The organism is Psychroserpens sp. (genome assembly GCF_036960315.1).
In the GTDB taxonomy this organism is placed as follows: Bacteria; Bacteroidota; Bacteroidia; order Flavobacteriales; family Flavobacteriaceae; genus Psychroserpens.
The window spans coordinates 57,672-115,342 of sequence record NZ_JBALVR010000002.1 but is presented as its reverse complement, the minus strand read 5'-3'; the positions used below and the strand labels follow the sequence as shown (position 1 = coordinate 115,342).

Annotated in this window: 57 protein-coding genes and 2 tRNA genes (2 of these 59 cut by a window edge); 25 read left to right on the top strand and 34 right to left on the bottom strand. The window is 33.9% G+C overall.

Annotated elements, in window-relative coordinates; genetic code table 11:
- The 3 genes from V7719_RS04225 to V7719_RS04215 all read left to right on the top strand — a co-directional run.
- A protein-coding gene (locus V7719_RS04225) for an HD family phosphohydrolase (protein ID WP_335728624.1) crosses the window boundary here: on the top strand, window positions 1-56 show its 3' portion. The gene continues 1,990 nt to the left of window position 1, outside the view; the window shows 56 of its 2,046 coding nt (coding positions 1,991-2,046); the start codon falls outside the window, past its left edge; its stop codon occupies window positions 54-56.
- 93 nt (window positions 57-149) lie between these two features.
- Window positions 150-238 (top strand) — tRNA-Ser (locus V7719_RS04220).
- A gap of 21 nt (window positions 239-259) precedes the next feature.
- Window positions 260-334: transfer RNA gene (locus V7719_RS04215), tRNA-Pro, on the top strand.
- A gap of 125 nt (window positions 335-459) precedes the next feature.
- On the opposite strand, the gene V7719_RS04210 is transcribed toward V7719_RS04215, so the two are convergent.
- Window positions 460-936: a hypothetical protein gene (locus V7719_RS04210; RefSeq protein WP_335728623.1), complete on the bottom strand. Its 477-nt coding sequence runs from the start codon at window positions 934-936 to the stop codon at window positions 460-462.
- Between the two features lie 201 nt (window positions 937-1,137).
- On the opposite strand from V7719_RS04210, the gene trxB reads away from it, so the two are divergent.
- A complete protein-coding gene (gene trxB / locus V7719_RS04205; protein ID WP_335728622.1) occupies window positions 1,138-2,115 on the top strand; it encodes a thioredoxin-disulfide reductase in 978 nt (325 codons plus the stop codon).
- 80 nt (window positions 2,116-2,195) lie between these two features.
- On the opposite strand, the gene V7719_RS04200 is transcribed toward trxB, so the two are convergent.
- From V7719_RS04200 to V7719_RS04180, 5 genes are all read right to left on the bottom strand, one after another.
- A complete protein-coding gene (locus tag V7719_RS04200) occupies window positions 2,196-3,029 on the bottom strand; it encodes a GIN domain-containing protein (protein ID WP_335728621.1) in 834 nt (277 codons plus the stop codon).
- Between the two features lie 119 nt (window positions 3,030-3,148).
- A complete protein-coding gene (locus V7719_RS04195; protein ID WP_335728620.1) occupies window positions 3,149-3,877 on the bottom strand; it encodes a head GIN domain-containing protein in 729 nt (242 codons plus the stop codon).
- Window positions 3,878-3,976: 99 nt separating this feature from the next.
- Window positions 3,977-5,836, bottom strand: a complete 1,860-nt coding sequence (locus V7719_RS04190; protein WP_335728619.1) for a PspC domain-containing protein — start codon at window positions 5,834-5,836, stop codon at window positions 3,977-3,979.
- Window positions 5,836-6,174, bottom strand: a complete 339-nt coding sequence (locus tag V7719_RS04185) for a PadR family transcriptional regulator (protein ID WP_335728618.1) — start codon at window positions 6,172-6,174, stop codon at window positions 5,836-5,838. Before V7719_RS04185 ends, V7719_RS04190 begins: the two co-directional genes overlap by 1 nt.
- Window positions 6,175-6,253: 79 nt before the next feature.
- Window positions 6,254-6,700, bottom strand: coding sequence for a DUF4870 domain-containing protein (locus tag V7719_RS04180; protein WP_335728617.1), 447 nt, complete (start codon window positions 6,698-6,700; stop codon window positions 6,254-6,256).
- Between the two features lie 144 nt (window positions 6,701-6,844).
- Here V7719_RS04180 and V7719_RS04175 point away from each other — a divergent pair, with 144 nt between their 5' ends.
- From V7719_RS04175 to V7719_RS04160, 4 genes are all read left to right on the top strand, one after another.
- Window positions 6,845-7,300 (top strand): DUF4442 domain-containing protein, encoded by a 456-nt coding sequence (locus tag V7719_RS04175; protein ID WP_335728616.1) that lies wholly within the window; start codon window positions 6,845-6,847, stop codon window positions 7,298-7,300.
- Between the two features lie 66 nt (window positions 7,301-7,366).
- A complete protein-coding gene (locus V7719_RS04170; RefSeq protein ID WP_335728615.1) occupies window positions 7,367-8,164 on the top strand; it encodes a TIGR00266 family protein in 798 nt (265 codons plus the stop codon).
- 98 nt (window positions 8,165-8,262) lie between these two features.
- A complete protein-coding gene (locus V7719_RS04165; RefSeq protein ID WP_335728614.1) occupies window positions 8,263-11,469 on the top strand; it encodes a DUF7619 domain-containing protein in 3,207 nt (1,068 codons plus the stop codon).
- A gap of 184 nt (window positions 11,470-11,653) precedes the next feature.
- The gene (locus V7719_RS04160) at window positions 11,654-11,848 is read left to right on the top strand and encodes a hypothetical protein (RefSeq protein WP_335728613.1); all 195 of its coding nucleotides are present in this window, start codon (window positions 11,654-11,656) and stop codon (window positions 11,846-11,848) included.
- A 56-nt stretch (window positions 11,849-11,904) separates the two neighbouring features.
- On the opposite strand, the gene V7719_RS04155 is transcribed toward V7719_RS04160, so the two are convergent.
- Together V7719_RS04155 and V7719_RS04150 are read right to left on the bottom strand one after the other, a co-directional pair.
- Window positions 11,905-12,843 (bottom strand): LysR substrate-binding domain-containing protein, encoded by a 939-nt coding sequence (locus tag V7719_RS04155; RefSeq protein ID WP_335728612.1) that lies wholly within the window; start codon window positions 12,841-12,843, stop codon window positions 11,905-11,907.
- A gap of 186 nt (window positions 12,844-13,029) precedes the next feature.
- A complete protein-coding gene (locus V7719_RS04150) occupies window positions 13,030-14,538 on the bottom strand; it encodes a hypothetical protein (RefSeq protein ID WP_335728611.1) in 1,509 nt (502 codons plus the stop codon).
- 127 nt (window positions 14,539-14,665) lie between these two features.
- On the opposite strand from V7719_RS04150, the gene V7719_RS04145 reads away from it, so the two are divergent.
- Genes V7719_RS04145 through V7719_RS04135 form a run of 3 tightly spaced genes read left to right on the top strand, consistent with a single transcriptional unit; the run spans window position 14,666 to window position 18,461 of the window.
- Entirely contained in the window at window positions 14,666-15,178 is a 513-nt protein-coding gene (locus V7719_RS04145; protein WP_335728610.1) for an RNA polymerase sigma factor, read from the top strand.
- A gap of 59 nt (window positions 15,179-15,237) precedes the next feature.
- Window positions 15,238-16,164 carry a FecR family protein gene (locus V7719_RS04140; protein WP_335728609.1) on the top strand — a complete coding sequence of 309 codons (927 nt, stop codon included), beginning with the start codon at window positions 15,238-15,240 and terminating at the stop codon, window positions 16,162-16,164.
- 5 nt (window positions 16,165-16,169) lie between these two features.
- On the top strand, window positions 16,170-18,461 hold the full coding sequence (locus tag V7719_RS04135) for a TonB-dependent receptor domain-containing protein (RefSeq protein ID WP_335728608.1): 2,292 nt from the start codon (window positions 16,170-16,172) through the stop codon (window positions 18,459-18,461).
- Window positions 18,462-18,538: 77 nt separating this feature from the next.
- Here V7719_RS04135 and V7719_RS04130 read toward each other — a convergent pair whose 3' ends face one another.
- The 13 genes from V7719_RS04130 to V7719_RS04070 form a co-directional block, all read right to left on the bottom strand.
- A complete protein-coding gene (locus V7719_RS04130) occupies window positions 18,539-18,958 on the bottom strand; it encodes a DUF2141 domain-containing protein (protein WP_335728607.1) in 420 nt (139 codons plus the stop codon).
- A 175-nt stretch (window positions 18,959-19,133) separates the two neighbouring features.
- Entirely contained in the window at window positions 19,134-19,880 is a 747-nt protein-coding gene (locus V7719_RS04125; protein ID WP_335728606.1) for an SDR family NAD(P)-dependent oxidoreductase, read from the bottom strand.
- Between the two features lie 69 nt (window positions 19,881-19,949).
- On the bottom strand, window positions 19,950-20,510 hold the full coding sequence (locus tag V7719_RS04120; protein WP_335728605.1) for a TetR/AcrR family transcriptional regulator: 561 nt from the start codon (window positions 20,508-20,510) through the stop codon (window positions 19,950-19,952).
- A 50-nt stretch (window positions 20,511-20,560) separates the two neighbouring features.
- On the bottom strand, window positions 20,561-21,262 hold the full coding sequence (locus V7719_RS04115) for a CPBP family intramembrane glutamic endopeptidase (protein WP_335728604.1): 702 nt from the start codon (window positions 21,260-21,262) through the stop codon (window positions 20,561-20,563).
- A 145-nt stretch (window positions 21,263-21,407) separates the two neighbouring features.
- A complete protein-coding gene (locus V7719_RS04110; protein ID WP_335728603.1) occupies window positions 21,408-21,842 on the bottom strand; it encodes a GNAT family N-acetyltransferase in 435 nt (144 codons plus the stop codon).
- 9 nt (window positions 21,843-21,851) lie between these two features.
- Complete coding sequence (locus tag V7719_RS04105) at window positions 21,852-22,286, bottom strand: DUF1801 domain-containing protein (protein WP_335728602.1); 435 nt, start codon at window positions 22,284-22,286, stop codon at window positions 21,852-21,854.
- A gap of 64 nt (window positions 22,287-22,350) precedes the next feature.
- Complete coding sequence (locus V7719_RS04100) at window positions 22,351-23,682, bottom strand: DUF58 domain-containing protein (protein WP_335728601.1); 1,332 nt, start codon at window positions 23,680-23,682, stop codon at window positions 22,351-22,353.
- A 7-nt stretch (window positions 23,683-23,689) separates the two neighbouring features.
- A complete protein-coding gene (locus V7719_RS04095) occupies window positions 23,690-24,229 on the bottom strand; it encodes a hypothetical protein (RefSeq protein ID WP_335728600.1) in 540 nt (179 codons plus the stop codon).
- A 5-nt stretch (window positions 24,230-24,234) separates the two neighbouring features.
- Window positions 24,235-25,329 (bottom strand): AAA family ATPase, encoded by a 1,095-nt coding sequence (locus tag V7719_RS04090; protein WP_335728599.1) that lies wholly within the window; start codon window positions 25,327-25,329, stop codon window positions 24,235-24,237.
- Window positions 25,330-25,332: 3 nt separating this feature from the next.
- A complete protein-coding gene (locus V7719_RS04085; RefSeq protein ID WP_335728598.1) occupies window positions 25,333-26,529 on the bottom strand; it encodes a DUF4350 domain-containing protein in 1,197 nt (398 codons plus the stop codon).
- Window positions 26,526-27,284, bottom strand: a complete 759-nt coding sequence (locus V7719_RS04080; protein WP_335728597.1) for a DUF4129 domain-containing protein — start codon at window positions 27,282-27,284, stop codon at window positions 26,526-26,528. The genes V7719_RS04085 and V7719_RS04080 overlap by 4 nt, the downstream gene beginning before the upstream one ends.
- The gene (locus V7719_RS04075; RefSeq protein WP_335728596.1) at window positions 27,277-28,218 is read right to left on the bottom strand and encodes a hypothetical protein; all 942 of its coding nucleotides are present in this window, start codon (window positions 28,216-28,218) and stop codon (window positions 27,277-27,279) included. Before V7719_RS04075 ends, V7719_RS04080 begins: the two co-directional genes overlap by 8 nt.
- Entirely contained in the window at window positions 28,205-29,182 is a 978-nt protein-coding gene (locus V7719_RS04070) for a stage II sporulation protein M (RefSeq protein ID WP_335728595.1), read from the bottom strand. The genes V7719_RS04075 and V7719_RS04070 overlap by 14 nt, the downstream gene beginning before the upstream one ends.
- Window positions 29,183-29,205: 23 nt before the next feature.
- Between V7719_RS04070 and V7719_RS04065 the strand changes: the two genes are divergently transcribed.
- Together V7719_RS04065 and V7719_RS04060 are read left to right on the top strand one after the other, a co-directional pair.
- Window positions 29,206-29,949, top strand: coding sequence for an RDD family protein (locus V7719_RS04065; protein ID WP_335728594.1), 744 nt, complete (start codon window positions 29,206-29,208; stop codon window positions 29,947-29,949).
- 221 nt (window positions 29,950-30,170) lie between these two features.
- Window positions 30,171-30,782, top strand: a complete 612-nt coding sequence (locus V7719_RS04060) for a trimeric intracellular cation channel family protein (RefSeq protein WP_335728593.1) — start codon at window positions 30,171-30,173, stop codon at window positions 30,780-30,782.
- Window position 30,783: 1 nt separating this feature from the next.
- Here V7719_RS04060 and V7719_RS04055 read toward each other — a convergent pair whose 3' ends face one another.
- The 3 genes from V7719_RS04055 to V7719_RS04045 all read right to left on the bottom strand — a co-directional run bounded on the left by V7719_RS04055 (window position 30,784) and on the right by V7719_RS04045 (window position 34,360).
- Window positions 30,784-31,299, bottom strand: a complete 516-nt coding sequence (locus V7719_RS04055; protein WP_335728592.1) for a TlpA family protein disulfide reductase — start codon at window positions 31,297-31,299, stop codon at window positions 30,784-30,786.
- A 114-nt stretch (window positions 31,300-31,413) separates the two neighbouring features.
- The gene (locus V7719_RS04050; RefSeq protein ID WP_335728934.1) at window positions 31,414-33,567 is read right to left on the bottom strand and encodes a M3 family metallopeptidase; all 2,154 of its coding nucleotides are present in this window, start codon (window positions 33,565-33,567) and stop codon (window positions 31,414-31,416) included.
- A gap of 97 nt (window positions 33,568-33,664) precedes the next feature.
- Complete coding sequence (locus tag V7719_RS04045) at window positions 33,665-34,360, bottom strand: peptidylprolyl isomerase (RefSeq protein WP_335728591.1); 696 nt, start codon at window positions 34,358-34,360, stop codon at window positions 33,665-33,667.
- Between the two features lie 6 nt (window positions 34,361-34,366).
- Here V7719_RS04045 and V7719_RS04040 point away from each other — a divergent pair, with 6 nt between their 5' ends.
- Both V7719_RS04040 and V7719_RS04035 read left to right on the top strand, forming a co-directional pair.
- Window positions 34,367-35,005, top strand: a complete 639-nt coding sequence (locus V7719_RS04040; protein ID WP_335728590.1) for an NUDIX hydrolase — start codon at window positions 34,367-34,369, stop codon at window positions 35,003-35,005.
- Between the two features lie 48 nt (window positions 35,006-35,053).
- Window positions 35,054-35,854 carry a lysophospholipid acyltransferase family protein gene (locus V7719_RS04035; protein WP_335728589.1) on the top strand — a complete coding sequence of 267 codons (801 nt, stop codon included), beginning with the start codon at window positions 35,054-35,056 and terminating at the stop codon, window positions 35,852-35,854.
- 483 nt (window positions 35,855-36,337) lie between these two features.
- Here the strand turns inward: V7719_RS04035 and V7719_RS04030 are convergent, their stop codons facing one another.
- Together V7719_RS04030 and V7719_RS04025 are read right to left on the bottom strand one after the other, a co-directional pair.
- Window positions 36,338-36,976, bottom strand: coding sequence for a hypothetical protein (locus V7719_RS04030; protein ID WP_335728588.1), 639 nt, complete (start codon window positions 36,974-36,976; stop codon window positions 36,338-36,340).
- A 4-nt stretch (window positions 36,977-36,980) separates the two neighbouring features.
- A complete protein-coding gene (locus V7719_RS04025; RefSeq protein ID WP_335728587.1) occupies window positions 36,981-37,475 on the bottom strand; it encodes an RNA polymerase sigma factor in 495 nt (164 codons plus the stop codon).
- A gap of 133 nt (window positions 37,476-37,608) precedes the next feature.
- Here V7719_RS04025 and V7719_RS04020 point away from each other — a divergent pair, with 133 nt between their 5' ends.
- Window positions 37,609-38,880, top strand: coding sequence for an NAD(P)/FAD-dependent oxidoreductase (locus tag V7719_RS04020; RefSeq protein ID WP_335728586.1), 1,272 nt, complete (start codon window positions 37,609-37,611; stop codon window positions 38,878-38,880).
- 83 nt (window positions 38,881-38,963) lie between these two features.
- Here the strand turns inward: V7719_RS04020 and V7719_RS04015 are convergent, their stop codons facing one another.
- Window positions 38,964-39,644, bottom strand: coding sequence for a lysoplasmalogenase (locus V7719_RS04015; RefSeq protein ID WP_335728585.1), 681 nt, complete (start codon window positions 39,642-39,644; stop codon window positions 38,964-38,966).
- 134 nt (window positions 39,645-39,778) lie between these two features.
- Here V7719_RS04015 and V7719_RS04010 point away from each other — a divergent pair, with 134 nt between their 5' ends.
- Window positions 39,779-41,929, top strand: a complete 2,151-nt coding sequence (locus V7719_RS04010) for a TonB-dependent receptor (RefSeq protein WP_335728584.1) — start codon at window positions 39,779-39,781, stop codon at window positions 41,927-41,929.
- 93 nt (window positions 41,930-42,022) lie between these two features.
- The gene (locus V7719_RS04005; RefSeq protein WP_335728583.1) at window positions 42,023-42,751 is read left to right on the top strand and encodes an energy transducer TonB; all 729 of its coding nucleotides are present in this window, start codon (window positions 42,023-42,025) and stop codon (window positions 42,749-42,751) included.
- Between the two features lie 26 nt (window positions 42,752-42,777).
- Here V7719_RS04005 and V7719_RS04000 read toward each other — a convergent pair whose 3' ends face one another.
- Window positions 42,778-43,332 carry a thioredoxin family protein gene (locus V7719_RS04000; RefSeq protein WP_335728582.1) on the bottom strand — a complete coding sequence of 185 codons (555 nt, stop codon included), beginning with the start codon at window positions 43,330-43,332 and terminating at the stop codon, window positions 42,778-42,780.
- Between the two features lie 36 nt (window positions 43,333-43,368).
- Between V7719_RS04000 and V7719_RS03995 the strand changes: the two genes are divergently transcribed.
- Together V7719_RS03995 and V7719_RS03990 are read left to right on the top strand one after the other, a co-directional pair.
- Entirely contained in the window at window positions 43,369-43,704 is a 336-nt protein-coding gene (locus tag V7719_RS03995) for a tRNA-binding protein (protein ID WP_335728581.1), read from the top strand.
- 90 nt (window positions 43,705-43,794) lie between these two features.
- The gene (locus tag V7719_RS03990; protein WP_335728580.1) at window positions 43,795-44,826 is read left to right on the top strand and encodes a lysophospholipid acyltransferase family protein; all 1,032 of its coding nucleotides are present in this window, start codon (window positions 43,795-43,797) and stop codon (window positions 44,824-44,826) included.
- Here V7719_RS03990 and V7719_RS03985 read toward each other — a convergent pair.
- The 3 genes from V7719_RS03985 to V7719_RS03975 form a co-directional block, all read right to left on the bottom strand.
- The gene (locus V7719_RS03985; protein WP_335728579.1) at window positions 44,821-47,325 is read right to left on the bottom strand and encodes a M14 family metallopeptidase; all 2,505 of its coding nucleotides are present in this window, start codon (window positions 47,323-47,325) and stop codon (window positions 44,821-44,823) included. The genes V7719_RS03990 and V7719_RS03985 overlap by 6 nt on opposite strands.
- 81 nt (window positions 47,326-47,406) lie before the next feature.
- Window positions 47,407-47,808 carry a PUR family DNA/RNA-binding protein gene (locus V7719_RS03980; RefSeq protein ID WP_335728578.1) on the bottom strand — a complete coding sequence of 134 codons (402 nt, stop codon included), beginning with the start codon at window positions 47,806-47,808 and terminating at the stop codon, window positions 47,407-47,409.
- Between the two features lie 70 nt (window positions 47,809-47,878).
- Window positions 47,879-49,633 carry an ABC transporter ATP-binding protein gene (locus V7719_RS03975; RefSeq protein ID WP_335728577.1) on the bottom strand — a complete coding sequence of 585 codons (1,755 nt, stop codon included), beginning with the start codon at window positions 49,631-49,633 and terminating at the stop codon, window positions 47,879-47,881.
- A gap of 131 nt (window positions 49,634-49,764) precedes the next feature.
- On the opposite strand from V7719_RS03975, the gene V7719_RS03970 reads away from it, so the two are divergent.
- The 4 genes from V7719_RS03970 to yajC all read left to right on the top strand — a co-directional run bounded on the left by V7719_RS03970 (window position 49,765) and on the right by yajC (window position 52,840).
- Window positions 49,765-50,868 (top strand): Glu/Leu/Phe/Val family dehydrogenase, encoded by a 1,104-nt coding sequence (locus V7719_RS03970; protein ID WP_335728576.1) that lies wholly within the window; start codon window positions 49,765-49,767, stop codon window positions 50,866-50,868.
- 137 nt (window positions 50,869-51,005) lie between these two features.
- A complete protein-coding gene (gene nusB / locus V7719_RS03965; protein WP_335728575.1) occupies window positions 51,006-51,917 on the top strand; it encodes a transcription antitermination factor NusB in 912 nt (303 codons plus the stop codon).
- A gap of 125 nt (window positions 51,918-52,042) precedes the next feature.
- Window positions 52,043-52,546 (top strand): DUF1573 domain-containing protein, encoded by a 504-nt coding sequence (locus V7719_RS03960; protein WP_335728574.1) that lies wholly within the window; start codon window positions 52,043-52,045, stop codon window positions 52,544-52,546.
- A 3-nt stretch (window positions 52,547-52,549) separates the two neighbouring features.
- The gene (gene yajC / locus V7719_RS03955) at window positions 52,550-52,840 is read left to right on the top strand and encodes a preprotein translocase subunit YajC (RefSeq protein ID WP_335728573.1); all 291 of its coding nucleotides are present in this window, start codon (window positions 52,550-52,552) and stop codon (window positions 52,838-52,840) included.
- 73 nt (window positions 52,841-52,913) lie between these two features.
- Here the strand turns inward: yajC and V7719_RS03950 are convergent, their stop codons facing one another.
- On the bottom strand, window positions 52,914-53,513 hold the full coding sequence (locus tag V7719_RS03950; protein ID WP_335728572.1) for a YdeI/OmpD-associated family protein: 600 nt from the start codon (window positions 53,511-53,513) through the stop codon (window positions 52,914-52,916).
- Between the two features lie 195 nt (window positions 53,514-53,708).
- A complete protein-coding gene (pepT, locus tag V7719_RS03945) occupies window positions 53,709-54,953 on the bottom strand; it encodes a peptidase T (RefSeq protein WP_335728571.1) in 1,245 nt (414 codons plus the stop codon).
- A gap of 123 nt (window positions 54,954-55,076) precedes the next feature.
- On the opposite strand from pepT, the gene V7719_RS03940 reads away from it, so the two are divergent.
- Window positions 55,077-56,114 carry a quinone-dependent dihydroorotate dehydrogenase gene (locus tag V7719_RS03940; protein ID WP_335728570.1) on the top strand — a complete coding sequence of 346 codons (1,038 nt, stop codon included), beginning with the start codon at window positions 55,077-55,079 and terminating at the stop codon, window positions 56,112-56,114.
- Window positions 56,115-56,153: 39 nt separating this feature from the next.
- Here V7719_RS03940 and V7719_RS03935 read toward each other — a convergent pair whose 3' ends face one another.
- Window positions 56,154-57,671, bottom strand: the 3' portion of a protein-coding gene (locus V7719_RS03935) for a T9SS type A sorting domain-containing protein (RefSeq protein WP_335728569.1). The gene runs 234 nt beyond the window's last position; only the last 1,518 of its 1,752 coding nucleotides appear in the window; its start codon lies beyond the right edge, outside the window; it ends in the stop codon at window positions 56,154-56,156.

Sequence of the window (57,671 nt, the reverse complement as noted above, 5' to 3'; positions counted from 1 at the left end):
TATTGAAAACCAAGTTGGCAAACATATTCCATCTGCGGATTGAATACCCAGAATAAATTTTTGATAAAAAACTTAAAAAAATAGTTGCGTTCTTTGTAATGATAAGTTACATTTGCATCCGCAATTTATTGCTAAGTTCATACACAATTGGAGAGGTGCCTGAGTGGCCGAAAGGAACGGTTTGCTAAATCGTCGTACTTAGAAATAGGTACCCAGGGTTCGAATCCCTGTCTCTCCGCTTTTTTTTTGATAACCTATTCGGGGTGTAGCGTAGCCCGGTTATCGCGCCACGTTTGGGACGTGGAGGCCGCAGGTTCGAATCCTGCCACCCCGACTAAAAAAAGCTGAACATTATGTTCAGCTTTTTTTTTGCTTTTATATGAAACAAGAAAACTTCAGGAAGAACGGAGTTAATCCTGACATCCTAACCATAAAGGCAGAATATTTTGCTTGGCTTTTTTATTCTATACGCTTATAATTTTCGGCATAAATCCTATTGCCATCTTCATCAACTTCTATTTGACTAAAAGAATCACCATTAATGACAAGTTCGTGTTTAAACTCTTTTTTCTCTTCAATGATTTTGCTCATCATTTCCGAACCATATTCAAGGATTTCAGTAAGCTCTGAACCGTTAACGGTATATTTCCCGTAACCAAACCATTCCGTAGAATCTGAAGGCACGTATTTACTCCACATGACTTTTGTAGATGTATATATTTTTACTTGCCTATAGCCTTTACTAGTTCTAAAGGAGTCTATAACTTTATTGTCCAAATAGTTGTAGTAGCCTACGAGTTCCCAAACACCTTCTATCGGATTAGAAGTTGAAACATCAGAAACCTCTATTTGTGTATCTTTAACTTCATTTTCAGTATTTGGTTTACAGGAAAAAATCAACAGCATAATTAAGAGTGATGAGATTGCAACTTTCATAATGATATGATTTTAAGGAGTGAATTACATTAAATTTACGAAAAAATGAGAAGTATAGCTAATATCATATGTATTCATTAATAGATGCTAACGATATTTGGTATTGAAAAATCGAATATGACTATTCTAACTGTTAATAACTTTGATGTAAGTTTTTAATCAAAAATCCTACTTTTGTCTATAATAAATTGAAACAAAAATATGTCTGATACAATAGAAAAAGTAAAGTGCCTAATCATAGGTTCAGGACCTGCGGGATATACTGCAGCAATATATGCAGCAAGAGCTAATATGGCACCTGTTCTTTATCAAGGTACACAGCCTGGAGGTCAATTAACAACAACAAATGATGTAGAAAATTTCCCTGGATATCCTGATGGGATTACTGGTCCTGAAATGATGATAGAATTACAAAACCAAGCAGCACGCTTTGGAACAGATGTTCGCGATGGATGGATTACTAAAGTTGATTTTTCTGGTGATATTCACAAGGTTTGGGTTAATGAAACTAAGGAAATTCATTGCCAAACAGTTATTATATCTACTGGAGCATCTGCTAAATATTTAGGATTAGAATCTGAGCAAAAATATTTAAACCTTGGTGGAGGCGTTTCGGCTTGTGCTGTTTGTGATGGATTCTTTTACAGAAATCAAGAAGTCGTGCTTGTTGGAGCAGGGGATAGCGCTGCTGAAGAAGCACACTATTTATCAAAACTCTGTACTAAAGTTACTATGCTTGTACGTAGAGATGAGTTTAGAGCGTCAAAAATTATGGCGAGTCGTGTGATTAATACACCAAACATAGAGATTCTTTACAATACCGAAACCGATGAGGTTTTGGGTGATGGTCAAGTGGTTACTGGAGTTAGAGCTTATAACAATAAAACTAAAGAGAAGTTTGAAATTCCTGCTACAGGATTTTTCGTAGCTATTGGTCATAAACCTAATACAGATATCTTTAAAGGGTTCTTAGATCTAGATGAAACAGGATACATTATTAATGTTCCTGGTACAACAAAAACGAATATTGAAGGCGTATTTGTATCTGGTGATGCTGCAGACCATGTATATCGTCAAGCGGTTACAGCTGCTGGTACAGGTTGTATGGCAGCTTTGGATGCTGAACGTTATTTAGCGGCAAAGGAGTCTGACTTTGAAGTGTCTACTCCTGTGTACTAAACATAGAAACACATAGAAATAAAAAACCCGAAGCCTATAAAGCTTCGGGTTTTTTTTATGGTCTTTCCAAAGGCGAAATTTTATTTCTCTTTCATCTGAAGTTTTACAGTTTCAATAAATTTAGTGATTGTAATCTTAGGTGTTCCGTAGAGATAAATCTCACTAGATCCTGAAGCGTCAATAGTAATAGCTTCAACAACTTCGATATATACGTCGCTGGCCATTTCAGCAAGAACATTACAGGTATTTGTTGTAAAGTTCTTTCCGATGAATTGCGCGTTATTATCAGTTCTAAGGTTTAGATTTTGTATCACTCCTTCAATATTTGCACTTGCACGTTGATATAAATCCATCTTTACTTCAGTAGCATTTATTAGTGCATCCATTTTGGTGTTGTCACTAATTTCTACGGAAACATTAGTAGCAGTAATATTGAGTTTTACCTTTGTTTTTTCAGTACTCACGAAGGTAAAATCGTTAGCTTTAATATTCAGATAAGCTCTTGCAGAACCACTCGTTCTTAGTGAAGCATTATTGAGTTCTAAGGACGTTAATGATCTTACTTCTGCATTGCCATTGACTTCAATGTCTGAAAAGGCATCGCCATAATTGACTTTTACACTAAGCTTTTTAGAACGTAACTCACGCGATGCAGTGATGGTAAGAACACTATCAACTACACTGATGTTAATATATTCATGTAGGTTACTGTCGGTTTCAATTTCTACAGAAGGCTTTTTGTTATAAAAAAGCTCAACATTAAAATCTCCACCAACCACAATTTTCTTAAAACCATCAACATAGGTTTGTTCTATGGTTAAGTTTCTATCACCTTTAATTTTCTCAAGGTCTTGAGCATTAATTGTAGTACTTAGACCAAAAACAAGTAATAGAACTACTGCAAGGTTCTTCATTATAATAAATTAAGTATTAGAGCAAATATAAAACAAAAACCATCCCAAACTCGTTTTGAATTTGAAATGGTTTAAATAAATGATTGATTAATTGGTTGTTTTGGTTGGCTTTTAAAGTGTTACATTTTACGGATATCTCCTGAAACACCATCACTTTTTTTGACGGTTTTAGGATTTCCATAGTATTTAATATCTCCACCGCTATTAGCATTTGCTCGTAATTTCACTTCGCTATATACTGTAATGTCTGCGCCACTAGAGGCTTCTGCTACACAGTTTTGAGCTTTTAATTTACCTGCTTTAAGATCACTTCCGCTCGATGCTTCTGCTGTCAGGTTGTTGGTTGTCCCAGAAACCTTTAAATCGCTTCCGCTTTTTGAAATACAAGTGACATCATTTACTTCGATATTGATATCCATATCTGCTCCACTTGTGGTCACTAGCTTAAGGTTATCTGCTATAATTGTATTCGTACTATAGAGGTCACTTCCGCTTTCAGAAATAATATAATTTAGGTCTTTAACATTGACCATTACTTTTTGAGCTTGAGCGTAGCTAATGTTTTCTTCTGCATAGATTCTTAGTATACCGTTTTCTATTTCGGTAATGATAATATCGTGTAAGTTTTCATCTGCCTGTACTTTAAGCATTGGAGAGTCACTTTGAGTAAGGTAGACGTCTAAACCTCTACTCACTTCAATTTGATTAAAATCGCCTTGAACATTTCGTTCTACCGTTGATACGTTTCCGTTACCTTTTACTCCTGTACCGAAATTCATATCGAAGTTACAGGACATAAGCATTAAACTTAATATTACTGCGACTGTGAATTTTACTAATGTTGTCATGATTAATTGTTTTTTGATTGATTAAAGCTCAAATATTTAAAATATGGTTGGTTAGTTGAATTTTAAATATCTGAACCGTTGATTGATTGGGTTGAGTTGTTAATTGTTATCGCTTTCTGTTGTGATTTTTATGCCGTCTTCATCATCGATTTTGACTTTTACATCATCGATTGTAGCTTTAAGTCCACTACTATCTATCTTTAGGCTAGCATTTTTAGATATGGCTTGAATGCCATCTTCATCAATTCTAAGTCCAGCGTCATCCTCATCAATATCGACTTTAGTTTTGAACTCTTCATCTTCAGAGCAGTCTAAACACTCAACACCATTACTAATTATTTTTAGATAATGTTCTTCCATTTTTTGCTCTAAAATATCATTGTAATGATAGTTATTGTAATGATAATTGTAAGTGTTACTATCTGCATAAAGTATTGAGCCTTCAGGTAAATAAAGTGTTACTGTGACCTCTTGACCTTTTCGCGCTTCATTTAATCCAATTGTAAAATAGCTGTCCAATGACAATTCATTATTTGCTAAGTTGTACTTGTAGCTTATTCTTTCGGCTCTATTCTTTGCATCCAAAAAGTCTGCACCTCTTGCGCTTTGCTCAAGTCTAATTTTTGCAATACTATCTTTAGTCGATTTTATAATTAATCGCACACCTCTAGAAAATAATACTTTTTTGTCGTTTTCGTCATAAGCTGTATCAAAGCCATAGTTTCTGTAATAGCTATGATTTGTAAATAAATCATTGTTATTCATTCTAAGTGTTAATGTATCATTTGCCTTTACAGATGCTAAGGTTTCAGTTTTGATAAAAGATCCTTCTTCTTTAAAACTCAATCCAAATTTTGCCGATAAGATGATTAATGATACAAATGACACAAACCAAAGTCCTAATAAAGTGTATTTAGCTATACTACCTATTGATTTTAAATTGTTGATTAATATTTTTAGACCTAAGTAAAAGATAAAGAAAGCTATGATTCCAATAAAGAAGAACACTAACAATGACATGACCCAAACAGGTACATTTGTTGCATCTGCAATATCAAAGAAATTAGTTCCAGGAATATGAACAGTTTCTAAAATATTAAGGCTGAATAAGCTCACTATTAATGAAATAATAGTAACTGAACCTACAATCATTAGTATTATGCCAAAGAACTTCGCAAACATTTTTAAGAAGAACATGATAATATCACCAATGGTTTCAAAAAATGTGGCTGAGCTTGATTTAATACGTTCACCTTGGCGAGGTAAATCGGCCTTTTTAACGCCTTCGGAAATAGAATCTGAAACGTTTTCAAACCCTTCCTTTATTTTATCGCCATGCTTTTTTAGATCTACATTTTGAACAGCGCTGGTAACACTATCAAATCCGCCTTTAATTTTTTTTTCGATGTTGCTAATATTGACCGGTTGCCCTTTCATCATTAGCTTTTCCGTAGTTGTTGTCGCTTCCGGAACGAAAATCCAAAGTAAGATATAAAGTAATACACCTGTTCCCGCTCCAAAGATGAGTAACACCCATATTAAACGAATCCAAAGCGCATCGATACCAAAATAGTGACCTAATCCAGATGACACACCTCCAACATAAGAGTTGTCTGTATCTCTGTATAGTTTTTTAGATGGTGAAGAACTTTTTTGTGAATACGTTCGTTTAGGTTCATCTTCAAAGATTTCGTCATCTACAAGATAATCTTCAGGTTGCCCCATAATTGTTATCACTTCGTCTACCTCTTTATGACCTATAACTTGTCTTTCATTTTGTACACGCTCACTAAATAATTCGGAAATACGTGCTTCAATATCTGTGATGATTTCTGATCGACCTTGAGAGTCTGTAAATGAACGTCTTATAGCCTCAAGATAGCGCTGTAATTTTAAGTATGCATCTTCATCTATGTGGAAGAATGTACCTGCTAAATTTATGTTGACTGTTTTATTCATTATTTTGTTGTTTTTTCTCTGGTTACTATGTTAACTGCGTTTTGTAATTCGTTCCAGGTAATGGTTAATTCTTTTAAAAATAACTGACCTGTTTCTGTAAGACCGTAATATTTTCTTGGTGGTCCAGATGTGGATTCTTCCCAACGATAATTGAGTAATCCAGCATTTTTAAGTCTTGTGAGAAGTGGGTAAATTGTCCCTTCAACCACAAGCAGTCTTGCGTCTTTAAGTGTGCCTAAGATTTCTGCTACATAGGCATCGTCATCTTTTAAAACCGACAATATGCAGTATTCTAATACACCTTTGCGCATTTGTGCTTTTGTGTTTTCTATCTTCATATTCTTATGAGATTAAATTTTAATAAACTGTTCATTTTTTGATTGATGATTGATTGATTGATGATTGATTGATGAAATATTATTTTAAAAATTTGATGGTTAACGGATATTCATATAACTCACCATCTCTTGCTTTTAAACTTGCGATTACAATAAATACGAGTTCTAAAATAAATCCAATAATGGCTAAAATCCCTAATCCTCCTGTAATATATAATAGAGGAGAAGGCTCACCTATATCGATGTGAAAATCATGAAACCCATTAAAATCTATAAAATCTAAACCGTTAAAAACTTTAAAGATGAAAAACGGTATCGATATCGTACCAATAATTAATGTATATAGTAAAATACTAATCTGAAAATTGATGGCTTGCTTTCCATGAGCGTTTATGAATTCTGATTTGTCTTTGTTGACCATCCATAATACTATGGGGCCAATGTAATTTCCTAACGGAATTAAAAACCTACTAAAGGTTGATAAATGGATAAATGTTGCGATGTTTTTGTGTTGATTGTCTAGCATGATATTAAAGCATATAGTAATTTCTTATACAAATATATGTCTTTAAAAAGGTATTATGTTACGCATAGTACTAAAAATTAACATAAATTTAACAAATTGTCATGTCGATTATTTTCAATAAATTAGCTGAAATATCCAGTAAACATGACCATTACACCTAGAAAACTTAATGCATTTTTAATATTCAAATTACCAGCAGCTTATTTCTGTGGTGTGCGTACAAAATCAATAAATGACACTACATGTGTTGTTTCAGTAAAGCATAGATGGATAAATCAAAACCCGTTTAACTCGATGTTTTGGGCTGTTCAAGGTATGGCTGCCGAGTTAACAACAGGTGCTTTGGTAATGTCTAAAGCTAAAGCAAGCGGAAAACGGATTTCTATACTCGTCGCTGCTAATAATGCATCGTTTACAAAAAAGGCAACTGGTAGAATTACCTTTACATGTCACCAAGGCGAAGCAATAGACTTGGCGATTAAAAAAGCTATTGAAACAGGAGAAGGACAAACCGTAACCTTAAATTCTAAGGGCATAAATAAAGAAGGTATCCAAGTTTCAGATTTCAATTTTGAATGGACGCTTAAGCTTAGAAGTTAAAATGCTTTGTAACAAAATAGAGAAGTCGTCAACATATAAAGACATCAACAATTAAACAATAAACTAATGACATCACACGAAATAGATTACAGAATTTACGGAGAAGAAATGCAATATGTCGAAATTGAGCTTGACCCTCAAGAAGGCGTTGTTGCAGAAGCTGGAAGCTTTATGATGATGGACGATGGCATCAAAATGGAAACCATTTTTGGTGACGGTTCACAAAAAGACCAAGGATTTTTAGGGAAAATATTAGGCGCAGGAAAGCGAATCCTTACTGGAGAGAGCTTATTTATGACTGCTTTTTACAATGACCTCACTGGAAAACGAAATGTGTCGTTTGCATCACCGTACCCAGGAAAAATTATACCGATAGATCTTACTGAAAACAACGGGAAGTTTATCTGCCAAAAGGATGCATTTCTTTGTGCAGCTAAAGGTGTAAGCGTAGGGATTGAGTTTTCAAAAAAAATGGGTCGCGGGCTCTTTGGAGGTGAAGGCTTTATCATGCAAAAGCTTGAAGGTGACGGCATGGCCTTTGTACACGCTGGAGGAACCATGGCTAAAAAAGTATTACAACCTGGGGAAATTTTAAAAGTAGATACTGGTTGTATTATTGGCTTTACTCAAGATATCGATTATGATATTGAGTTTGTAGGCGGCATTAAAAACACCATTTTTGGAGGTGAAGGTTTATTCTTTGCGAAGCTGCAAGGCCCAGGAACTGTCTATATACAATCTTTACCATTTAGTAGATTGGCTGGTCGTATCATCTCATCCTTACCAAAAGGCGGAAGTAGTAAAGGGGAAGGTAGTATACTGGGAGGTTTAGGAGACTTGCTTGATGGCGATAATAGGTTTTAAATCTAATTTTTGTAGGAAAATTATGTAAAAGATTGTGTTTTTGATGCAACCTTTCTTACATTTATAGAGCTAAATATATCACAATCAAAACGATGCTTATGAGGGCTTTATTAATAGTTGTTTTTATTCTGTTTTCATATCAGGCTTTTACGCAGGATTTGAATATGCAAGATGGTACGTTTAACCGATGTGCACCAGACTTGTTTTTTGATTCTGGAGGCTTAGGAGGAAACTATTCAAATAATGAAAATTATGTATCAACAATTTGCCCTGAAGTTTCTGGTGAATCAATAACCGTAGATTTTCTCAGTTTCAATACACAATTAAACGTTGATGTTTTAACTATTTATGATGGTGATAATACATCTGCACCAATCATAGGGTCCTACGCTGGTGGAGGTGGATCTGGACCAGGAACTGTTACTGCATCACAATCAAATCCAAGTGGTTGTCTTACTTTTCAATTTGTGTCAAATGAAACAGGTATAACTGCAGGATGGGAAGCAGTAATTAGCTGTGACGTTCTCATCGTAGATGAAATTATAGATTTTCCAGACATTAGTTTTAAAAATTATCTTCTCAATTGTTACTCTTGTATGGATAATGATGAAATTGGAACTAATTATCCTTATTCTATAGATACAAATTTTGATGGTGAGGTATCTCAACAAGAAGCAAGTCAAGTAGTGCGTTTGATAGTTTCTGATAAAGATATTACCTCAATGGAAGGCATAGATTATTTTACAAGCTTAGTTGACTTAAGAGTTGATATAGGTTGGTCTGGATATAATAACAATAATGATATAGATCATTTAGATTTGAGCAGTAACGTAAATTTAGAATATTTGTATGTTAACTCTATAGTAACTGAAGATAATCAATGGGCAATGTCTAATCACCCAACTGTTGGATTAAATACGATTAATATTGACAATTGTACTAAACTTCGAACATTAAAATTATGGTATCAAGACTTAGATGATTTGGATTTAAGTCAGTCTACATATCCAGATTTAGAAACCATTAACATAAGGACGAATGGATTAGATACTATAGATTTTGGTACTAATGAATTTACATCACTGAAAAATTTGTTTCTCCAAGAGAATAACATTATTTCTCCAATTGTATTGAATGTTCCTGCAACAAATAACATGCTAACTCAAATCAATTTTGAGGACAGTGATTTGCCTTCCTTTGAAATGACTGTAGGTAACTATCCGCTATTAGAAACATTGAATTTATATAATAATGATATATCGGATATTTCAAGTATCAATGCAAGTACTTTTCCTTTGTTAACCCATTACAATGTTGGAAACAATGTAGGTATTCCTGAGGCTGTCGTAACCAATATGCCTTCGTTAGTTGAATTTGATTGTAGTAATAACGCCATCTCAAGTTTGGATGTTTCTAATAACTTAAACTTAGAGATATTAGACGCTGATTTTAATGACATATCTAGTATTAATCTAGGTACTATCTCTAATTTAACTTCATTGCGGATTGGAATAAATGAATTAGATGAGTTGGATGTAAGTAATTTATCTTTATTAAGATTTCTAGGTCTTTTCGATAATAATTTGACCGTATTAGATGTGTCTCAAAACACTAATTTAAAAGAGTTGAATGTGTCATATAATAATTTGACTGTATTAGACATGTCTCAAAATGGTTCTTTGTGGGAATTATATGTAACTCAAAACCAGCTATTGTATTTAAATTTGAAAAACGGAAATAATTTATATATTGACTGTTGTGAAGGTTATTGCCAATGTGTATACAGATTTGGGATAACTGGTAATCCTGATTTAAGTTATGTTTGTATAGATAATACCGACTATACAGGATGGTCGGCTGAAATTCTTTGGGTAACTGAAGCTATAGAAGATGCAGGTCTCGTAAACTGTGTTATAAGTGATGAATGCCCATTTATTCCAGATGGAGAATTTTATGCTCTTGAAGGAAATAATAAATTAAATACGAACATAGATGACTGTTTAGAATCTGATTCTTCAGTACCAAATTTGAAGTTTAGCATAGACAATAGTGTATTCAATGGAAATTACATATCCAATCAAACGGGTAGTTATAGTATTCCGTTAATTCAGGGAGAATTTATCATTACTCCAGAATTAGAAAATCCAGACTATTTTACGGTTTCGCCAAGTTCGGTTACAGTTGAGTTTCCAGATCAGATATCGCCGATGACTCAAGATTTTTGCATTACTCCAACAGATGATTTTAATGATCTCGAAATTCTAATTTCACCAATTAATCAAGCCATTCCGGGTTTTGATACTATGTATAAGTTGAGTTATAAAAACGTAGGTACTAATGCACTTTCGGGGAACTTGAGTTTTGATTTTAGTAATAGCGCTAACTATATGTCTCACCTTTCTTCTATTCCTACTGAAAATTTAAATGTCAACAATGTTCTTACTTGGAATTATTCTGATTTGGCTCCATTTGAAGAACGAGAGATACTAATAGAGTTTAATATGAACACACCAACAGATCCTAATTTTCCATTGAATTCTGGTGATGAGTTAAATTTTAACGCTTCTATTATTCATACCCAAACGGATGAGACTCCTGATAATAATATATTCAATTTAAAACAAATCGTTGTCAATTCATTAGATCCAAATGACATTAGATGTTTAGAAGGAGAAAATATTTTACCAGAACGTGCAGGAGAATATGTGCACTACATCATTCGTTTTGAAAATGTTGGAACCACTAATGCTACTAATATTGTAATCATAGACTATATAGATGAAACCAAATTTGATATATCCTCTTTAGTACCCTTAGATGGTGGTCACGAATTCTATACTCGAATTGATGAAGGAAACCAAGTAAAGTTCATTTTCGATAATATCAATTTACCGTTTGACGATGCCAATAATGATGGTTATGTTGTGTTCAAAATTAAAACCTTAGACACTTTAGTTCTTGGTGATACCTTTTCTAACCAAGCAGAGATCTACTTCGATTTTAATGCACCAATCATAACGAATACCTATACGACCGAAGTTTCCGAAGAGCAATTAAGTGTTTCAGATTTTAATACGGTTAATACAAGAGTGTATCCAAACCCAGTTACTAATATCTTGACTATTGAGAGTGATACTATTCTAAAGGCTGCAACCATATATGATATTAATGGTCGCGCCATATTAAGGTCGAAATTTGATAACTCAAACCATCAAATGAACTTAAGTGCGCTACAAGCCGGAATTTACTTTTTAAAAGTAGTTACTAACAATGGAAGTGAAACCTTGAAGCTGGTTAAAAAGTAGCGTAATGACTCAGGTTTTGACCTGTATTGATGTGGCGATAAATTGGCTTTAACATATAATTAGCTGTTAAAATTTGGAATTTCTCGTTCAACGGATTGATTTTTTTACTACATTTAGGATATATTAAAACAAAAATATTGCCTATACGACAAATCTACTCTAAACCCTAAACCCAATTAAAAAAATGGCGAGAGCAATGTTTGAGTACACGAAAACTGTACTTAATAAAGTTAGTTTCGATGCTAGCTTATTCTGTAAAGAATTACAAAAAGCCCTTCAACGCTTATTACCTTATGAAATTGAAGAGCTTAAGATTTACATTAAATCTTTAATCTTACAGAACCCGGAATTAGATCAATGTTTAATCTTATTAAAATAGAAAAAAGCGACTTACGAGTCGCTTTTTTATGCTTTTAAATGTAATGTTAGTTTATGCTATTTAGCTATCGGACTAATAATCTCAACATTCTGAAATGCGATAGCACCTCTAATGATTCCTGAAATCACATTATGTAAGGCGTCAATAATCTGCATTTTTAATTCATTTTTATGATAAATAATACTCACTTCTCTAGCTGGAGATGGTTCATTAAAATGATGAAGTTGGGTTGACATTTTTTCATTTAAATCTAAAGTGTTGAGATAGGGAAGTAGTGTCATTCCCAGGCCTTCATTAGATAATTTAACCAAAGTTTCTATACTACCACTTTCTAATTGAAATTGGTCATCTTGATGCGTTTTAAAAGCTTTGCATAGGTTAATGACACCATCTCTAAAACAATGTCCATCCTCTAATAGAAGCATATCATTAATGTCTAAATCCGATACATCTATCTTTTTCTTATCCTTTAGACGATGATCATTAGGAATATAGCCAACAAAAGGTTCGTAATACAATACGCGTTCTTTAATGTTAACGTGCTCTAATGGTGTTGCCGCAATGGCAGCATCTAAGTGACCATCTTGAATTCGAGTGATGATTTCTTCTGTTGTTAACTCTTCAATTTTGAGCTTTACCTTAGGATATTTTTTAATAAAGCTCTTAAGGAACATAGGTAGTAATGTGGGCATTACTGTTGGGATAATTCCTATTCTAAACTCTCCGCCTATAAATCCTTTTTGCTGATCTACTATATCCTGAATACGATCAGATTCGTCTACAATATTCTTGGCTTGTTGTACAATTTTGCGACCAACATCTGTGAGTTCGATAGGTTTTTTGCTTCTATCAAAAATTTGAATATCTAATTCATCTTCCAATTTTTGAATTTGTGTGCTTAGCGTTGGTTGTGTAACAAAGCATTTTTGTGCAGCTTTGGTGAAGTTCTTATGTTCTGCTATGGCTAATACGTAATTTAACTGTGTAATTGTCATTGTAATTCATTTAGGCTATAAAAATACAAAAACTATTCATAAAAACTATGATAGATATTGTTAATTATAAAACCCATTTGCATTTATATAAACAATAATTAAGCCCTTCAAGATGACTCTCGAAGGGCTTAATGTTAATTAAAATAATAACCAACCAACTAATATAGTTTTATCACTAAATATGATTTATTCGCACTCACGTTCAAATGCTAAGAAATTATTACCAGATTCTAATTGAATAAATGCTTCATTACATGCAACCACAGTCCAGTCATATTGTGATATAACATCGTATGGAGCAGGCAAGGTTAAAAACACAAATACGACTCCATTTGGATTACTTGATGTTTCCCATGTTCCTGTTAATGTGTCTTCAGACTCTGTGTTTGTAATCGTTATAGTTCCATCTTCATTAAATGTAAATGTATCTGCTATAAAGGTATTTATTAAGTTGGTTCCAGCATACCACAGGCATTCTTCTAGAATGGCGGAGATATCTTCTTCAGAGCAATCTGCTCCATTATTATCATCTTCACAGTCTACAAAATCATCTGCGTCAAATCCTTCACATTCTGCATAGCAAGCATTAGGGAATACAATAATTTCTACACCTCCATTAGGCGTTTCAACTTGTACGCATACTGGATCAATTTCTTGATCTAAGCACTCAATACATTCATTTTCATCTTGACAGTTTACAAAATCCTCAGAATCATAGCCAAGACATTCTGCGACGCAAGCATTTAGCAGTGTAATAATTTCTATACCTGACCCTGTTTCTATTTGTACACATACTGCAGGACCTGCTACATTTTCACAATCGCAGTCATCATCATCATAATCGAAGCAATCTTCTAAAAGATCTTCAAATTCTTCTACATTGTTTATAGTAACTACTTCATTTTCATCGTCATCATCATCAGTTAAGGTTACATCAAATGGGTATACAAAATCAAAATAGTAAGCATTGTATAATGAGTTATCTAATTCTTCCTGTGAGTTTACAGTAATAGTTTCGTTATTATCTGTAATAATTGTTAATGGGAAATTAAATGTAAAGCATTCAGTTCCTCCAGGGCAGTTATAATCTTCTTCGCAATTTTCGGCAAAATCGTTTTCTGTAAATCCGTCACATTCAGCAGCACAAGCATTTGGGTATGTCATTAAAAATGTTTCTCCATCAGGAGCTTCTACTTCAACACATACTGGATTGTAATCTTGAGTGCAAATGCAATCATCAATTTCATCAAAATCACAGTCTTCTAATAAGTCTACAAATTCCTCTTCATTATTGATAGTCACAACAACAATTGCATCTGAATCATCGTCATAAGTTTCTACATCAAAAGGAAATGCGATACCATTTACGTATAAGTCATCGTTAGAATTGATTATCACTACAATTAAATCTTCTAAGTTATTTACAGTAACAGTTGTACCGTTATTGTAAGATAAGTCTAATGGATACACAAAATCAAAACAGAAATCGAAAACAATATTTCCAGTTGGGTTTTCATCTGGAATCATATTTCCTTGGTTGTTGAATTGTAATCTTAATTCAGATAAGGATGCCGTGATAGATGCACTTTCATCAATATTTTGTTCTTCTATTACTGGTTCATCATTGGTACATGATGTAAAGAAAGCCGCAATTAAAGCGAAGCTTAAAAGGAATAATTTAAAATTTCTTTTCATAACATTTTTTTTTGATTTATAATATTTGACATTAATCATTACTAAGACAACACTTAAAAAGAATACCCTACTTTTTTCTCTAATTTTTTTTTATTTAGTTTTGACATGTTCACATTTAAACCAATTAATGACTAAAGATCAAGATAACATATGTCATTCTAAAACTTTTGAGTCCATATATCGAAAGTATGCAAAAGACCTTAGAAGATTTATATTTTATAAAACCCAAGATATAGATAAAGCCGAAGATATTCTTCAGGAAACCTTTATTAAACTTTGGGATAATTGTGGTAAAGTGAATCATGAAAGTGTGAAAAGCTACTTGTACACTGTCGCATCAAATACATTTTTAAATATTGTAAAACATGAACAGGTCGTTAGAAAACATCAACAAAGTTTAGTGAATCATACCACAAATGAATCTCCCGAATTTATAATGCTAGAGAAAGAGTTTATGGAAAAGCTCGATCGTACTATTAATACACTTCCAGAAAAACAAAAAGAAGTGTTTTTACTTAATAGAATAGAAAAAAAGAAATATAAAGAGATTGCAGTACAGTTGGATATTTCGGTTAAAGCAGTGGAGAAAAGAATGCATTTGGCACTTTTAGTAATCCGACGAGATATAGGAAATATTTAAAAAAATAAAATTTAGGGTAGGGTTTTATGAAACCCAATTGTCTTAATAGTAGAAATCTTATGAATACAGAACATTTAAATAACGAAAAGGATACATTTTTAGCAGAATGGTTGGAAGGGAAACTCTCTGATACAGCGCTAAAGTCTTTGGTATCTGAAGCTGATTTTAATGCCTTTTTAAAAATAAGAAAAGGGATTGAAACTTTTGAGGTTTTAGATTCATCAACCGATGCCTCGTTTGAAAAAATTCAAGAAAACATTACTCAGAAGAGTACTAAAGTTCGTAAGCTAAACCCAAATAGTTGGCTCATTGGTGTTGCCGCATCTATTGTCTTGTTTTTTGGGTTATTCTCCATTCTTGGCGATGATATGATTACTATAGAAACTAATTATGGTGAACATAAAACAATTGCGCTTTTAGATGGTTCTGAGGTGATACTTAACTCCAAATCTACCTTGACTTATAATGAAGATGATTGGGAGTCTAATCGAACTTTAAACCTTGATGGCGAGGCTTATTTTAAAGTTAAAAAAGGAAGTACGTTTACAGTAGAAACTCAAAATGGAAACGTGAACGTTTTAGGAACGCAATTCAATGTGAATAGTGTTAGCGATTTGTTTGAAGTGATTTGCTTCGAAGGAAAAGTAAGTGTTCAGACCAAAAATGAGGATTATTTGTTATTGCCAACAAATTCGGTAAGACGAATTAATGGCAACACTATCGAAAAATGGGAAACATCAGGCGCAAATCCAACATGGATACATGGCGAAAGTTCATTTAAAAGTGTGCCTTTAAAATATGTGATTTCTGCATTGGAATCACAATACCAAATTACAATTCATGATAAAGACATAGATCAAAAACAAATTTATACAGGTAGTTTTACTCATAAAGATTTGAATATCGCGTTAAAAACGGTGTTTAAGTCTTTACAAATACGATACATTGAAAAAGAAAAAGGAAACATCTATTTGAGCACAAAGTGAAGAAATTGATTATCAATATTTTACTAATTCTACCTTTTTTAGCCTTTTCGCAAGAAGAGGCTAAATTTTACATCCATTTCGATAGTGAATCACTAAAAGATGCTTTTGAAACTATTGAAGATGTTTATGATGTTCGATTTTCATTCAAAGATGAGGTCATAAAGAATAAAACCATCAGTTTAAAAAAAGAGAAACGCTCCATAAAACAATTGCTTAAGGCTATAGAAACCGAAACCAATCTTAGTTTTGAAATCGTAGCTAATCGCTATATCATAGTCAATAAAGCTGAACACGAGTTCGATATTCAAGAGCTTGATAAAATTATTCTCACACGTTATCTCACAAAAGGGATCTCGAAACGAAAGGACGCCTCCTATAAAATAAATCCAGCCAGTTTCGGCATATTGCCTGGTCTCACCGAACCAGATGTCTTAGAAAGTATTCAATTACTACCAGGAGTTGTTAGTCCAAACGAAACAGCTTCTGGTTTTCTAGTTAGAGGCGGTAAGATGGATCAAAACAGATTGATTTGGGATGGCATCAATATGTATCATAAAGGACATCTCTTTGGAATGATTTCTCCATTTAATCCCAACGCTACAAAAAATGTAACTTTTATCAATAAAGGAACGCACCCAAGATATGGTGAACGTGCCTCTAGTGTAATTTCTATGACTACCAACACCAAGATTGAAGACCAATTTAAAGCACAATTAGGCTTTAATGGGATCAATGGAGATGCTTACATAGAGACTCCAATTATTGAAAATAAGTTAGGTGTTCAGGCTTCGGTGAGGTCGAGTTATACGAATATTTATCAGTCTTATACGTTTGACCAATTGGCGGATAAAGTGTTTGAAAGCACTAAAATTGAAAATGGAGATAACTCAAACAATGACTTTAGTTTTTTAGATTATAATGTAAAGCTTAACTATCAACCTAATGCTAATAATAGGGTATATGCCAGCGTGATTTCTATTGATAACGAATTGGATTATGCCGTTAATGATACCGAAAGTAATAAAACCTTTACTGATCTAATGTCGATTAAAAACTCAGGTTATGGCTTGGGTTGGGATACAACATGGAATTCTAATTTAAAACAGCATACGTCTGCATATTTTTCAGAATATAAACTCAATTATCATTTTATTACTTCGGAAAATGGAGAGCAAATATCAGATTTTGAAAAACGTAATGTTATTTTTGATTCTGGGATTTCTACCGAATTTCAACAACGCATAAACGATAATAATTCGGCTACACTAGGATATCAGTACAGCCTGAAAGATGTTGCCTATGCCTTTTTAAATACAACAAATTTGGAATTTATTCTTGATGAAGATAAAACGGTTGTACAAACGCATAGTGTATATGGAAATTACGAGTATAAAAACTCGAAAGTTTTTGATATTTCCGTTGGCGCTAGAGCAACTTATTTTAACGAATTGGATGCTTTTAGATTGGAGCCTCGACTGAATTTGTATAAACAACTCTTTAAAAATGTAAAGCTTCAAGTTTCTGGAGAGATAAAAAATCAGGTAATTAGCGAGATAGATGAAACGATAATAAGTGACTTGTCACTAGAAAATAGGCTTTGGCGATTGGCAAATGGTGAAGAGTTTCCAATTATTAATAGCAAGCAGATTTCCGCAGGTTTTATTTATACGAATAACGGTTGGACCGTTGATATCGATAATTATTACAAAACATTAGATAATATTACGGCCTTGTCTTTTGGTTTTTTGAATCCCCAAGGCAGTCAGTTTAATTTGGGCGAACAGAAGATTTATGGCATTGATGTGTTTTTAAGAAAGCGATTTGGCGGTTTTAATTCTTGGTTGAGTTACTCGTTTAATAATTCTGAAAGTAAATACCAAAACTTAAATGCTGATGCCTTTTTTGTGTCCAGATCTAATGTGAGACACGCATTTACGACATCGCTGAGTTATAAGGTTTCAAATTTGCAAGTCGCACTGGGATGGCGATGGCAAACCGGAAAGCCTTATACCGAATCTGTTGATGGACAAAATGGTTTGGAGTTTAACGATGGGATAAATTCTAAGCGCTTACCAGATTATCATCGCTTGGATTTCTCATCAACCTATACCTTTAAATTTTCTAAAGATGACAAGCTAAGAGCTAAAGTAGGTGTATCAATACGAAATGTTTACAGTAAGACTAATTTGATAAGTCGTGAGTATCGTGGTAATAATGACTTTAATGCTGATATAGAAGCCATTGATAAGTTTTCTATTGGCTTTACACCTAACTTAATGTTTCGATTGTACTGGTAATAAAAAAAGAACCTTATGACTAAGGTTCTTTTTTCGACTAAATAATGGATTGATTTTTTTGATTGATGTGTTTTATACTAAAATCTGATGGCTAATTTTAGATCTTCTTTTTCTACTTTAAATTTTGCATCGTCATAAATTGGAGGTCCAAAACTTCTTGGATTGTTAGATGTTCCGTATGACTCTTTTGGCATGCCGTTTTCTTCAAAATCCATTCTATTATTATCATTAGCATCATGTAATACCATGATTGCGTATTCTCCAGGTTGCACATTTTTGAAAGTAATGGTTGCTTTTCCGTCTTTAATTTTTGATTCCGAGCTTTGAATTCCAGCACCTTTCATAAAGGTATCTTTAGTGTTTAGAGAGACTAGAAATTGACCGTCATCACTTACAGCGTTCTCAATGGATACTGTGATTGTTTGTCCTTTTGTGTCTTGAGCGAATCCTAAAGTTGAAATTACTACTAATGCGATTGATAAAAATAAAGTTTTCATAATATGTTATTTTAAATGATTTGTTTGTTATTGATGATTCAAATATCCAACGAAACGAAGACTTTCCACAAAGAGAATAACCGAACTGTAACTTTTTATGGCTGAAATGTAAAAAAGGAAACACATCAGGTTAAATTGATGTGCTTCATGATCTATTTATTGAATATAATTCCTTCTAGTTACGTCCAGCATTCACGCCACCATCTGTATCCCAAATTGCTCCTGTGACCCAAGAGGCTTTATCAGATAATAAGAATGTAATGCTATTCGCTACATCTTTTGGTGTTCCAATTCGTCCAATAGGATGGAAGGCATTAAAACCTTCAAGCGCTTTTTTGGCTTCTTCTTTTCCTCCAAATACACTATCATATACAGGTGTTTGTACAACAGCTGGAGAGACAGCATTGACTCTAATATTATAATCTGCTAGTTCCATAGCCAAATGTTGCGTTAATGAATGTAAACCTGCCTTTTGCATAGAATAGGCCGATGAAGGAGTAGCCTTAACCGCTTGCTTTGCCCACATTGAACCAACGTTAACGATAGATCCTCCAGAAGTATCCTTCATTTTATTAGCTGCAGATTGTGTAATAAAGAAAAAGCCTCTATTCAAATCTAAATACGAATCGTAATCACTTTTAGTATGATCTAAAAAAGATTTAGGTCCAAAAACCCCTGAAGCGTTTACCAAATAGTCTAAGTTTTCTAAGCTACCGATTTTGGAAATTAAAGCATCGACTTCTAAAGCATCAGTAATATCTACTTTATGTTTTATTAAGTTCTGTTGATCTGCTACCTTTCCCGGAGAACGACCTACAATATGTACTGTTGCACCTTCATTTAATAAATGTTGTGCTGTTTCATAGCCGATACCACTGGTTCCGCCAATAATGAGTGCTGTTTTGTTTTCGAATTCTTTCATAATATATATTTGTTTTTAAGTAATAATAGACAGACAAGTCTGTCTATGTGAATGTAAATTTTTTTAGTTTTAAATTAGTTGTTTGCAAATTGTTTTAGCCGAATGAATAGGCCAGATGTCGTCTTGTAAATAACTTTCAGATATTGCGCTTTCATAAAGTAAGTAGACTTGTTTTGCAATCGCTTCACTTTTTTCTGCGGAAACAGCTTCCAAATTACCTTTTATGAGCTGAGTGATATAATCAATTAAGCTGTGCTTTTGTTTTAAAATTTTAGCTCTAATAGTTGTGTTTTTCTTCGGAATTTCAGAAATCGTATTGATACACCAACAACCGTTAAAGTTCTTGGTATTGAAAAACAGATCTAAGTAATCAAATAGCGCCAGAATGCGTTCTTCTCCTTTTTCTCTTTCGGCAACAAAGGCTTTTATTTCAGTAATAAAGGCAGAATTTTTATGCTGAAGGTAGGCGATACAAATATCTTCCTTGGATTTAAAATGATTGTATAAGGTAGCTTTAGCAATACCAGCTTCCTTAATGATTTCGTTTATACCAGTGAGGTTATACCCATTTTGATAGAACAAATTCGAAGCAGTTTGAATGATATGATCTTTAACTAAAGCGTGTTTCATTTGGCAAATATATAAAAAATTTTTTAAAAACAGACAGACTTGTCTATTTTCTACACTCTATCTATCATAGACATTGTATTTAAAATGCAATGTGCTATAATTATTGGCCATAAATTTCTGTCGAATTTCACATAGGCAATTCCCATTATTAAGCCAATTATAGCGACAGTTATAGAGCGTTCTGAAATATCATTTGAATGTCTAAAACCAAATATTAATGCTTGCATTAAGACAGCCAAAATAGTAGCTATCATTGTTTTCGAAAATAGTTTTTCAAACCATGTAATTAAAAATGCGCGATCGAGTAGTTCTTCCAAGAATGATTCTACTAAAACTATTGGCATAATCGAAAAGAACATGAGCCAATTTCCTTTTAAATATTTAAAGCTTGAGTTTGAACTTTTAGATGTAGATTCTGATTCTCCTAAAAAGCCCAGTGTTTCCTGGAGGATATTAAAGGTTATTATTGCTATAGCAATAACAATCACGACAAGAATTGAAATTAGTAATGTTTTTTTGAAACTTTTGGGTTTTCTTAAACCTAGATCTTTCCAAGTGTACCCTCTGGCTTTCATTCTCCAAGTTGCAACTGCCAACGTTGTTAATGTCCATAATAAGCCGTTAAGCAACGAAAATAAGTTTGGAATATATACTTCTCTCACTAAAAACATAACGGCTATGTAAATAGTTAAATCGAGTAAGATGCCTTTATGATTTATGGATTGCTTTGGTTTTTGGATAGTTGATACCATAGAATTGCTTAGTTAGTTTTTATTTGACCTCCTAAGCTCAATAAATGTTACAATTAGTTGTGATTTATTATTTCGGAATCAAAATTAAGGTTGCCAATACTTTTTAGGTATACACAAAGCAAACAATGTTTATTCCAAGTGGGAACTAGCTGTTATTAACTGTCAATTTTAGCCTTAATACGTTATTGCAGCTTTCGAGATGGTTGTATTTTTTTATGATTTTGAAACCGTATTTATCATAAAATGCTCTTCCGATATAATTTTTTTCAAATACTTCGACCTCCAATTCTGAATAATTTTTTTTAATAAAATTTACTAGTTTTGTGCCAATTCCTTTGGAATGGTTATTTGGTAAAACAAAAAGTCCGCCAATTTCATTATCTATCATGCTTATAAACCCAACTACAGAATTATCAATTTCGTATACCCAAGTTTCAGAGTTAGGAATATAGATGTTTGTCATATCCGACTTCACCTTTTCAACAAAACTAGAGCTCAAAAAAGGATGGGCTAATGTTGATGATTCATACCATATACTAATAATCTGTTCTAAATCCAGTGCTGTATGTTTTCTAATCATTTTTTCATTTTAATTTCGACACGCACATTCATGGTGTTCGTTAAGATAAGCAATGGTTGCTTTGCTCATTTTTTCAACGATTACTATATTAATGTCTGTGAGTTTTTTTACATAGATACAAGCTTTCCCCATTTTGAACTTGCCTAAATCATCCAAGAAGTGTTTGTGTTTTTCAATGGGTGAGTATACGTAAAGTGAGAAGGAAGCTTTTCGAGGGGAAAAACCAATTAATGGAGCATCTCCTTCGCGTCCGCTAGGATAAGTATAGTGGTAACTGCCAAAACCTATAATTGTTGGTCCCCACATTTTAGGTTCAAATCCTGACCATTTGCTCATTAATTCTATAAGTTGAAAGCTATCGGTTTTCTTTTGGTCATTGTCTACAAATGAATTGATAAAATCAATGACATTGACTTCTGTTTCGGTCGTCTTATTCTTTGCCATGAGTTTTTGGTTAAGCAACTAAGTTAATAAAAAAATGAATATGTTGAGAGTAAAATAAGATAGACTACAATAGACCTCTGGCTTTAATCTCTAAATACTTATTAATGGTATCTATAGTCAAATCATGCGGAGAGGTTAAGATCGACTGAATCCCATATTTTTGTAGTTCGGTAACAATCAATCGTTTTTCAAAAGCAAATTTCTCTGCAATAACCTTGTCGTAGGCTTGCTGTACGGTTTCGGCTTTTTCGGTAATGAGATTGTTAAGCTCTGTATTCTTAAAGAAAATCACAACCAATAAATGATTTTTGGCAATCCCTTTTAAGTAAGGTAATTGCCTGTGCAGCGCGTCTAAAGTTTCAAAATTGGTGTACAATAGCATCAAGCTACGTTGTTTGATATTTCGTTTAGTGTCTGCATAGAGTCTGCTGTAATCACTTTCAAAGAAATCGGTATTCACATTGTACAATGTTTCAAGAATAAGATTCATTTGAGACGTACGACGTTCGGCAACCACAATATTTTCTACCTTTTTCGAGAAGGCTAAAATACCTGCTTTGTCTTGTTTTTTTAGTGCTACATTAGAAATGACCAAAGCTGCATTAATTGCATAATCCAATAGTGTTAGGCCATCAAACGGCATTTTCATCATACGACCTTTATCGATAACAGAGTAGATAGGTTGCGATTTTTCATCTTGAAATTGGTTCACCATCAGGTGATTGCGTTTGGCCGTAGCTTTCCAGTTTATAGTTCGTAAGTCATCACCTAACACATACTCTTTGATTTGCTCAAATTCCATGGTGTGACCAATTTTTCTAATTTTTTTAATTCCGTATTGATGCAAATTATTACTTATGGCCATCAAATCGTATTTGCGCAATTGCATGAAACTCGGATAGGTTGGTACCATCGCATTGTCATCAGATGAAAATCGACGTGCAATCAATCCGAAGACTGAAGTGACATAGATATTTAATTTTCCGAAGTGATATTCACCACGTTCAACAGGACGCAGTTTGTATTGGATTTCTGAAGAACTCGATGCTTCCAATTTCCGCTCAATGCTAAAATCACGAACTTGGAATTGCTCTGGAATCTCATCTATAATTTTGATATGGACATTAAAAGTGTAATAGTTATTAATGATCAGATTTACCGGATTTTGATCACCATTTGAGAATTTTTCGGGTAAAACACGAGTCCCTTTTACGCCGTTTTTTGCCGTGAATAGAATGATAGTGTCCAGAATAGTGAGTGTCACTAATAGCAATAATAACAGTTTGACAATTGCAAAACCTCTAGGAAAAATAAAACTCAAAACAAACAATACCATTATGGCTATGCAAGCATAGAAGAATCTGTTTTGGATGTAAAAAGGCTTAATACGTTTCAAATTGTTTTTATGTTTGTTGATATGAGTTACTTGTTTTTCTAATTCTTATATCGGTTTCGTAATGTCTATTCTCTAAACTGTCTTTTAAATGCGTGATGTTTATATCATATTCAAATCCGTACATTTTGCATATAGTATCTAAAAGTTCTTTCTTTTGCTTGGCAATTTTTAAGCTGGTATTATATAAATTTAATGGCCCAAAAGCTTTGATTAATGGCGCCAATCCTGAACCCATAATAACGATAGGAAGCGCTGATATTACTCCAGAATCAAATACATACTTACCAAAAATAAATCCCCCTAAAATCAATACGACACCAATAATAGCATATAAAGTTACATGGCCGTAAGTGTTCGCTTTGGTTTTTAAAACAGCTTCATATTCAATATTTATTTTATCTATTTTATTTTTAAACTCAGCTTCTAATTTTATGACACCACATTTGTGTTGGAAATCAGGCTTTTTGTTGATTAAACTACAAAGTGTACCTTTCTTAAAGTCGATGATTTTATGATCACAAAATTTACAATGTTGAGTTAAGTCCATAGGTTTTATCTCGGAATCTCTACGGTTTCTATAATTTGTTTGATAATTTGCTTCGTAGTAACACCTTCCATTTCACGTTCTGGCGTTACGATGACACGATGTTGTAATACAGGTATAGCCGAACGCTTGATATCTTCTGGTGTTACAAAATCACGTCCGTCCATAGCAGCAAAAGCTTTACTCGCTTTTAAAATCGCAATCGAAGCTCTTGGTGAAGCACCTAAATATAAAAATGGATTGTTACGCGTATTGATAATCATATCGGCAATATATTTGATGAGGTGTGCCTCAATAATCACTTGCTCTACCAAAGCTTGAAATTTATTAATCTCTGCTTTGCTCAAATGCGCTTTTATCTGATCTGTTTTAAGAGCACCTTGTAAGTTTTGTTCTCTATTTAAGATTTCGACTTCTTCCTCCACATTGGGATAGTCGATATCTATTTTAAATAAGAAACGGTCTAACTGCGCTTCAGGCAAGCGATAGGTTCCTTCTTGCTCTATTGGGTTTTGTGTTGCCAGAACAATAAACGGTAAATCCATTTTAAATTTTTGTCCGTCTATGGTGATTTGACGTTCTTCCATGACTTCAAATAAAGCGGCTTGCGTTTTTGCTGGTGCTCTGTTAATCTCATCGATGAGAATCATATTTGAGAATATTGGACCTTGTTTAAATTCGAATTCTGAATTTTTCATATTGAAAACCGATGTCCCCAAAATATCACTAGGCATCAAATCTGGAGTAAACTGAATTCTGCTGAACCCTATGTCTAAAGATTTAGCCAATAACTTTGCAGAAATGGTTTTAGCCACACCAGGAACACCTTCAATGAGCGCGTGTCCATTAGCTAGGATAGACGCGATGAGCATGTCTATCATTCCTTTTTGACCAACGATGACTTTACTAATTTCATTTTTGATAAGTGCGACGCCTTCTTGAAGTTCGCTTAAATCAATTCGATTTTTAAAACTGAGATCACTTTTGGGATCTGCACGTTCTTCCGATGGTGTCGTCGTAGGCGTTTCTCCTAATAACGACTCATCAAATTGTTCGCTTTTAGGTGTCAATTCCTCGTTGTTGTTTTCGTCTAAATGTTCCATAATTTATGTGGTGTAAAAATCTTCAATAGCATTATTTAATCGTAACAAATCGCCTTCGTTACAATTGGTTTTTGCCTTTAAATATACAATCTGATTAATTAATTTTTTAGTATCACTGTTATCTTTTCCTGATTTTAGAGCTAGGTTTTTTACAAACTTGTCATCTAAAATTTGCGTATCTAAATAGTAGATGCGTCGGATGTATTCTAAGAAATAAGTGATTTTTTTCTCTATTAAATTGTCATGGTCTTTGGTTTCATAGTACAAATTTCCAATCGTTTTTGTGAAATCAACCGTTGTGTTTTTTAAAGGCTCTTTAACGCGTACGATACGTTGTTTTCTCTTGGCGTTAAAAATCATAAAAAGTAATGTGGTTATTAATGCCAAATACCAAGCCCAACGCAATGCTGGCTGACTAAATAAAAATCGCAATGGTGAATTGCCTAGTTTTTTTTCCATTTTATTTCTAGAATCAAAATAAATGGTATCGTCGCTTAAATAGGACATTACGCTAGAAGCATACTTTTGATTTGACTTCTTTAATAAATGATAATTGGTAAAGGCTATGGGTTGCAAATGGATATAAAAATGACCATCTCCCCAAGATGTTTTGATAAAGTTAATGTAGGTCTCATTACTAAATTTTTGATGCCCTAAAACCGTTGTGTAAAGCGTGTCTATTTCAGAAAAGTAAATGTTACTTAATCCTTTTTCTATCGTAATAGAGTCGGATTTAAAAGTTGGATTAGTAAACGTCAATTCTGCTTTCCCTTGAAAGGTGTAATCATTGCTGATACTAAATTCGAGAGAATCTAAGAGCTTATCAGGAAAGTAATTACTGGATATAAAAATATCGTTTCCAAAGGATGCAAAATCTAATAATTCTTGTGCTGATGTATTGTCTAATTCTGGGTAATCATCAATAACCATAAAGGTTCCTGTGGTAAGATAAGTACTATCTTCCCAACTGTAATAGTCATCAAAATACTCGTAAGGTGTTACCGTTACATTCTGAATCTTACTATCTGGAAACAAGTTTTCTAACTCTTCATAAAACACAAATGTTCCATAAGGGATTTTATGTGTTTCATTATAGCTTCTTTGCCAATTTATGGGAACAGGTGTTGAGAACTCAATTGCAGCTATACCTGCTAAAAGTAGTATCAAAATCCCAAGGTATATTTTTAGTGTTCTACTCATTTCCAAAGTGTTTTTAAAAATTGAGTAAATGCATTTTTTGCCTTGTTGAATTGATGTCCATCAATATCAAACTCACCATACCAAATATAATTGTAGAGATAGGAGGTATAAGAAAACTCTTCTTTGGTTTCGGTTTTCTCTATTTCTAAATAGTAATCGCTATTGGTTTTTTCTACGTCGTATTCTATGATTTCAGCTTCGGAAAGCGTTTTGAGCAACCATAGGTAATAATATCTGATGGCTAATCTATAATTGTCCTCACTTTCGGCTTCAGCGATAAGTGATTTAAAATTGGTTTCGTAAATATTGTTTTCAATATCTGTGACTGGAATAATGCGCTTATCTGAGGATTTGCCAAACACCCAATTACCTTCTTTATTGATAATGGCTTTAACAATAAAAAAGACGACTAATAGGAAAATAACAACATAAAAAACCTTTAAGGCGATATCTGTAAAATCTGAAGCTTGAGCATCAGAATTGATATTAAAAAGGTCTTTAAAGAAATCGGATAGCCACTGTTTAAAACGTGACCACCATCCTGAATTTTCTACAGTACGTTCATAAGTGAATTCGTCACCACCATATTTGTCTTTGAGATTATCATATTCACGTTTATCAATAGGTTCAGTATCGGTGTAAATAGAATCTTGTATGACTTTAACAACAGGAGTTTCATCAAAAACTGTTGCATTAGCATTTTGTGATATTCCGAAGAACAAAAAGATGATATGTAGGTAAAGCCATTTACTCACCAGATCCAATTAAATCAATGTCACTTTTTGTGTTAATGTTTTCATTGTCTTCTTTAAGACTATAAAAGACAATGCCTTGGTTGAGTTGTACAATTACATTTAAAAATGTACTCACTAAAAACGTCATTAGAAATATGCCCAACATTAAAATGGTAATACTTTTACCAATGTCATTTGAATCTGGGTTTACGCCAGGTTCAAGGTCGGTAAACATGTTTATCATTCCAAAAATATAGGGAATTAATGATACTACTTGTTGTGCAACATAACTCATTAAGTAAAACAACCCAACACAACCTATGGCTGCCCAGAATTTTGAGCCCATTAACCTCCATGAGTAACCAAAACTATCCCAAATACCTCTTTTATTGTTGAGGTATTCCATAAGTGCGCCTTGATAAAATAAGCTCACTGCTCCAATAACCATAGGAATAAGTAAAAACCCAATAATGGTAATAGCTAATATAAAAGTGGAAATCCCAGCAATCAAAACAGCGGGAATAGCCATGAGTAAACCACAAACCAAGTAAATAAAGATTTTACCAATATTTGCTTTATAGGTATTGATGATATCTGTAGCATTAAAATTTTTACCATCATTTTCGTCATATAATTTTAAGTAAATAGGAATAAAAGAATACGAAATCACACCTGCAACTACAGCAATGATAAAGAAGACAAAAACTAACAGAATAATGAGTCCGGCATTTTGGTCCATATACTCATCAATAACATTTAGATTCCCATTAACCAGGCCGCCAAAAACAATTTCAGTATAGAATTTACTAAAAAAGTAACCCATCACCATGAGTATCAAAAGGAAAATCCCGTTGATAATAAAAAAGTGCTTGAATAAGTGCTTTCCGTTTAGTTTTATAAACGCAAACGTGTCCTGAAAATACTCACCAAAGCTTCTGGATTTATATAGTTGCATCGATTTTTTTAATTTTTTTGTTCAGTATAAATGGGTAAATTAAATAGTAATAAGATATAACGCTAAGTGTCAATAAAATGATACCAACCGACAACCAGTTGGGCATTGTGTTAGAATATCGCGTCACATAGCCTTCTAGAAATCCAGCGGCAATGGTAAACGGAAACGTACTAATCAAAATTTTCACACCATTTTTAAATCCCATTTTAAAGGATCGCATTCTCGAGTAAGTCTTCGGAAATAAAATACTAGCTCCCAATATTAATCCAGCAGCACTTTCGATAACTATAGCAAATATTTCCATAGAACCATGAATCCAAATCCCTCTAACACTCTCCCATAGGACATCTTCTTTATAGAAAAAATACTGAAAAGCGCCAATCATGATACCATTATGTAACATATAATAAGCAGTTCCTAAACCACCTAATGTACCTAAAACGAAAGCATTAATGCCAACTATAATATTGTTTATTGTAATTCCGATAAAACTCCCCCAATTACTACCACTTTTATAAACAGCAACAGGATCTCCTGCTTCAATATTCTCTAAAGTTTCGTTTACATAACCATCACCTAAAATCAATCTCACAAACGAATCGTCATAAGCAGCAGATAAAGCTCCTATGGCTACAAAACCTAAAAATAGGATGAAGGCGTAAAGCACATAACGTCTATATTCGTAAACGATTAATGGGACTTCAGTTTTCCAGAAATAGACAAATCGATTGGTATCTTGACGCTTGGTTTTGTAAATTTTCTGAAAAGCTTTGACGGCTAAGTTGTTTAAATAAAGAATTGTTTTACTTTTGGGATAGTAAGTTTGGGCATAAGATAGATCATTTACTAACTGAATATAAAGTGATGCTAGTTCATCAGGATTTTTAAGAGTTTTTCCAAAAATAGCCTTTTCAAAATTGAGCCATTTTTCTTTATTTTGTTTAATAAATGCCACTTCTCTCATACGCTTTCAAATTAAAGCAATTAATGATAGAGTTACAAATAAATACGACACAAAACGTTAATATAAATTTCACCGCAGCCAGTGTGGGTGAACGTATATTGGCTTACATAATCGATTGGGTAATAAAAATTGCTTACATCGTGGTGGCATTTCAAATTGTATTTAATTTATTTGAATGGGACAAGGCTATCGATGAGATGGATGGATGGTCTCAAAGGGCTATTTATATGAGTTTTTTATTACCAGTGATGTTCTATTCACTTGTCTTTGAATCGCTGCTAGAAGGTCAAACTATTGGCAAGCGTATCATGAAAATAAAAGTGGTAAAGATTGATGGATATCAAGCTGGTATAGCAGAATATATAATGCGTTGGTTTTTGAGGATTGTCGATTTAAATATGATGTCAGGGATTGTTGCATTAATAGTCATTGTCACCAGTAAAAAGAGTCAGCGTTTAGGGGATATGACCGCAGGAACTTCTGTGATTACACTTAGAAATAATGTCAATATAAATCATACCATTTTAGAAGAATTGGAGGATAGCTATATACCCACGTATCCAAATGTGATAAAGTTGTCAGATAATGATGCACGTATCATCAAGGAAACCTATGTGAGAGCTAAAGCTTCAAGAGATTATGAAACACTTACCAAGCTTAGGAAGAAGATTATTGAAGTTGTTGAGATTAAAGACTTCAATGATACCGATATTCAATTTATAGATACGATTCTGAAAGATTATAACTACTACACTCAAGGCATGTAAGTAAGTCGCCAAATTTTTCAAGTGCAACACAGAAAAATTTGAGCAGATTACTTATCCCGAACTCGTTTCAGAATCTCAAGAGTAAAATTTCCAAAGGAAAGAAATCTACAAGTCGCTTATCCCTAACTTGTTTCGGAAGTTTACTTAGTTAAATAGTTTGCTCTTCACAAGGATATACCAAATTTGCAAAGTACTTTTGCTCAAATATTTCAAATTAAGTTATGTTTTTTCAAGTCATCGATATTTTAGGAACTATTGCTTTTGCCATTTCGGGAGTTTTGGTTGCACTAAATAAGCGCATGGATCCTTTTGGAGTGCTCATCATTGCTTTCGTAACTGCTGTCGGAGGTGGAACATTAAGAGATGTGATGATTGGGATTCATCCAGTTTCATGGATGACCGATATGACTTATGTATATGTGATTGTAGCATCTGTGATTTTTGCAGTTGTGCTTCGGAACAAAATAAACTATCTCAGAACTTCACTCTTTTTGTTTGATACCATCGGAATTGGTTTGTACACAGTAGTTGGTATCGAAAAAGGCCTCGTCGCAGGTTTGCATCCCATTATTTGTATCGCTCTAGGAACTATGACAGCCTGTTTCGGAGGCGTGTTGAGAGATATTTTGTGTAATGAGATTCCCGTTATTTTTAGAAAGGAAATCTATGCAACAGCTTGTATTCTTGGAGGACTCACTTATTTCTTGCTTCGTGAGTTTATGGCAAACACCAACCTTATTTTCGTTATCGCAATTCTCATTGTAATAACTGTTCGATTAATTGCTGTAAAGTTTAAAATTAGCTTACCGAGTTTGTATAAGAATAAAACTTAGTTTAGTCTTTCAAAAGCGCTTTAATTTCTTTAACAAGCTTATCTAAACTATCCTGAGAATATCCTGTAGAAATATACTTAATCACCCCATTTTTATCAATCAAATAGTTCTTCGGAATGTATTTCGTAGCGTACGCGTTCCAAATGCTTTTATCAGGATCTAAACCGACATTAAAATCAATGCCTTTCTCCTTGAAATTTTCCATTTTTTGCTTCACAAGAGACTCGTTTTCGCCTCTTGAAATTGGTATAAACACGAAATCTTTGGTTGCAAAAGGCTTCAATACTTTGTCTGGAATTTCTTTAAACTCCTTGATACAAGGACCACACCAAGTTGCCCAAAAATTAACGAGGACGACTTTGCCTTTTAAATCTGAAAGTGTCAACGAAGTGCCATCGAGCATTTGAACTGTAAAGTCAGCTGCTTTGTCATTAAGTTTAAGTTTAGAGCCTTTATCGCCTTGTGCGAATGAGGTAAAGCTTGATAATGCGACTAAAATTATGATAAGGTGTTTCATAAGTTGAGGTTTGTTTTTGTGCTTATTTAATAAAAGAAAACATATCCATAAATAGACCTCTTATCCAAAAAATGATTAAGGACAAGAGGCATTTTTATTCTTTTTAAAAATGAATTATTCTGTTGGAACCGGAAATCCGCGATCGCGCATTAAAGCTTCAATCTTAGCATCACGGCCTCTAAATAAGCGATAGGCTTCAGCAGGATCCATCGAGTTTCTTGGTGCAAATAAATACTTTACCAATTTATCAGCGACTTCCTTGTCGTAGAAACCTCCTGGTGCTTCTTTAAACGCTTCCGAAGCGTCACTTGTTAAGACATCTGCCCACATATAACCATAATATGCTGTGGCATAACCTTCACCTGAAAATACATGACCAAAATGTGGTGTTCTGTGACGCATTGGTAATTCTTCTGGCATGTTCAATTCTGCTAAGGCTTCACGTTCAAATGTGTCGATGTCGATATTGGTTGGATCTGCCATATGTAATTTCATGTCAATTAAAGCAGATGCTAGATACTCGGTCGTCCCAAAGCCTTGATTGAAGGTAGATGCTTTTTTTATTTTCTCTACTAAGGACGCAGGAATAGGTTCACCTGTTTTATGATGAACTAGAAATTGATTTATCACTTCATCTGTCGATAACCAGCGTTCTAATAATTGTGATTGGAATTCGGTGTAATCTCTAACCCCTCCATTTAAGGTTGGATATTTCACATTACTTGAAAAGAAGTGCAAGGCATGACCAAACTCATGGAAGAACGTTGTAGCATCATCCCAAGACACTAAAACGGATTCGCCAGGCGCAGGTTTTACAAAGTTAGAATTGTTAGATGCCAATACATTAGTTTCGCCTTGAAAAGATGTATAACTTCTATACATCGTTGCCCAAGCTCCAGAACGTTTACCTTGTCGCGCAAACGGATCGAGATACCACAATCCAATGTGCTTTCCTGAGGCTTTATCAGTCACTTCCCAAACCTTTACATCTTCATGAAATACAGGGACTTTTCCTTCTTCGATAGGCGTGAATTTATAATTAAACAAACGTCCTGCGGTGTAGAATAAAGCTTCGGTTAATTTATCCAACTGAAGATATTGCTTGACTTCATCACTATCTAAATCGTATTTTTTCTGTCTTACTTTTTCCGCATAATAGCGATAATCCCAAGATTCAATTTTTATAGCGTCACTATTTGCATCAGCAATGGCTTGCATATCTGCAACTTCTTCGTCAACACGAGCAATGGCTGCCGGCCAAACAGCTTCCATGAGAGCCATAGCATTTTCAGGCGTTTTCGCCATTCGATCTTGTAGTCGCCATTCTGCATAGTTATCATAACCTAATAATCCAACGCGTTCTTTTCGGAGTTTTAATATTTCCGCAATAAGCGCATTGTTGTCGTATTTATCACCATTATCTCCTCTCGAATAATAATTAGTCCACACAATTTTACGCAAATCACGTTCTGTGGAATAGGTCAAAAACGGATCCATTGACGACCGTGAATTTGTGATGGCATATTTGCCTTCTTCACCTTTGTCTGCTGCTATTTTTGCTGCGGAATTGATAAAGGATTCTGATAAACCACCTAGCTGATTTTTATTGAGATACGTGACATAATTCTCTTCATCGTGAAGTACGTTGTTAGAAAACTTGGTATACAGTGAAGATAATTCTTTATTGATTGCAGCATAGCGCTTTTTCTTTTCGATATCTAGATTAGCACCATTCATTTCAAATTGCTTGTAAGTCAAATCCACTACGCGTTGTTGGTCTGCAGGCAACGGATTTTTTTGAGCTGCATCATAAACCGCTTTAATACGCTGAAATAATTTCTCGTTTTGTGAAACTTTTGAACGGTAATCAGATAATTTTGGTGCCAATTCGGTTTGGATACCCCTAAATTCTGGAGACGACATATTAGCGCTAAAAATCCCATAATAAGTGGTGACATCATTGAGTTTGTCGCCAGAAGCTTCAAGTGCTACAATGGTATTCTCAAATGTTGGTGCATCGCTAGTATTGGCAATGGCAACAACGTCTTTTAGACTGAGTTCCATGCCAGTTTCCATAGCTTCTTTAATAGCGTTGTGATCCATTTTGTCAAATGCTGGAACCCCTTGATAAGGTCCAGTCCATTCTTGTAATAAAACATTGTCGGTTTCGTTTACTGCCATTTTTTCTTCGGAATTTTTGTCGTCCTTACAACTAGCAAATAAGGCGATACTGCATAAAACTACAGCTTTTAGGGATTTTGAAATCATGAAATAAGTCGGATTGGTTTTTATGCCTATGAAAGTACTTAAATTTGAAGACATTTCATGTTACGATTTGTTAAAAGTGTCTATAAATGACTTTTTACTAATCCAATATCTCAACTTTCCGGATGTAGACATTTTTAAGAGGCCAATCGGCATCGTCAGTATCGACATTGGCAATTTTGTCTGCAACGTCTAGCCCGCTAATCACTCTTCCGAAGATGGTATAATCACCGTCCAACTCATGAACATCTCTTAGCATTATGAAAAACTCATAAGGAGATGCCAGTTTATACGGATTTTCTCTATCGCTACTTGGCATAGAAATCACACCACGATCATGATGAAAACCCCGTTTGGTATCTGTTGGTAATAAGTATTTGCCAATATAACGACGTTTTCGCATAATGTCTCTATCGTCTGTGCTTCCACCTTGAATGATATAATTTTCGATGACACGATAAAATTGAGTATCATTGAAATAGCCTTTTTTGGCGAGATAGATAAAGTTAGCGCGATGGAATTTAGTTTCATTAAACAACAAGATATCGATATTGCCGTAATCCGTTACCATACGAACTTTATTCTCTTTGTGTTCCTTTTCATACTGAAGAAAGAACTCCATAGCATTATCTTTTGTGAGCAGGAAGGATTCGGGAATAGTATCGGTTTCTTCTACTTTGGTCTCTGTTTTAACTTGAGTAGAATCTATGGTGGGTGTCGACGTTTTCTTCTGAGATTGTTTATCTTCACAATTGAAAATTAGTAAACACAATAGTGTAAGTACAAAAAACCGCATAAGGGGATGAATTTTGAAACGTTCATAAAATCTACATCAAAAATAAAAAATCTAAATCTACCAGGAGAAACATCTCAGTTTAAAATGTCGCCTCCATTTCGTAAAAAGCTTGAGGAAGAGAATAGAGAAAAAATGAAGCATACTAAACAAGCTGGTGTTATGGCTTTGTTTTATCCTAAAAATACCGAAACGCATTTGATACTGATTTTAAGAAAAACCTATAAAGGCGTTCATTCGGCTCAAGTAGGTTTTCCTGGTGGCCGATTTGAAACTGATGATCCAAACCTTGAATATACGGCATTAAGAGAGACCTTTGAAGAGGTTGGTGTTGTTATAGATACCGTTGAGGTTTTGAAAGCGATGACACCATTGTATATTCCGCCAAGTAATTTTACAGTGGCTCCTTTCTTCGGGATAACTCACCATACTCCAGATTTTGTAAAACAAGATGATGAAGTTGAAGATGTAATAGAAGTCAAACTCACAGATTTTTTGGATGATGCAAATGTTTCAGATATAAGTGTTATGACCTCATATGAAGTAGAATTGGAAGTCCCTGCGTTTATGCTCAATGGTTATGTGGTTTGGGGAGCGACTGCGATGATGCTTAGTGAACTAAAAGACTTGTTAAAAAAGGTGATGTAAGCATCAGTTTTTCGTAAGTTTGTCTTTCCGCTTAATAACAAATATTTAATGGGATTATTTAAAAGAAACCCTTTTGGTCATATACTTTTTGTAAAAAAATGGTTAATTAGAATTTTAGGTGCGCTAACACACCGAAGATTTAGAGGCTTTAATGACCTTCAAATTGAAGGCTCAGATATTATAAAAAACCTTCCCGATACTAACGTCTTATTTATATCTAATCATCAAACGTATTTTGCTGATGTTATAGCCATGTTTCATGTGTTTAATGCAAGTTTAAGTGGCCGATTGGATAATATCAAAAATGTAGGTTATCTCTGGAATCCTAAGCTTAATATGTATTATGTCGCTGCAAAGGAAACGATGAAGTCTGGTTTAATTCCGAAGATATTTGCTTATACAGGTTCTATTAGTATCGAACGTACTTGGAGATCTGAAGGAAAAAATGTCAATCGTCAAGTGAAAATGAGTGACATTACTAGTATCAAAAAAGCACTAGATGATGGTTGGGTTGTTACATTTCCGCAAGGAACAACAACACCTTTTAAACCTATTCGTAAAGGAACTGCTCATATTATCAAAAAATATCAACCTATTGTTGTGCCTATTGTAATAGATGGTTTTAGACGTTCATTTGATAAGAAAGGCTTACGTGTTAAAAAGAAAAATGTCTATCAATCTTTCGAGGTGAAAGCCCCTTTGGAAATTGATTATGAAAATGAATCTATTGCAGATATTGTTGAGAAAATTGAATATGCTATCGAGCAGCATCCGTCTTTCTTAAAGGTAATTCCACAGGATGTATTAGAAGAAAAAGAGCGACTTAATAGAGAACTTCGCGATTGGTAAACTAGTCTTTTTTCTCTAATTTGTTATTGCTTTTCGAAGTCGAAGTCTCAGAATGTATTTCCTTGTTGCTAATAGCTTTTAAAAGAAATATCTACCCTATAATAAGAAAATTTTGACCCGTCAAAACGTAGTGATAGATAGACATCATCCCTACAACAAACATATGATTTGAATTGTCAGAACCGATAACTGCATTTTTACTTCCGGTGATTTTAGTATAAAGCTCTAACACTTTTGTATCCAACAATACATTATTTTGAAACATACTTACGGTAACATTACTATAGGTGAAGTTTAACTTTGACTCGATACGAAATGTTTGAATCTTACCATCGATTAGCTAATCGAAAGTGTGTACTCACTTTCCTAGAGAGCGCTTTTTTGAGATCACTTTTCCGTTGACAGAAATAGACTCAATGCCCAATCAACTCAAATGATAAGTTATGGTGTTATTTTCAATATGGAACGTGGTAGATGCCCTAATTAGACTTCTAGCTTTTTAAGTTCGTTGTAGTTTCTATTGAGGCGTTTTAATAATATACCATAGATAATTCGATAGAATAACCAGAATACTAAGATGAATACAAGTGTAAATAGAACCATTAGCGTTGTGGCTACAAACATTTGCTTATCTGAAAACTCAGCAAACTGTTTTGAAACTTCTGGATTATGATACAATGTATAATATATGCCAATTATTACTGAAACAAATGCCATAACTAAACTGTAAATGACATAATATTTAATAATTTTTCTTGTATTCAAAATGTTTTCCATAAGTTTTTTGGCGCTGTCAGTTACAGAGATCGACTTATAGGATTTAAATAATAAAAAGACAAAAACGACTATGACAAGACTACTCAATATTGAAAGTGCTAAAAGCATGGTACTATTTCCGTACATTACAGCTAACTCTTCACGATATTTATCCGAAGCAAAATAGGGATATAAATTAAGCACTAGCCAAAATAGAAGTTCAGCAATACTTATATAGAATAGTGTTTTTACGATGGATGATGATTTTTTATGCATCATCGGGTATATTTCCTTGACAGACAGCTTAGTCTCATTTCTTGAGTCGTCAGATTGCCAATCCTTTTTTAATAAATCTAATTCATCCATAGTGTCACGGATTTAATATTGTTTTTAATTTTTTCTTCACCCTATTCATTTTCACACGAGCATTAACTTCACTAATACCAAGGGTTTCACTTATTTCGCTATAATTTTTGTCTTCTAAATATAAAAACACCAATGCTTTTTCAATGTCATTTAATTGGTGAACTGCTTTGTACAGTAATTTGAGTTGTTGTTCTTCTGTGTCGTCATAATCTACTGCTTTAATTTTAAAAGAAACACTTTCAAACCCTTGTGTTTTAATGTTTCGTTTTGACTTTCGGTAAAGTGTAATTGCCGTATTTAATCCTACACGATACATCCATGTGCTAAACTTGGCTTCACCTCGAAATTTCGGATATGCTTTCCATAATTGTATGGTTATCTCTTGAAACAAATCATTGTGAGCATCTTGATTATTGGTATATAATCTACATACTTTGTGCACAATGTTTTGATGCTTCTCAAGTAATTCTACAAAATTTTGTTCGAGTTCTTTATTCAATTTTGATTAGTTAGTTACCTATATGTAGGATAATAATTTAAAATGTTACATAGGATTAAACATTAATTCAAAAATAAGATTTTAAATGACATAAATTGTACCTTTGAATAAGACATTTTAAGAAGGTTTTTATATGAATATTCCCAAATCAAAATTCCCTAGAATTGTAATAATAGGTGGCGGTTTTGCAGGTGTTAATCTAGCAAAGTCATTAGCGAACAAGGACTTGCAGGTTGTTCTTTTAGACAAGCACAATTATCATACATTTCAACCACTATTATATCAAGTGTCAAGCTCAGGTTTGGAGCCCGACTCAATTGCATATCCGTTAAGAAAAATTATAAAAAAACATAAAAATTCATTTTTCAGACTTGCTGAGGTTGATTATATCCATGCAGATAAAAATGAAATCACTACAAGCATTGGTGCTCTTAGTTATGATTATCTAGTCATTGCTACAGGAACTAAAACTAATTATTTTGGTAGTAAATCGATTGAAGCCAATAGTATGCCAATGAAAAGTGTTCCTCAGGCGCTCAATATTAGAAGTCTAATTCTTCAAAATTTTGAAAAAGCAGCTATTGCTAATTCAGAAAAGGAACGACAAGCATACTTAAATTTTGTTATTGTTGGGGGAGGACCAACTGGTGTTGAATTGGCTGGTGCCATAGCCGAACTCAAAAACCATATTCTCCCAAGAGATTATAAGGACTTAAATAGTAGTGACATGCAAATCCATCTATTAGAAGGAGCCAATAGAGTGCTGCCTCCTATGAGTGAACATGCTTCAAAAAAAGCAGAAGGATTTCTTCAAACTTTAGGTGTTCATGTTCATACTAATGTATTTGTAAAAGATTATGATGGGAAACTCGTTACCACTAATTCTGATTTAAAACTGCATACCGAAACATTAATTTGGGCAGCTGGAGTTACTGGCTCACCAATACATGGTCTTAAAGCCGAGTCAATGTTAGAACGAGCAAATCGATATAAGGTAAATCGTTTTAATCAAATTGAAGGGTATCATACTATTTTTGCTCTAGGTGATATCGCTTCTATGAGCACAGAAAATTATCCTAATGGACATCCGCAAGTCGCACAACCCGCGATTCAGCAAGGTAAACTTCTAGGGAAAAACCTTATGCGATTTATTAAGAATCAATCACCAAAACCTTTTACTTATAAAGATAAAGGCTCTATGGCAACCATTGGTCGCAATAAGGCTGTGGTGGACTTAAAACATTTTAAATTTGGAGGTTTCTTTGCTTGGTTTATTTGGATGTTTATCCATTTAATGTCACTCGTTGGCTTTAGAAATCGCGTAATTGTTTTCTTTAATTGGTCCTACAATTACATTAATTTCGATAAAGCAGCACGACTTATAATTCGACCTTTTAAAAAATAGATTTTTGGGCGTTTCCCCTCGTTGTACTCAAGGTCAGGCTGTACACTATATCTTTTGAATACAAAAGGATGCCGTTTCCATCCTTAACGCGAAGCTTTGGATAACTTCAAAATCCCAATAATAATTAAATATTGTGCTAAAGCATAAGTTAGCATAATACCGAAGTTTGCATATTCAAACGGACGGAAAAATTTATTCAATGCCAATATACTATCAGATATCATAAAGCATATAGCTCCTAAAAACACGAGTATATAACTCAATTTTGGCACGTTATCTCGTCTTGTAAAAGCAGCTGTCGACATGCTTAAAATAACAATCATATATATGATGACAGGTATCAACATTTCATTTAGCCCTTCTTTTAAGAGATAAAATAATCCACAAGCATACACTAATAAAATAGCAATGAACCCAAAAGGTTTTACAGCGTTGTTCCGATGTTTTAAAAATGCGATAACATACATTATATGGGCTATTAAGAATGCGACCAATCCTAATAAAAAGTAACTTGCTGATACCTCTACAAACATGAGAAGTAGGTCTCCTAATAACGAAAATAGTAGTGCAGAAGCTATTATATATCTCAGTGACTTGCTAAGTGTTTTGCTCTTTATCCAAAAGAAAACCAGCAATGATAAGACTATGGCTGGCTTGGAGATATAGTGAAATTGAATAAGTCGCTCTGAGGATTCAAAAAATAATTCGGCAATAACAATCAGACTAAATATAACACTGAATTTTTTTTCTGAAACTGTAAGCATATATCATTCGGTTTTTTCAAAAATATGCAATTCAGAACTAATTTTTGACAATTCAGTAACATAGAGTTTTTGAGACAGGCCATCTTTCTCATATTTGTCCTATCAAAAAAAACGAATAGTTAAAATCATCAACCATGCAATCATTAATCAAATTTTTAATCTTCTTAATCTCAATAGTCACTTTTTCGCAAACTACCATAAGCGGAAAAGTAACCGATTCTAAAAATCAACCTATTGTTGGAGCTAACGTCTATCTCGACGGAACTTATGATGGCTCTACGACAAAAGACCAAGGAGGTTTCAGCTTTACAACTGATGAAACAGGTTCGCAAACCTTGATCATTTCTTACTTATCCTATGAAACAAAAACCATTGTTGGTGATGTGTCGACCTTTAAAAACCTTCAAATTAAACTAAAGGATGATATGGAAACTCTAGATGCTGTTGTGATTTCGGCGGGAACGTTTGAAGCCAGCGATAACAGTAAAGTATCTGTGCTCAAGCCACTAGATGTTGTTACCACTGCAAGCGCATTAGGTGATTTTGTAGGCGCATTGCAAACGCTTCCTGGAACATCTACCGTAGCAGAAGATGGACGTCTGTTTGTAAGAGGAGGGGATGCCAACGAAACTCAGATTTTTATTGATGGTATTCGTGTATTTACACCTTATTCGCCTACAACCAATAATATTCCAACACGTGGTCGATATTCGCCATTTTTGTTTGACGGCATCACATTTTCTACTGGAGGTTATTCTGCCGAATTTGGTAATGCTTTATCTAGTGTTTTGTTGCTAAATACTATAGATGAGCCAGATCAAGAGAAAACCAACATCGGAATTATGACTGTTGGAGCAAGTTTAGGTCGTACCGAAAAATGGGATGATACATCCTTGAGTGTCAATGCTTCTTATATCAATCTAGCGCCTTATTTAGCCATGTTTTCAGATCGCAACGATTGGGAAAAACCTTATGAAGGCGCTCAAGGTGAAGCTGTTTTTCGTCAGAAGTTTACAAGCGGAATGCTAAAATTCTATGCAGCTTTCGATACGTCAAATTTTGATTTAACACAGGAAGATATCAATGTTGCTGATGGTGTTCGCGTTAAACTTAATAACAGAAATTTTTATGCTAACACAACGTATCAAGGTGTTTTAGGTAATGGTTGGTCATTACAAACGGGTTTGAGTTATACCATAGCAAAAACAGATTTAAAAATCATTGATAGTGATATCAATAATGATGAAAATTCAGCTCATATGAAATTGAAATTCAGAAAACGTTTCAATAGTAGATTCAAATTGAGTTTTGGAGCAGAACATTTCACAACCAAATTTGACGAAGCCTTTTCTGCGGAAGACGTTAATGCAACCTATGGATTTAATAATAACAACACAGGAATTTTCTTAGAATCTGATATTATTTTCAGTATGGCTTTAGCATTAAAAGTAGGAGTGAGAGCAGATAACTATGCGCTTTCTAATGAGTTTCAAATTGCGCCAAGAATTTCTGTAGCACATAAAACTTCAAAAAATGGTCAGTTGTCTTTGGCCTACGGAAATTTCTACCAAAATGCTAATAATAATATTTTGAAATTTAATTCCGAAGTCCAAACTCAAAATACCAAACACTATATCATGAACTACCAATATGTTAACGACGGACGATTATTTAGAGCTGAGGTTTACAGAAAAGAGTATGATAATTTGGTAAAGTTTGATACTGATTTTGAAGGTTTTGATAGTAATTTTGATAATACAGGCTCTGGTTTTGCACAAGGTTTGGATATCTTTTGGAGAGATAATAAAAGCCTTAAAAATGTGGACTATTGGTTGAGTTACTCTTATTTGGATACAGAACGTGATTATCGTAATTTTCCTATGCAAGCACAGCCTAGTTTTGCTAATTCACATAACTTTTCAGCTGTTGCAAAATATTGGGTTGAGGATTGGAAAAGTCAGATAGGCTTCAGTTATACCTTTGCTTCGGGTAGACCATATGATAATCCAAATACGGATGCGTTTTTAGGTGAAATGACTAAAAGCTATAATAGCATTAGCTTAAACTGGGCGTATTTAATTAGTCCGCAAAAGATATTGTATCTATCAGTAAATAATGTGCTTGGGTTTAAAAATATAAATGGTTACCAATATGCAGATACATCAGATGTGAATGGTAATTTCGACAGACGAGCATTAAAACCAGCAGCCGATCAATTTTTCTTCGTAGGCTTCTTTTGGACCATAAGTGAAGATGGAAAAGATAACCAGTTAGATAACCTATAACTGACTTATTTGTAAGATTTTTACAACATGATATTTGTCATATTTTTTTAGTGGCCTATGGAGTAATTTAGAGATAATATAAATCTTTTAGTTATGCAAGTCAAAAAAAATCCAGAGGTCGATGTAAGCAGAAATAGTAGTCTCTATTTTGCAATTGGTTTAAATTTAATGTTGTTATCAACATATCTGATGTTTGAGTATAAATCTTATGAAACAGATGATTTGGTTGTGGAGCAATTACAACTAGATGATTTTGCCGATGAGGATATAGAGATTATAAATCTTAATACACCGCCGCCGCCACCGCCAATTGCTCCACCAGTTGTTCCTGAGGACATTAAAATTGTTGAAGATGTTGTTGAAATTGAAGAAACTATTATTGAGAGTAGTGAAGTTAGCCAATCTGATGCGATTTCTGAAGTCGTGAGTGTTGAAGATGTTGATGTCGAAGAGGTTGAAGAAGATGTCGAAGTTCCTTTCTCCGTTATAGAAGATATTCCAGTGTTTCCAGGTTGTGAAAAAGGAACCAAAGCAGAGAAGAAAGCGTGTTTTCAAAGGTCTATTCTAGAGCACGTTAAGAAAAATTTTGTTTATCCAAATACTGCTCAAGAATTGGGGATTTATGGAAAAGTGTATGTGCTTTTCGCTATAGATAATACTGGACATGTAGCAAGAATAAAATCTAGAGGTCCAGATAAAATTTTAGAAAAAGAAGCTGAACGTATTATAAAACTATTGCCAAAAATGGTCCCAGGAAAACAGCGTGGAATAGCTGTGACTGTGCCTTATAGTATTCCAATTACTTTTGTGTTACGACAGTAAGTTAATTGTTTTGATGAAAGGTATGCTTATTTCCACTTAATATTACAACCGATACTAGGTTTTTGAACTTCGGAAATAGGCTTGCTTTGAAGCATATCATCTAAGGCTGTTCTCAAATCTTTTCCAGTAACAGGAATTCCATTACCAGGTCTTGAATCATCCAACTGACCTCTATAAATTAATCTTAAATCGTTGTCAAATACATAGAAATCTGGTGTGCAAGCCGCATCATAATCTTTAGCGACTTCTTGCCTCTCATCATATAAATACGGAAATATAAAATCGTTGTCAATGGCATTCTGCTTCATTTTATCTGGAGCATCTTCAGGATACTTGTTTGCATCGTTACTGGAAATCGCTATACAATTAATGCCTTTAGATACGTAATCTTTTGCTAATTGAGAAAGTTCTGCGTTGACATGCTTTACAAATGGACAATGATTACAGATGAACATAATAAGCGTTCCGTTATGACCTTTAGCACTATCTATAGATACTATAGAATTATCAACAGAATTTGCAAGCCCAAATTTTGGAGCTATTGTTCCTAAAGGAAGCATATTTGAAGGTGTTAATGCCATAGTGGAGATATTAAGATTAATTTGTAAGTTTAAAGAATGGATAATATAATAACTTTTGAAGACTTTACAAAGGTCGATTTACGTGTTGGTACTATTATTGAAGTGAGTGATTTTCAGGAAGCACGACATCCAGCATATCAGCTTATCATTGATTTTGGTGACTTGGGTGTTAAGAAATCTTCGGCTCAAATAACAACGCTATATAAGAAAGAAGATTTACTTGATCATCAGATTATAGCCGTAGTTAATTTTCCGAAGAAACAAATTGCAAAATTCATGAGCGAATGTCTTGTTCTTGGAGCGGTTGATGGTGAGGATGTTATTCTTCTCAATCCAGAACATAAAGTTAGAAATGGATTATCTGTATCATAATACACTGGCTTAAGCAATTAGAACCCAGTCTGGTTTGGGGTTAGTTTTATCGTTTTATTGGAGTAATAAACCATCAAAAGTAGTTGAGATTTGAAACAGTTATGGTTATATAGTATGAGAGCGTATTTGCGTTTAGGCCTATTTTTTTATTTTAAAAAAATAGAAGTTGCCAATGCCGAAAATATACCAAAAAATAAACCTGTTTTATTTTTGGTAAATCATCAAAACGCGTTGTTAGACGCCTTGTTAATTGCCACTAAGAATGGTCGTTTTTCTTATTTTTTGACTCGGGCAAGTGTTTTTAGTAAGCCACTTGTTAGTAAGATTTTAAAAAGTCTGCGAATGCTTCCTGTGTATAGAATTAGAGATGGTTGGGGAAACTTGAGTAAAAACAACTCCATATTTTCTATGAGTTCAAAATTACTTAATGAAAAACAAGCCATTGTTATTTTTCCTGAAGGAAGTCACGATTTAAGACGAACTGTTAGACCCTTAAGCAAGGGATTTACACGGATTGTTTTTGAAACAATTGAAGCGTATCCAGAAACTGAATTATACTTAATTCCTGTAGGATTGAATTTTAAACATGCCACGAAATTTAGTGATAGTACTTTAATTAACTTTGGCAAGCCAATTCAAGTAAGTTCAAACCTTCTAGATGAAAAAAATAAAAGTGTTTTGCAGCTCAAAGATAAAGTTTCAAGTCAATTACGTCAGCTCACCACACATATTGAAAGTGACAATTACGAGTTAACACTTCAACAGCTTGAATACCTGAATGTAGATTTTACAAATCCTGAAGACGTCAATAAATGTATTGCAAGTGATTTTAATACTTGTAAAAAGATCACATCAAAACAGAATAATTTTTTAAAGCAATTTTTTAAGTTTTTATTGATTGTCAACCTTTTTGTGCCTTATTTAATCTGGAAAAAAGTAATACAACCAAAAATTAAAGAGATAGAATTTACATCGACCTTTAGGTTTACGATTGCTATAACATTAGTGCCAATTTTCGTAATACTAGTCATGCTGTTTTTAGGTTTTGTATTTCAAATCAAATTTGCATTCCTGTATCTTCTCAATGTTATTGTCTTGAATTTACTTTCAGTTAAGTTATAATTCTTCTCTAAAGAAAATCGCGTTCATCAATAACTTATTTGTGCCATACCAAAAGGCTCTAAAGTTCGTGTTATCTGTAAAAACAATCACATTTCCTTGTCCTAAGTTTTTTGCTTTAAACGGAACCGTTAATGCTAAACTGTCTAAGTTACGTTTAGAAATATAACCGCTCAATAATGGGTTTTTGGTGTATTGAATAGGGTTATTATAGCTTTGTTTATCTGTGTTCATAAACATTGTGTTATTTCTAAATAAGGCTATTTTGTCATTTTTATAGCCAAAATTGATAGGATGAGATCGGTCTAAATCGGCTTCAAAAATGGCGCCACCAACAACTTGAGCGCCTCTAAAATCGCCTCGTTGCTCAAAAGTAATGTTCTTGGCATCAAGTGTCATTTTCTTGAAGTCAAGTTTGATAAACTTATTAGTATTTAACCAATTTAAAGCACTGCGATATCCAATTAATGTTCCGCCCTTTTGAACCCATTCTTTTAATTTTTTTATGGCGTCTGCACCAGCAGATCCGCTTGGCATAATAATAGTATTGTATCTGTCTAAATTGGCCCTATTTAAGGACTTGTTATCCAGCTTTGTAATTCGCATATCGTAGCGTTGGTCAAATAGATGCCAAATTTCTCCAGCGTCATAACTTCGAATACCGTCACCAACAATCATAGCTACTTTAGGTTGCTTCATCGCTCTAAATTGGCTGCTTCCCAAATCAATACCTTGTGTTAGCCCTGTTTTGACAGCATCTATATTTAAATGATTTTCTACTGCTATTTGCTTAAGAAAATCGTAAAGCGCATCGGGAGATTTATTCTGGTTTTGAACCGGAATCATTATGGTGCCGTAATCATAATCTTTACCATTGATACTAAAGCGCTTCATACCAACTTTAGCTCTTAAGTCGCTTCCTAAGATCTTGTTTAGAGCTTTAGGGGCATAGTATTCATGCCACTCCATGAGATAGGCATAATCGCTTTTTGCTGAAATACTTCCGGTTCGCATTTTTAGATCATCGACCTTGGCTCCAGCTTCTCTTGTTGTTGCGTTTTCAGAATAATCTAATCCGAATGCTAATGGGAATGTCCAAGCAGAGACATCGTAAAATAAACTATCTTGAAATTTGGTGCGCTTTTCAAACATAGCATTAATGAGACGTGTGTTTTTTTGATTCTTTGGAATGATATAGGCGAAGCCTTTCTTGAAGTTTTTTCCGTCACTGCTTATATCTTTTTTCAATTCATGAAAATCAATCTGATGACGTTTTAATATTTCAGCCAAATGAAATGTTTTTGCGGCATCTTTTTCATCTCCAAAAACGATGGCTTTTTCATTTTCTTTTGTGGCTTCTGTTCGGGCATTCTTATAAAAATCATGTTGATACTGCAAAATGTCTTCACGCATACCCTTGGCAGCATCTAAGGTAGATAGAGCGGCAGTAAATTGATTCCGAATCGTAAACGGAAAGGTGAGGATTCCGTTATCACTTTCTTGAATATGTCCACGTGAACTTGCTTGTTCGAACAAAATACCAATACCTCCGTTGATATCTGGAAAGGTAGATCCTTTTCCGTAGTAAAAATCGTCGAAACTTTCTTCGGTATAGTAAAGTGATCCAATTTTATCCAGTGCCTTAGCATGATAGTTACCAATATTTTTAGTGAGTTCCTGATTCAGTTTTGGCGTTAATGGATGTGTTCGTGATGGAATTCCAGGTTGAAAAAAGAAACTCGCATTAGTACCCATTTCGTGATGATCTGTCAAAATATTTGGCAACCACTTGTGGAAACTCGCAATACGGACACGAGATTCTGGTAATTGCACAGGTAGCCAATCTCGATTCATGTCAAACCAGTAATGATTTGTTCTTCCACCTGGCCAAACTTCGTTATATTCTCTATCGTTTGGATCAGGATTTAAATTTTTACTTCTATTCGTGTTTGCCCAATAGGCAAAGCGTTGTAAACCATCTGGGTTAAATGAAGGATCAAATAATATAACCGTTTGGTTGAGTAATTCTTTAACGTCATTACTTTCTGAAGCAGCTAAATAATAGGCGACTAAAAGTGCTGCATTAGAACCACTAGGTTCATTACCATGAATAGAAAATCCTTGATACACTACAATTGGCATATTACTGGTGTCTACCGTATTGTTTTCGGTAGAAGCAATATGTGTTTGTCTTATACTTTCTAAATTACTATGGTTTTCTGGAGACGTAATTGTAAGTAGGAGTAAAGGTCTGCCTTCAAATGTGGTTCCTCTGTTTTCGATGCTAATTCTATCCGAAGCATTTGCTAATGCTTGCATGTACTGTACCAGCTTGTCATGTGTAACGTGCCACTCACCAACTTGATGACCAAGAACAGACTCTGGTGTTGGTATGCTTTCGTTATAAGTTGTATTCTGTGGAAGGTAATAGGATAAATCGGTTTGAGATTGAGCATTAATTTGAAAATAGCTCAATACGATAAACAGGATAGTTAGTCTCATATCTAGTGTTAGTTAGGTTATAAAAATAAAAAAACCGCTACTCTTAGAATAGCGGTTTGGTATAATTTAACAATTGAAGATTTAAATGTCTTCAAAATTGATGTCTGTAAACTTATCGGCAGAATCAGAATCATCTGTAGATTCTACACTTTCGACGACATCATCATTAGATGTGTATTCTTCTTTTTTGAAATCTTTTTGATGACGTTCACTTATCACTTCGTCTCCCTTTTCTGAGATAATGTAATCTGTCATTTCTCTTAAAATCTCATTGAATTCGGAGAAATCTTCCTTGTAAAGATAGATTTTGTGTTTTTTGTAGTGAAATGAACCATCATCGTTCGTAAACTTTTTACTTTCTGTAATTGTAAGATAATAATCACCGGCTTTGGTTGCTCTTACATCAAAAAAGTAGGTTCTTCTTCCTGCTCGCAGTACTTTCGAATAAATTTCCTCTTTTTCCATCATTCCGTGATCACTCATAGCTAATTCTAATTTTTTGTTTGATTGTGCATCAAAAATCTAAAAAAAAAGAATACTAAGCAACAAATAACTATAATTCTTTTGTGCTAAGTTGCTTTAAGTATAGTTCTTTGTAGTATCCATCGGAGTTTACCAAAGATTCGTGTGTTCCATTTTGGATGATTTTACCATCTTCTAGTACAATAATTTTATCTGCATCTTTAGCAGAAGACACACGATGACTTACGATAACCGTCGTTTTTCCTTGGGAAATTTTTCGTAAACTCATAAGTATTTTTTCTTCAGTTTCGGTATCAACAGCAGATAAACAATCATCAAATAACATGATTTCTGGAGCTTTAATAATAGCTCTAGCAATCGATATACGCTGTTTTTGTCCACCAGATAATGTAATACCACGTTCACCTAATTTGGTTTGATATCCCTTATTGAATTTCTGTATGTTTTTATGGACATCTGCATATTTTGCAGCATTGACGATCTCTTCGTTTGTAGCATCTTCTTTTCCAAACTTGATGTTATTTTCAATCGTGTCAGAAAACAAAAAGGCATCCTGAGGCACATAGCCGATATTTTTTCTAAGGCTTTTGAGATGGATTTGGTCAATGGCAACACCATCAATTTTGATGGTTCCTTCTTGGACGTCGTATAATCGTCCAATTAAATCAAGAATAGTGGATTTTCCAGAGCCAGTTTTCCCAAGAATAGCCAGAGTTTCGCCTTTTTTAATAGTAAAGTTTACATCATCTAGTGCTTTGATATTAGTGTCAGGATAGATATAAGTAACTTTCCTGAAATCTATGTTTCCAGTGATTTCAGAAGGTGTAGGATTGTTGTTTTTTATTTCAGGTTCTTCCTCTAAAAATTCATTAATACGTTTTTGTGATGCTTCAGCTTGCTGAACCAAATTAGTTACCCATCCTACTGTAGCCACAGGCCAAGTCAGCATATTTACATAAATTAAAAACTCTGCAATAGTTCCAATTTCTTTAATTTCTCCATTGATATATTGCATTCCACCTACATAGGCCACTAAAATATTACTAATACCGATAAGTAAAATCATAGACGGGAAAAATAGCGCCTGAACTTTGGTGAGATCTATTTGTTTCTGCTTACTTTCTTCAGAAAGTGCATTGAACTCATCGTAGTTCTCTTGTTCTATTCCGTAGGATTTAATGACTGAAATTCCGCTAAACGATTCTTGCGTATATGTCGATAAATGCGAGAGGTATTCTTGTACAATTCTACTACGTTTGTTGATGATACTACTCAGTTTGTAAATAATGAAAGATAGAATAGGTAATGGCATTACGGTATAAAGCGTCAATTTTGGAGCGACACTCAACATGTAGATTAATGCAACAATAAATAGTGTAACCGTATTGATGGTGTACATGATTGCTGGACCAGCATACATTCTTACTTTACCAACATCTTCACTAATTCTATTCATCAAATCACCAGTTCTATTGGCTTTGTAGAAGTTTAAAGACAAGTTCTGGTACTGCTGATAGACTTCATTTTTTAAGTCATACTCTATATAACGCGAAACATTAATTATTGTTTGTCGCATTAAAAATGTAAAAACACCCGCTATTACTGCTGCACCAACAAGATACAAAATGTTCGTAGTGAGTTCTGTTTTAAATACTTCGTTGGAAATATCACCATTGATAGCATTTGAAATGGTAGTAATAGCTTTACCAATAAACCTAGGTGTAAATAAGGCAAATATTTTTGCAGCAATGGTAATCAAGACACCTAATAGAAGTCTATAGCGATACTTATAAAAATATTTGTTGATATGTTTAAGCTCTTTCATTTATAATTTGAGGACTGAATTTTAGTAATTTGATATTTTAACACGCATAATTTTGTTAATACTCTAATATTAAATTATTTTTGCACGCTATTTTACATATAATTAAAAATAGATTCTAAATCTAAATTTACATGACATCAGATGTTATAAGTTCTCAGGAACTTTCAAAAATTGATCCAGTTTTCGGTCAATTGTCTTTTGATAATCACGAGCAAATCGTTTTTTGCAATGACAAAGATACTGGATTAAAAGCAATAATTGGTATTCATAATACAGTTTTGGGACCTGCTCTTGGAGGTACAAGAATGTGGAATTACAATAACGAATGGGAGGCGCTTAATGATGTTTTGAGACTCTCGCGAGGTATGACCTTTAAATCTGCAATTACTGGACTTAATCTTGGAGGAGGTAAAGCCGTAATTATAGGTGATGCCAAAACACAAAAGACACCAGAATTAATGAAAAGATTTGGTGAGTTTGTACATTCTTTAAGTGGAAGATATATTACTGCAGAAGATGTTGGTATGACCACAGAAGATATGGATACAGTGAGAGAGGTGACGCCTTATGTGACTGGTATTTCTGAAAGTAAAGGAGGTGCAGGAAACCCGTCACCAATTACAGCTTATGGTGTATTTATGGGAATGAAAGCAGCAGCCAAATTTAGATATGGAAGTGACGTTCTAGAAGATAAGTCGGTTTTTGTTCAAGGTATTGGCCATGTTGGAGAATCACTTGTTGAGCATTTAATGAATGAAGGTGCTAACGTTACAATTACTGATATCAACCAAGAGCGTTTAGAAGAGGTAAGTTCAAAATATGGCGTGACTATATATGATGGGAATGATATTTACAGTGAGCCTATGGATATCTATGCGCCTTGTGCTTTAGGAGCAACAATAAACGATGATACCATTAGTAAATTACAAGCAGATATTATTGCTGGAGCTGCAAATAACCAATTAGCAGACGAAGTTAAACATGGTACTTTATTACAAGATAAAGGTATTTTATATGCTCCAGATTTTTTAATTAACGCTGGCGGAATTATTAATGTATATGCCGAATTAGAAAATTACGATAGACAAGAAATCATTCGAAAGACTGAAAACATCTACAATACCACTTTAGAAATATTTGAAGGTGCAAGACTAAATAATGTAACAACTAATGTGTCTGCATTAACAATTGCCAAGCAACGTATAGACGATAGAAAAAGAGAGCTAGGAAAATAATTTAAAACGGACGTTTAAATATTTTTCTAGATTTAAAATAATAGTATTTTTGCAAAGCGAAAGAGATTTACTTTCGCTTTGTTAATTTTTAGTTCTTTGTAACCATGTTAAACAGACGACACATTCGTATTAAAGTTATGCAAACACTTTACGCTTCAAAAGGAAGTGAGAGCGATAGCATAAAAACCAATGAAAAATTTTTACTTCAGAGTCTAAATAGCATGTACGACCTTTTTTTAGCGCAATTATCATTGATAATTGAGTTGCATAAAAAGGCAAATGACCGATTAGAAAAAAACCAGAAGAAATTTTTAGCAACTCAAGATGAGAAAAACCCTAGCGCGAAGTTTTTAAATAACGAAGTGTTAGTGCTACTTAAGTCTAATTTTGTTTTACAAGAACATCTGGAAGACCAAAAACAAAATCATTGGTATTTAGACTTTGAGTATGTTGATGTTATTTTTAAATCCATTTTAGAGAGTGATATTTATAAGGAGTATATGTCGACTAAGACATCTACTTTTAAAGAAGACAAGAATTTCGTTATTGACATATTTACCGAAATCATAGCGCCTAATGATAAATTATACGATTATTTTGAGGATAAACGTATTACTTGGTTGGATGATCTTCCTGTCGTCAATACTGCTATTTTAAGGCTACTTAAGAAGGTTAAAGCGTCTTCAGAAGGAAAACTCTTTACACCAAAATTATTTAAGGATTTAGAAGACCGAGATTTTGGACTGGATTTATTAAAAAAAACGACGCTTAATCAAGCCTCATTTAAGGAAGAAATTTCAGCAAAAACAAAAAACTGGGATGCAGAACGAATCACCCAAATTGATACAGTTTTAATGCAAATGGCGATTTGTGAGTTTCAAAAATTTCCGTCAATACCAGTAAAAGTAACCATTAACGAGTATTTGGAGATTGCCAAAGAATACTCAACACCAAAGAGTAGTAACTTTATTAACGGGATTTTGGATAAGATTATAAAGGAGTATACTGCCGAAGATAAATTTAATAAAATAGGTCGAGGGTTACTGTAAGTTTCTAGGCTATATAGGTCATTGACTGTTAATGTTTTGATTGAAAATGCACTAAAAATTTTAATTAGATGAAATAATTAGTACATTTGGCTTCTCGAATCAAAAATTATTTAAAAATTATACCAATGAAAAAAACAATTTTAGCGTTAAGCGCATTATGTTTAGTAGCTTTCACTTCTTGTAAAGAAGATGCAACAGCAAAGATTAATTCTGATAATGTAGTAGCTGCTGCAGAAAGAGATGCAAATGCTGCAGACTATCCAATCATTTCTTTTACAGAAACTGAGCATGATTTTGGAACTATCGTAAACGGTACTCCAGTAGAAACAAAATTTAACTATACGAATACAGGTAAAGCACCTTTAGTAGTAAGTAATATTAAAAGTACTTGTGGATGTACTGTACCTTCAGATTGGAACAGAGATCCTCTTGCTCCAGGTGAAACTGCAGAGTTTACTGTGAAGTTCAATGGAAAAGGAACTAACCAAGTGCAAAAATCTATTACATTAACAACGAATACAGAAAAGGGTTCTGAAGTTGTTAAGATCAAGGCTTTTGTACAACCAGATCCTAATGCCAAAGACAAGAAAGCAGGTTCAGTATCTATAAATAAAGCCGTAGAAAAATAATATATGGGATCAATAGGAGATTTTTTACCTTTTGTAGCAATGTTTGCTGTGGTGTATTTTTTTATGATAGCACCACAAATGAAAAGAGCTAAAAAAGAAAAGGCTTTTGCTGCAGGATTGAAAAAAGGTGATAAAGTTGTTACTAAAAGCGGTATGCACGGAAAAGTTATTGACCTAAACGATAAGGACAATAGCTGTGTTATCGAAACACTTGCAGGAAAGATTAAATTTGAACGTTCGGCGATTTCTATGGAAATCAGTAGCAAATTAAATGCGCCTGTAAGTACAAAATAGAATTTAAATATTCAATATATTAAAAACTCCGAAAGTTCGCTTTCGGAGTTTTTTTTATGGCGTATCGTTAAGTTTAGGAACTCTTATACTTATCATGTAATCCAACACCTTGATTAATCATTGGTATTATTTTTTCTAGCCGTGATTGTTTGGTAGCATCTCGCTTAGCTTTACTAATATAGTCGCAGTATTCTCTTTGCTTTCCTGAAGTTAAAGCTTTAAAACCTGTATTGAGTTCTGTATTGGATTTTAGAGCGTCTTGTAACTCCATGGGAATAACAACGTCTTTAACTTTACGAGTCGGCTTTATTTCTCTTCCTAAGCGTTGATTCTCTATGGCTTCTTTAACATAACCCAAAACAGCAGCTTCTTTGATATCTGTTTTGGTGTCAAAACGCAATTGGCGTAAGGCTTTTGTTTTGTTTTCTTGTGCATTGATGAGCAGATTGTGCTTATCTTTTAAAAACACACCTTGATGAAACCATAAGCAAAAATGGTTTTTAAATGCTCCAATACCTAAAACGTTCTTGCCATTTAAACAATAGGTTGGCATGCTCCATTTCATGGTTTCTTCTAGTTCGGTGGAATTTATAAGCTTTCTTAAGATAGATAACTCTTCTTCAAAATGAGGGTTGGATTCTATGTATTCTTCAACGGAATGGATTTTTGTCATTTTTAAACATTTATAAGCTATTTGATGTATTCTTTATTCGGAAATGAAGAATAGGCAGTAAATAACGTAAAACTAAAATAATCAAAAATTTTATGAATGTTATCTTTTCTTCGACTTCAAGACGGTTGATGTTTTTGTTAAATTAGTCTTCAATCGACTATTTTAAACCTTTTCATTTTAAGAGTTGAGACTATTTTAAGTTAAGCTCTTTTCCGCAGTCAGCTCAGCAATTTTACAAATGACTTCAGTGGCTTTTATCATACTCTCTACAGGAACATATTCATAACGTCCATGAAAATTATGTCCGCCAGCAAAAATATTAGGACATGGTAACCCCATATAACTTAGTTGAGAACCATCTGTTCCACCTCTAATTGGTTTAATGAGTGGCTCAATGTTTAATTGTTTCATGGCCTCTTCGGCAATATCTACAATATGCATCACAGGCACAACCTTTTCTTTCATGTTGAAGTACTGGTCTTTAATATCGATAGTAATGACTTCACGTTCGTATTGTGTATTGATATCAGTGGTAAGCTTTTGCATGACTTCTTTACGTGCTTCAAAATGAGCCATGTCATGATCTCTAATGATGTATTGTAATACAGTTTCTTCTACTTTGCCTTCAACACCATGTAGATGGAAAAAGCCTTGATAGCCATCGGTGTGTTCTGGTGTTTCCATTCGAGGCAAAGAATTGATAAACTCATTAGCGATATACATAGAGTTGACCATTTTTCCTTTAGCATATCCTGGATGCACAATTTTGCCTTTTACAGTCACTTTAGCACCAGCAGCATTGAAGTTTTCATATTCTAATTCACCAATTTGGCTGCCATCCATTGTGTAGGCCCAATCGGCTCCAAATTTTTCGACATCAAACTTATGTGCTCCACGACCAATTTCTTCATCTGGAGTAAAACCAACTTTGATTTCACCATGTTTAATTTCAGGATGATTGATGAGGTGTTCCATGGCAGAAACGATTTCAGTAATTCCGGCTTTATCATCTGCTCCTAGAAGTGTTGTTCCGTCAGTTACAATTAAAGTCTGACCTTTATAGAGTAATAAATCTTCAAAATAGTCTGGAGACAACATAATATTTTTCTCTGCATTGAGTGTAATATCCTTACCATCATAGTTCTCAATAACGCGAGGTTTTACATTCGCTCCTGTAAAATCTGGTGTAGTATCAAAATGAGAAATAAAGCCAATAGTTGGGACATCATGATCTACATTACTAGGTAAGGTTGCCATGATATAAGCATTTGGGTCTATAGTGACGTCTTTCATGCCAATAGCAATAAGCTCTTTGGCTAGTGAATTTGCTAAATCCCATTGTTTAGCTGTACTTGGAGTTGTGTCGCTTTCTGGGTCGGATTCGGTATCTACAGTGACGTAACCTATAAAACGTTTGGTGATGTCTTCTTTGCTTATCATAACCTTTAATGCTTTTCTTTTATGAGTTTGAATGAATGATAAAATATCATTAGGTAATTATTAAAGCGAAAGTTAGCGATTATATTCAAATGTATATTATTTTTGCACCAGAAAAGATTTCTTATGTACAAGCTTCTGCTACGACCAATACTATTTTCTTTTGATCCTGAAAAAGTTCACTATTTTACATTCTCTTTAATTCGAAATTTCTCTAAAATCCCTGGAATGTCAGCTTTATTCCGAAGTTTATACGTCCTTGATGACAAGACTTTAGAACGTGAATTGTTCGGACTGAAATTCAAAAACCCGGTAGGACTTGCCGCAGGTTTTGATAAAAATGCAGTCTTATATAATGAGCTAGCGAATTTTGGTTTTGGATTTATTGAAATTGGAACAGTGACACCAAAAGGTCAAGTTGGAAATCCTAAAAAAAGATTATTCCGTTTGAAAACCGATAAAGGTATTATCAACCGAATGGGCTTTAATAATGAAGGTTTAGAAGCTGCAATCCATCAGTTGAAAAAGAATAGAGGCAAACTTATTATCGGCGGAAATATTGGAAAAAATACGGATACAACCCCTGAAGATTATACCAAAGATTACTTAGAATGTTTTAATGCTTTGCATCCTTATGTGGATTATTTTGTACTTAATGTGAGTTGTCCAAATGTTGGGAGTCATGCCAAATTGAATGATAAGGACTATCTTCTAGAGCTCATTTCCGAAGTGCAAAAAGCAAATCATACTTTTGAAAAACAGAAGCCTATTTTATTGAAAATCGCTCCAGATTTAAATGATAATCAGTTGGACGAAATTATTGAGTTGATTACCGAAACTAATCTGGATGGTGTGATAGCGAGTAATACATCGACAGACCGAACAGGTTTAAAAGCTTCTGAAGAGCGACTTACTGAAATTGGAAATGGCGGTTTAAGTGGTCAACCTATTAAATCGAAATCGACACAGGTTATCAAATATCTAGCGGATAAGAGCAACAAGTCTTTTCCAATAATTGGAGTAGGAGGCATTCATTCTGCAGAAGATGCTCTAGATAAAATTGAAGCTGGAGCAGATTTGGTTCAGATCTATACTGGTTTTATCTACGAAGGCCCAAAATTAATTAAGAACATCAACAAAGCACTTATAAAAAAAGCGAATTAACTCTGACATCAATTCGCTTCTTATGGTTTTATTTCCGGGTTAATTTTTAATAAACGGAATGGTACTTGAACTTAGCCCTTTGGTTAATTTTATATAATATACACCTTCACTAAAGTTTTTAGCTTGTATACTTAAATCGTCAACTTGAGTGATTTTCTTAATCGTTACTACTTGTCCTAATACGTTATAAACGGTGTAGCTATCAGGTAAATCGTTAGTATTTGATAGTTGAATATTTAGAATGTCTTTTGTAGGATTTGGATATAGCGAAATACTATTTTCTGTAAAGTAGTCTTCGACACTCAATACTGCGTTTGACATATAGTTTATTTCTCCAAAACCATAATTTCCACCACTAGCAATTGTGCTACCTTCTAGTGTTGTTAAAGTGTACGAGCCATTTCCAGAAAAACAACAAATACCATCACCATAGCTGTCTAAAATCTCAAACGTATAGCATTCGTTAGTTGCAATTGTGAAAGTTTCGGTAAACGTTTGGAAATCATCTGTATCATTATTGTAATTAGGACTTGAGTACAACACTGTACCACTACTGTCCTTAAATTCCCATGAGATTTCTGCTGACCAATCATCGGTCGTTAAGTTTAGAACGACATTAGAAGTTGAAATATCTTCACTTCCAACCTCTATATATTCAGGATAAACTTTCGTAATTGTAGTTGATCCATCGGAAATCGTCAATGCGACATCATATGCTCCTGGACTCGTGTAGTTATGTGTAAAACTCTGAGTGGTGTAATCTATAATATCGTCACCATCAACATCCCATTGCCATGAGGTAGAACCAATACTAACATCTGAAAAATCGACTTCTAGTGAATTACTACAGTCTCTTGTAAAATCTGTAGCTAAACTCACATTAAGACTTGGGCATGCTAAATTAGATCTTGTGGTTTGAGATACGCCATAGATTCGTGCATATTGTTGCGGAGTAAATAAATTACGACACTCTTTACGTGAATATGACATGATATTTAATGGATTAGGACTAAATGCATCATTATTAGCATCTAAGCCTGTACCAACATATTGACATGCTGCTGTTACATTACCATAACCCAATTGTGGATCTGCTGGTGTGTCACAAATAAAATCACCATCCGTATCACAATTAGAACCATCAACCAACTCTGTAGTTAATGTACCATTAGAATTTCCATGGGTGTGAGATAAAGCAAAAAAGTGCCCCATTTCGTGAGATAATGTACTTCCATTCATTGCACAGGAATTAGCCATCAGAATAACTTCTGGTCCACCAGGGAAATAGGCATAACCACACAAACCGCCTCCATTATCAGGAAGACTTACAGAGTTTGCAAAATAAATATTGATAACATTAGTTACATTGTTAGCATTAGTGAGAACATCCTGCTGATCAGTCGTATAGTCATAATATTCTGTACTATCAATATAGTTAATGTCGTCGCATAAAAAGAACTCTAGGTATGCATTTGCATAAAAGTTGTTCATGAGTGCTAAAGCATCATTTAATTGTGTTTCTGTAAGTCCGCCAGTCTCATCATCTTGTCTTAAGAT

What these genes read in the sequence shown, in the direction of transcription:
- V7719_RS04210 (WP_335728623.1), bottom strand. Translation starts at nt 936, where the DNA reads ATGAAAGTTGCAATCTCATCACTCTTAATTATGCTGTTGATTTTTTCC.
- trxB (WP_335728622.1), top strand. Translation starts at nt 1,138, where the DNA reads ATGTCTGATACAATAGAAAAAGTAAAGTGCCTAATCATAGGTTCAGGA.
- V7719_RS04200 (WP_335728621.1), bottom strand. Translation starts at nt 3,029, where the DNA reads ATGAAGAACCTTGCAGTAGTTCTATTACTTGTTTTTGGTCTAAGTACT.
- V7719_RS04195 (WP_335728620.1), bottom strand. Translation starts at nt 3,877, where the DNA reads ATGACAACATTAGTAAAATTCACAGTCGCAGTAATATTAAGTTTAATG.
- V7719_RS04190 (WP_335728619.1), bottom strand. Translation starts at nt 5,836, where the DNA reads ATGAATAAAACAGTCAACATAAATTTAGCAGGTACATTCTTCCACATA.
- V7719_RS04185 (WP_335728618.1), bottom strand. Translation starts at nt 6,174, where the DNA reads ATGAAGATAGAAAACACAAAAGCACAAATGCGCAAAGGTGTATTAGAA.
- V7719_RS04180 (WP_335728617.1), bottom strand. Translation starts at nt 6,700, where the DNA reads ATGCTAGACAATCAACACAAAAACATCGCAACATTTATCCATTTATCA.
- V7719_RS04175 (WP_335728616.1), top strand. Translation starts at nt 6,845, where the DNA reads ATGACCATTACACCTAGAAAACTTAATGCATTTTTAATATTCAAATTA.
- V7719_RS04170 (WP_335728615.1), top strand. Translation starts at nt 7,367, where the DNA reads ATGACATCACACGAAATAGATTACAGAATTTACGGAGAAGAAATGCAA.
- V7719_RS04165 (WP_335728614.1), top strand. Translation starts at nt 8,263, where the DNA reads ATGAGGGCTTTATTAATAGTTGTTTTTATTCTGTTTTCATATCAGGCT.
- V7719_RS04160 (WP_335728613.1), top strand. Translation starts at nt 11,654, where the DNA reads ATGGCGAGAGCAATGTTTGAGTACACGAAAACTGTACTTAATAAAGTT.
- V7719_RS04155 (WP_335728612.1), bottom strand. Translation starts at nt 12,843, where the DNA reads ATGACAATTACACAGTTAAATTACGTATTAGCCATAGCAGAACATAAG.
- V7719_RS04150 (WP_335728611.1), bottom strand. Translation starts at nt 14,538, where the DNA reads ATGAAAAGAAATTTTAAATTATTCCTTTTAAGCTTCGCTTTAATTGCG.
- V7719_RS04145 (WP_335728610.1), top strand. Translation starts at nt 14,666, where the DNA reads ATGACTAAAGATCAAGATAACATATGTCATTCTAAAACTTTTGAGTCC.
- V7719_RS04140 (WP_335728609.1), top strand. Translation starts at nt 15,238, where the DNA reads ATGAATACAGAACATTTAAATAACGAAAAGGATACATTTTTAGCAGAA.
- V7719_RS04130 (WP_335728607.1), bottom strand. Translation starts at nt 18,958, where the DNA reads ATGAAAACTTTATTTTTATCAATCGCATTAGTAGTAATTTCAACTTTA.
- V7719_RS04125 (WP_335728606.1), bottom strand. Translation starts at nt 19,880, where the DNA reads ATGAAAGAATTCGAAAACAAAACAGCACTCATTATTGGCGGAACCAGT.
- V7719_RS04120 (WP_335728605.1), bottom strand. Translation starts at nt 20,510, where the DNA reads ATGAAACACGCTTTAGTTAAAGATCATATCATTCAAACTGCTTCGAAT.
- V7719_RS04115 (WP_335728604.1), bottom strand. Translation starts at nt 21,262, where the DNA reads ATGGTATCAACTATCCAAAAACCAAAGCAATCCATAAATCATAAAGGC.
- V7719_RS04110 (WP_335728603.1), bottom strand. Translation starts at nt 21,842, where the DNA reads ATGATTAGAAAACATACAGCACTGGATTTAGAACAGATTATTAGTATA.
- V7719_RS04105 (WP_335728602.1), bottom strand. Translation starts at nt 22,286, where the DNA reads ATGGCAAAGAATAAGACGACCGAAACAGAAGTCAATGTCATTGATTTT.
- V7719_RS04095 (WP_335728600.1), bottom strand. Translation starts at nt 24,229, where the DNA reads ATGGACTTAACTCAACATTGTAAATTTTGTGATCATAAAATCATCGAC.
- V7719_RS04090 (WP_335728599.1), bottom strand. Translation starts at nt 25,329, where the DNA reads ATGGAACATTTAGACGAAAACAACAACGAGGAATTGACACCTAAAAGC.
- V7719_RS04085 (WP_335728598.1), bottom strand. Translation starts at nt 26,529, where the DNA reads ATGAGTAGAACACTAAAAATATACCTTGGGATTTTGATACTACTTTTA.
- V7719_RS04075 (WP_335728596.1), bottom strand. Translation starts at nt 28,218, where the DNA reads ATGCAACTATATAAATCCAGAAGCTTTGGTGAGTATTTTCAGGACACG.
- V7719_RS04070 (WP_335728595.1), bottom strand. Translation starts at nt 29,182, where the DNA reads ATGAGAGAAGTGGCATTTATTAAACAAAATAAAGAAAAATGGCTCAAT.
- V7719_RS04065 (WP_335728594.1), top strand. Translation starts at nt 29,206, where the DNA reads ATGATAGAGTTACAAATAAATACGACACAAAACGTTAATATAAATTTC.
- V7719_RS04060 (WP_335728593.1), top strand. Translation starts at nt 30,171, where the DNA reads ATGTTTTTTCAAGTCATCGATATTTTAGGAACTATTGCTTTTGCCATT.
- V7719_RS04055 (WP_335728592.1), bottom strand. Translation starts at nt 31,299, where the DNA reads ATGAAACACCTTATCATAATTTTAGTCGCATTATCAAGCTTTACCTCA.
- V7719_RS04050 (WP_335728934.1), bottom strand. Translation starts at nt 33,567, where the DNA reads ATGATTTCAAAATCCCTAAAAGCTGTAGTTTTATGCAGTATCGCCTTA.
- V7719_RS04045 (WP_335728591.1), bottom strand. Translation starts at nt 34,360, where the DNA reads ATGCGGTTTTTTGTACTTACACTATTGTGTTTACTAATTTTCAATTGT.
- V7719_RS04040 (WP_335728590.1), top strand. Translation starts at nt 34,367, where the DNA reads ATGAATTTTGAAACGTTCATAAAATCTACATCAAAAATAAAAAATCTA.
- V7719_RS04035 (WP_335728589.1), top strand. Translation starts at nt 35,054, where the DNA reads ATGGGATTATTTAAAAGAAACCCTTTTGGTCATATACTTTTTGTAAAA.
- V7719_RS04030 (WP_335728588.1), bottom strand. Translation starts at nt 36,976, where the DNA reads ATGGATGAATTAGATTTATTAAAAAAGGATTGGCAATCTGACGACTCA.
- V7719_RS04020 (WP_335728586.1), top strand. Translation starts at nt 37,609, where the DNA reads ATGAATATTCCCAAATCAAAATTCCCTAGAATTGTAATAATAGGTGGC.
- V7719_RS04015 (WP_335728585.1), bottom strand. Translation starts at nt 39,644, where the DNA reads ATGCTTACAGTTTCAGAAAAAAAATTCAGTGTTATATTTAGTCTGATT.
- V7719_RS04010 (WP_335728584.1), top strand. Translation starts at nt 39,779, where the DNA reads ATGCAATCATTAATCAAATTTTTAATCTTCTTAATCTCAATAGTCACT.
- V7719_RS04005 (WP_335728583.1), top strand. Translation starts at nt 42,023, where the DNA reads ATGCAAGTCAAAAAAAATCCAGAGGTCGATGTAAGCAGAAATAGTAGT.
- V7719_RS04000 (WP_335728582.1), bottom strand. Translation starts at nt 43,332, where the DNA reads ATGGCATTAACACCTTCAAATATGCTTCCTTTAGGAACAATAGCTCCA.
- V7719_RS03995 (WP_335728581.1), top strand. Translation starts at nt 43,369, where the DNA reads ATGGATAATATAATAACTTTTGAAGACTTTACAAAGGTCGATTTACGT.
- V7719_RS03985 (WP_335728579.1), bottom strand. Translation starts at nt 47,325, where the DNA reads ATGAGACTAACTATCCTGTTTATCGTATTGAGCTATTTTCAAATTAAT.
- V7719_RS03980 (WP_335728578.1), bottom strand. Translation starts at nt 47,808, where the DNA reads ATGAGTGATCACGGAATGATGGAAAAAGAGGAAATTTATTCGAAAGTA.
- V7719_RS03975 (WP_335728577.1), bottom strand. Translation starts at nt 49,633, where the DNA reads ATGAAAGAGCTTAAACATATCAACAAATATTTTTATAAGTATCGCTAT.
- V7719_RS03970 (WP_335728576.1), top strand. Translation starts at nt 49,765, where the DNA reads ATGACATCAGATGTTATAAGTTCTCAGGAACTTTCAAAAATTGATCCA.
- nusB (WP_335728575.1), top strand. Translation starts at nt 51,006, where the DNA reads ATGCAAACACTTTACGCTTCAAAAGGAAGTGAGAGCGATAGCATAAAA.
- V7719_RS03960 (WP_335728574.1), top strand. Translation starts at nt 52,043, where the DNA reads ATGAAAAAAACAATTTTAGCGTTAAGCGCATTATGTTTAGTAGCTTTC.
- yajC (WP_335728573.1), top strand. Translation starts at nt 52,550, where the DNA reads ATGGGATCAATAGGAGATTTTTTACCTTTTGTAGCAATGTTTGCTGTG.
- V7719_RS03950 (WP_335728572.1), bottom strand. Translation starts at nt 53,513, where the DNA reads ATGACAAAAATCCATTCCGTTGAAGAATACATAGAATCCAACCCTCAT.
- pepT (WP_335728571.1), bottom strand. Translation starts at nt 54,953, where the DNA reads ATGATAAGCAAAGAAGACATCACCAAACGTTTTATAGGTTACGTCACT.
- V7719_RS03940 (WP_335728570.1), top strand. Translation starts at nt 55,077, where the DNA reads ATGTACAAGCTTCTGCTACGACCAATACTATTTTCTTTTGATCCTGAA.